We start from the raw sequence: 57,671 nt of genomic DNA, 5'->3' as shown, positions 1-57,671 counted from the left end.
CAGGTGCTACGATGTGGCTTTCGGGACACGAATCAGCGATCGCCTTACATAAACATTCCCCTGAAAAGCTTGCATCTGCTGAAGCTTTATTCGAAACGACGTCACATGCACCGTTATCAATTGGCGGGGTTGTAGATCCTAACACACTTGAACTAAACTATGCACTAGAAATTCCAAACATGCTTAGCCTACTAGTGGGACTAGACCCTAGCACTGTCGTCAAGGGGCTAAAGGAATTCCCACAAGAAACATGGCCACCATTTTACACACATACACTATTCAACTTAATGGTCGGCACTGCTGCCTTTACTTTTGCAGTTGCAGCAATCGCCCTCTTATATTGGTACTTTGTTTATCGAAAAAAAGGAGCAGAATTACCGAAATGGCTTCTTTGGGGAGCTGCCGCATGTGGACCAGTTATGATGCTCGGTATTGAATTCGGGTGGATTTTCAGCTGTAGTGGTCGTCAACCGTGGACCATTTATGGTATGCAACGTACAGTCGATGCCTCTACACGCGCTGATTTTGTCGGTCCTTTATTTATTCTATTCATCATTTTATATATTGGACTCGGCATTTTAACAGTTTTTGTACTACGGACATTCTTTAAGAGACATCCGTTAAAGAATGATTTACATCAAGAAGGAGGCGATTCTCGTGCATGAGGAAAGTATTGCAATCATCATCTTATGGGCTCTTATTTTCGTATACAGTATATTAGGGTCCATCGATTTTGGAGCAGGTTTTTGGGGCATGGTATACGCAAAGCATCCAACGCTCGCTGCTAAGCTTGCCAATCGATACTTATCACCAACCTGGGAAGTAACAAATACATTTCTCGTCTTTGTCGTTGTCGCTTTTCTCGGTTTCTTTCCGAAAGCTGCTTTCACCCTTGCGACAGTGATGTTCGTACCAGTTATGTTAATTTTAATACTCATCGCAATTCGCAGTACATTCATGGTATTTGCTTACTCTCTGCCAAAGTATCAGTACCTCCTTCGGGTTATTTCAGGTATTACGGGGCTCTTAATTCCAGCCTTATTAATTACCGTTTTACCCGTTACAGAAGGGGCTTATATTACAATGACTGAAGGAAAAGAAGTACTCCTGTACGGAAAACTTCTTTCTAGCCCGGTTATCTACTGTTATATGCTCTTCGGACTAACTTCGGAACTATTTCTTTCCTCTCTCTTTCTTGCTGATTTTGCGAGAGAGCAAGGTTCAGAAGATTCGTATAGAATTTATAGAAGAAACGCTATCATCCTTGGTCCTGCAACACTCGTTACGGCGATTATCGCCCTCGTTGTAATGGATCCAGAAACACACTGGCTTATGCAAGGACTAATAAAGCAATTCCCATGGTTTACAGTTTCTATCGTTTTATTCGTTATCGGGTACTCTTCTCTTTGGTGGACAAACAAGAAGTATGGCTCATTAGGATACCCTCGCATTGCCGTTTTAGCAGTCGTCGCTCAATATGCATTTGCAAGTTACGCTTATGGTGTCGCGCATTTACCATATATTATTTATCCTGATGTAACTGTATTTACAAGCTTTACAACGACAGAAACATTCTATGCATTGCTTATTCTATACGCAATTGGAATTGCAATTTTATTACCAGGATTTATTTTCTTCTGGAATTTATTCTTGAAGGATCGAACTTTTTTGAAGGAAAAATAATATAGTGGGAGTCTGTTCCAAAAGGTATTTTGGGATGGACTCCTTTTGTCATGTTTCGGCGGTAAATCGATATATTTTAAAAATCGCTGATATATTTTGAGTTTCGCTGATATATTTCAATAATTGCTGATATAAAGTGAAACTTTAATCAGTGGGGGTCTTACCGCCCGGCAAATAGCGGGATAAATTTCATTTACTATCTTACTGCCCCCACAATTTATAGACTCATCTCACGATAGTTATTTCACTATTAGGGACACTTGTCCTTTAGCTTGAAAAACACATATTCGCTTCATTCCATTATACGTCTAGTTCTTCTTATTTTTTGCTGAATATACTATCAATATAAACTTGAGACAAGCTACATTTGTTCAAGGGAAATAGAAAGGTAGGCAAAATATGAGCATTGAAATATGGATTACTATTATTGTATTCTTCTTAACGATGATTGTTATCTTTTGGCGACCCCGTGGCTTAAATGAGGCGTGGCCAGCAGCAATTGGCGCTGGCATTATCCTGATTACTGGACTTGTATCAAAACCAGACGTCATGGACATTATCAGTAAAATTGGCGGTGCCTCGATAACAATATTAGCGACCATCGTTATGGCGGTTATATTAGAAAGCTTCGGCTTCTTCCATTGGGCTGCAGCAAAACTCGCAAATTTAGCGAAAGGTTCCGGCCACCGCCTATACTGGTATATTCAATTACTATGTTTTCTTATGACTCTTTTATTCAATAACGACGGTAGTATTTTAATTACAACTCCGATTTTAATTCTTCTTCTAAAAAATCTTCAATTAAAACCTCACCAACAAATTCCTTATTTATTAAGTGGTGCTTTAATCGCTACTGCATCTAGTGCACCAATCGGTGTAAGTAATATCGTAAACTTAATTGCATTAAACATCGTCCATATGACTCTTTATATGCATACTGCTATGATGTTTGTACCTGCAACATTAGGATTATTGTTTATGTCATGGCTCATGTATACAGTTTTAAAGAAAAAACTTCCGAAAAAATTACCTGTTTCTTCATATGATATCGAAGAAATTTTTTTCACAAAAAACTTTCATCCGTTAAAAGGGAAAAATTCTGTTGATACGAAACAAAAACGTACAAAATTTATGTTAAAAGTATTAGGCTTCGTCTTCCTTATGCGCTGTCTTCTATTCGTTGCATCCTTCTTATCCATCCCAATCGAAATTGTTGCTGTACTCGGTTCACTCGTTCTTCTCATCTGGAGATGGTACTACTTACGAACGAATCCTGTCGACATTTTGAAAAAGACACCGTGGCACATTTTAATTTTCGCATTCTCTATGTACGTCATTATTTACGGACTTCACAACGCAGGGTTAACAGCGGCGCTTGTAAATTGGCTTGAACCAGTTGTAAGTCAACATCTACTCTACGCTAGCTTTGCAATGGGCGGACTCGTTTCTCTCCTCTCTAACGTCTTCAATAACCATCCTGCACTTATGATTGGTACAATCACATTAACAGAAATGGGACTAGACCCAGTCACATTAAAAACTATCTACCTCGCAAACATTATTGGTAGTGACATCGGTTCACTATTACTACCAATCGGTACGCTAGCTTCTCTCATTTGGATGTATATCCTGAAACAAAACAAGATTAAAGTAAAATGGAAAGACTATTTAAGCGTATCTCTTATCGTCATTCCTCTCACAACAGTCGTCACATTATTCCTCTTATACTACTGGGTACACCTCTTCTTCGCCTTATAAAGTGAAACTTTAATCAGTGGGGGTTTTCTTCATCCCCACTGATTATTAGTTGAACCAATCGGGCTTTTATGGGCAGTTGATCCCCCACCTAACTTCTGTGCTTTCACTGAATTTTGAGGTGGGGGTCTTACTGCCCATTAATGCGGGATAAACGACAGAAGCCCCTTTTGCTACCGTCTTAGCAAAGGGGCTTCTTCTATATTTAAATTAGGTACTACAGTGTGATCAATCAAGTAAAGAGGTGTAACGTGTTATTGGTATAAATGACTACCAGTGTCTTTAAATTCTTTCGCTTTCTCTTTCATCCCTTTTTCAATTGCTTCTGTCGTTTCTAAATCATTTTCTTTCGCATAGTCACGAATGTCATGTGAAATTCTCATACTACAAAACTTCGGTCCACACATGGAACAGAAATGAGCCGTTTTCGCGCCTTCTGCTGGTAATGTTTCATCGTGATATTCCATCGCACGTTCAGGATCTAAAGATAAATTAAATTGATCGCGCCAACGGAATTCAAAGCGAGCTTTTGAAAGTGCATCATCACGCTGATGAGCCGTTTTGTGCCCTTTCGCAAGATCAGCTGCATGCGCAGCGATTTTGTACGTAATAACCCCCGTACGAACATCATCTTTATTGGGTAAACCTAAATGTTCTTTCGGCGTCACATAACAAAGCATCGCCGTTCCAAACCAGCCAATCATCGCAGCTCCAATCGCTGATGTAATATGGTCATAACCTGGTGCAATATCTGTCGTTAACGGTCCCAGTGTATAGAACGGCGCGCCCTGACAAATATCAAGCTCTTTCTCCATATTCTCTTTAATTAAATGCATCGGTACATGCCCAGGTCCTTCAATCATCACTTGCACATCATGTTTCCAAGCAATTTTCGTTAATTCACCAAGTGTTTCAAGCTCAGAGAATTGCGCTTCGTCATTTGCATCTGCAATCGAACCTGGACGTAATCCATCTCCAAGAGAGAACGAAACGTCATACTGCTTCATAATTTCACATATCTCTTCAAAATGAGTGTATAAGAAGTTTTCTTTATGATGGAATAAACACCACTGTGCCATAATTGAACCACCGCGTGAAACGATACCTGTCGTACGCTTTGCAGTAATCGGAATGTAACGAAGTAATACGCCAGCGTGAATTGTAAAGTAATCAACGCCTTGCTCCGCTTGCTCAATTAACGTATCACGATACACTTCCCACGTTAAATCTTCTGCAATTCCGTTTACTTTTTCCAGCGCTTGATAGATCGGTACAGTCCCAACTGGTACAGGCGCGTTACGAATAATCCACTCACGTGTCGTATGAATATTTTTACCTGTAGATAAATCCATAATCGTATCTGCACCCCAGCGAGTTGCCCAAGTCATCTTCTCCACTTCTTCTGCAATAGAAGACGATACAGCAGAGTTTCCGATATTTGCATTGACCTTCACGTGGAAGTTACGTCCGATAATCATCGGTTCTGCTTCCGGATGGTTAATATTCGCTGGCAAAATCGCACGGCCTTCCGCAATTTCCTTGCGAACAAACTCAGGCTCTACTCCTTCACGAATCGCAACATATTCCATCTCAGACGTAATGATGCCATTACGCGCATAATGCATTTGCGTAACATTTGCACCTTGCTTCGCTCTAAGCGGTTTGCGATCCATTTGCGGAAAAACAGGTGTATGTTTCGAAGCCACCTTCACACCGTCATCCTCTGGTTTCACTTCGCGCCCTTCGTACGCTTCTACATCTCCGCGCTCTAGGATCCAAGAGTGGCGCGGCGTTGGAATTCCTTTTTCTAGCTCCACTTTATACGCAGGATCTGTATAAGGACCGCTCGTATCATATACACGAATTGGCGGATTCGGAATGCCGTTCGTTTCACTTTGTTCAATCTCGCGCATCGGCACTTTCATACCTGCACGTGGTCCATCCACATACACTTTCTTACTTCCTGGTAAACTCGATTTCAATTCAATTTGCTCAGCTGAAACAGACTGTTTCATAACCTTTGTTGCCCCCCTGTACGTGACAAGGACGAGATATGGCCAGCGTATGCCAAAATAAAAAGAGCCAGGTCCATAAAAAAATAAGGACCTGGCTCATAAAGGCATCATTATGTAAAGCCGTTAACTTCCCTACGCTGGTACGAGCCAGATCAGGTCCAAAGGGTTAAGAAGTTCACGCGCTTCTCTCTCAGCCTACGCATACGTTAGGCACCCCTAGTTTATCACTGATTTAATTTTCAATACTTTCCCATCATACACGATAATCTGAAAAATGAAAAGTTTATTTCTTTTGTTGTTTATGGAATCATCCACGTTAAATAATATGCCTGTACATACGTCATAATACCAACAATAATTACGAAGAATAAACTATGCTTCAATGTAAATCGGAACAGATCTGATTCTTTCCCAGCAAGTCCAACTGCCGCACAAGCGATCGCAATCGATTGCGGAGAAATCATTTTTCCTGTTACACCGCCCGTTGTATTTGCTGCAACGAGAAGTACTTCAGATACACCGACTTGCTGTGCTGTAATCGCTTGTAAATTCGAGAACAGTGCATTCGCTGACGTATCAGATCCTGTTAAGAACACCCCAATCCACCCCAAGAATGGTGAGAAAAACGGGAATAGTCCACCAGTTCCAGCAAGCGCTAACGCTAATGTAGATGATAAACCAGAATAGTTTGCGATAAATGCGAACCCTAATACGAATCCAATAGATAGAATTGGCATCTTAAGCTCATTTAGCGTTTCTTTAAAAGTCGCTACTGCATCTTTTGCACTCATTTTTAAAATAAAGATAGAAATGACACAAGCAATTAAGATTGCTGTTCCCGTTGCTGATAATACATCGAATTTCAAAATTGCCTCGTAAGGCGTCGGTTTATTTACAATTGGTTCTGCTTTCATTACTAAATTGTGCAAGCCTGGAACTTCAAACTTAAACACAAGGCTTTCCAATGCGCCGCCTGGAGCAAATAACGCTTTAAAGAAACTTTGGCTCCAAATAACTACCATGACAGTTAAAATAATGAATGGAGACCATGCTTTTACGACTTTTCCTACTGTTAGTTTCGGCATAGATGTCACCGTCGTTGCCGCAGCTACTTCACTATTTGCTTGCCCCGATTGATAGATTTCTTTCGGCTGCCAAACTTTTAAGAATAGTGATAAACTCACTAAACTTACAAGTGCTGACGTAATATCCGGGAGTTCCGGTCCTAAAAACGTCGCTGTAATGAACTGCGTAATTGCAAATGAACTACCGGCTACAAATAACGCAGGCCATGTTTGTCTTACCCCTTTCAATCCATCCATTAAAAATACGATAAAGAACGGAACAAATAATGATAGAAACGGTAATTGATGTCCAGCCATTTGTCCGATTTTATGTGGATCAATACCTGTTACTTGTCCAGCCACTGTAATCGGAATTCCCATCGCCCCGAACGCTACTGGTGCCGTATTTGCAATTAAACAAAGACCCGCTGCATATAAAGGATTTAACCCAAGACCTGCAAGAAGTGCTGCCGTAATGGCTACTGGTGCACCAAATCCTGCTGCCCCTTCTAAAAATGCTCCGAATGAAAAACCGATTAAAATAACGAGTAAACGATGGTCATTCGTAATGGATAATACAGATGCACGAATCACATCGAATTGACCTGTTTTCACAGAAATTTTATATAAAAATACCGACATAATGATAATCCAAGCAATTGGCCATAGTCCGTATAAGAAACCATATCCGGTCGCTGCCATCGCCATCGTGAACGGCATTTTATAAGCGAATAACGCCACTAAAATTGTAAGTACAACTGTAATAAATCCTGCCACATACCCCTTCATGCGGAAAACTGCTAAAGCTAAGAAAAAAAAGATAATCGGAATAAGTGCGACCGCTGCCGAAATCCAAATGTTTCCGAACGGATCATAAACTTGTGTCCATGTGTTCATTGTTCTCTCCCCCTAAAGAATCCCCTTTTAAATAGAATAACCTTATCAATAGACTATCAGGTCATCATACCTTTCAGCCTAAAAATAAAAAACGTTTAAGAAAACGTTTTCAATAACTTTCATTTATACTGTACCATAACAATTTCCATTTAAAAAGATTTTTTTGAAAATTTTATTATTTAACAGAAAATCTTACAAAATCGTCACGTTCCTGTAATGTTCATCGATAGAAAGCTTGCCAAAACTATTGCATAATAATAATAGTATAACAACAGACATTATTCATGAGGTGATATATATGAACGGAAACAAAATATTAGCTGCTTTATCATACTTTAGTGTACTATTTGCCCCTATCTTATTCCCTATTATCGTTTGGATTGTAGGCGATGCTGAAACAAAACCACATGCAAAACGTGCTCTATGGACACATATTATTCCAAGTATCGCTACATTCATCGGCGTAACTATTTTAGGAATTATGGGTATCGGATCTGACCAGCCAGATGTAACACTTGGAATTGGAACAATGATTGTCTTATGTATTTGCGGAATTATTAGCTTATACTACTTCATTTGGAACATCGTAAAAGGTATTAAAGTACTGAAAGCTTAAGTTTAAACAAACGTTTGATTAAAACGACACTATGACATGATAAATGAAATTTTATCGATGATACAACAAGAATAATCAACCTATTAATTAAGAAAAAACCGTCCCAAAATACCTTTTGGGACGGTTTTTTTATCTTCTGCGTTTCTTCTTTTTTCTCATCATTTTCTTGCGGCGCGTATTCACTTTATCCGCTATAATGTGAAGCGTGCTTGCCACAACAATTCCCATTATGAACGTTACAATTTCAACCTCATGTTCCTTCGCAATTTCTATTAAATTCCCGTCAAGCACGATTACATTTAATAGGAATAAAAACGGAGAAAACACGATTAACATGTATGCAATACGAATCACATCACCAAGTATAATTGTATGTGTAAAGAAGGATCGATGCGGCATGACCTTCTTATACGGATACCAAAATATACGCAGGAATCCCCATTTATTATACGCATTACTATACGTATCTAAATCCGGCGTTAAAAATGAAGTACCTACTAAAAAGCCAATTGCAAAAGTTAATAAAAAATCAAAATTTGTTAATCCATACGAAAAGAGCATAAACAAAACAACCGGAAGGGATATTAAGTTTATTTTCGTATGCGTTCTTCCTGATGGCATAAAGCACTTCCTCGCTTACGTTCGCCCTGTCACCATATGACAGTTCTCACCTATTGATCTAATTTCTGATCGATAAATGATGTGTCTATATCCGAACCAAACCACTCTGCCAACTTCACTCGTGCCTTATCTTTCACCTCTTCATTGACGTATAACGATGCCTGTAATAGTGCGGCTGTCAACGCCCCTAAATCATCTGTATAACCAACTCCAGCAATGAAATCTGGGATGGCATCAATTGGTGCAATAAAATAAGCAAGTGCTCCAATCACAATAATTTTCACTCGCTTTGGAACATCAGGTCTTTGCAAAACGTAAAACAATAATAAACTTGCATAAATGACCGATTGTCCTGCTTGCTTTGCAACATGTTTTGCTTTCTTCCAAAACGCTTCAACTGAAAATTTTTGTTCCATGTGAAAGCCTCCCTATTTTTAAAAAGAAATAAGCTACAATATGTTATCAGTAAAAGTTCATCAAAATTACACACAATCTATCAATGAACTTTTATTGTAACAAATAAACTAAAAAAGAACAAGTGTTCGTTAATTTTTACATACTTCCCTTCATATAATGGGTTTCTATATAACCCCTTACCCATCGTCATTTCTTATTTCTCAACCAAAGAAATTTTCACTTTCACTTAACATTCTGTTCTATCTTTTTTATATTTTCTAGTTGACGGACATATAAACGAATGTTAAAGTTTTCTCTGGTAGTGACAAATCTCATACAAAAAATGTAAAATGTTATAGTGTTTCTCAGAAATGAATTTTGTTGTATAATACAGAAATGACGTTATGCTTATGAGCAGCACAAGAAACCAAAAGGGTATGCATAGTTATAGTCGTATATGGGTGAATATAGAACCTCAAATTATGGCCAAGAAAACTATGTATTTTTTATTTTAGCATTTTTCGCTCCAAAATCGACCAAGCCTGATAGAGAAAGGGTGGAAATGAATGAAAGAAACCTTGAAATCACAATTTCAAAATGTGCGTTTCACTGTATTCGTAGCTTTAGCTTTATGGCTGAAGACGTACCTTATTACACGCACAAGCTTCGATTTAAAACTTGAATCTTTCATGCAAGAATTCATTTTATTCCTTAGCCCATTAGCAGCATCATTACTGCTTGTTGGTCTTGCATTATTTGCAAAAGGGAAAAAACGTAACTATATAGCACTTGGAATTAATTTTGTCTTAACGATCGTTCTTGTTGGTAACGTAATGTTCTACGGATTCTACAATGACTTCGTTACTTTACCAGTACTAGGACAAACATCTAACTTTGGAAGTTTAGGTTCTAGTGTAAAAGAATTGTTTAACTACAAAATTATCCTTGCATTTGCTGATATTATCGTATTCTTCATTTTATTGAAGAAGATGAAAAATTTTGCACCGACAGAACGTGTAGCACGCCCAATGCGTTCCCTATACTTCGTGTCAACAATTGCTATTTTCTTCGCAAACTTAGGACTGGCAGAAGCTGAGCGTCCTGAACTATTAACACGTTCATTCGATCGCGTTATGCTTGTTAAAAACTTAGGTTTATATGTACACCAAGTGTATGATCTTGGCTTACAAGCAAAATCAAGTTCACAAAAAGCATTTGCTGACGGTAGTAAATTACAAGAAACAGAGAACTACGTAAAAACAACGCAAAGCAAACCAGATCCAAATATGTTTGGTACTGCAAAAGGGAAAAACGTAATTGTTGTCTCTCTTGAGTCATTACAAACATTCTTAATTGGTGCAACAGTTAACGGACAAGAAGTTACACCATTCTTAAACCAATTTACGAAAGAAAGTTATTACTTTGATAACTTCTTCCATCAAACTGGTCAAGGAAAAACATCTGACGCTGAATTCTTAGTAGATACTTCAATGTATCCACTAGACCGTGGTGCTGTATTCTTCACACACGGTAATAACGAATATACAGCAACTCCAGAAATTTTACGTGAGCAAGGATATCACACATCGGTATTCCACGCGAACAACGCAACGTTCTGGAACCGTAACATTATGTATCCGGCACTTGGTTATGACCGTTACTACAACGAGCTTGACTACAAGATTACGCCAGAAACAAAATTAAATTGGGGATTAAAAGATATCGAATACTTCGATCAATCTATCGATATGTTAAAAGAAGTGAAGCAACCGTTCTACACTCGCTTCCTGACGTTAACAAACCATTACCCATTCACTTATGATGAAAGCACAAAATTAATCGATGAATACAATTCTGGTGATGGCGTATTTGACCGTTACATGGTAACTGCTCGCTATTTAGACGAAGCAATGAAACACTTTATTGAGCGTCTAAAAGCAGAAGGTATTTACGACAACTCAGTTATCGTATTCTACGGTGACCACTATGGTATTTCTGAAAACCATAACCGTGCAATGGCACAGTTCTTAGGAAAAGAAGAAATCACTGCATTTGACCATATGAACTTACAAAAAACACCGATGTTTATTCACGTTCCAGGTCAAAAAGAAGGTAAAACAATTTCAAAACCAACTGGTGAAATTGACATTAAACCAACAATTCTAAACTTACTTGGTGTAGATTCTACAAATCAAGTTCAATTCGGTCATGATGTATTCTCACCAGAAAATAAAGGATTCGTTGTTCTTCGTGACGGTAGCTTCGTTACAGATAAGTACATGTACACGAACAGTACATTCTACGATCGTAAAACTGGCGAAGTTGTACAATTACCAAAAGAAGAATCTCAACCACTCATTGATCGTGCCCAAAATGAATTGAACATGTCTGACAAAATCATTGAAGGTGACTTACTTCGCTTCTCTGAGAGCAACAAGACCAAAACTGGTGAAGTAAAAACAGCTATTAAAGAAGAAAAGAAGAGCGCTGAGTAATCTCAGCCTCTTTTTTTTATATTTCTCCATATAATCACTTATATTCATTCACTTTAACATTACATAACCTTTACCAAATATTCACATGGAATTAACGAAACATCTCTATAATAAAATATGTAAACGAGGTTCTATATATTTCTTATCTCTCATCTTTACTAAGATCCCTTAAAGAAATGTGTGAATCGTTTATTTCTACTTTCTTATAATTGTCTTTCAATATGTTTTGTTTCCATACACAAAACATTCAATAAGACGATGTCCCTATGAAAGATAGCTACCCTCCTTGTGCAGCATTCCATAAGAATGTTGCTTTTTTTTATTTAAAAGCAACATTCTTATTTCTTATTTTCGAATTTGTATATACAAAATGCTGTAAAGTGAAACTTTAATCAGTGGGGGGTGTTCACCCCACTGATTATCAGCCCTCACCAATCGGGCATTTACGGGCAGTTATTCGCCTGCTTCACTTCTTTGCCCCAGCTGAATTTTTAAGTGGGAGTATTACTGCCCGCTAATACGGGGTAAATCACTACTACTTCTCTACACTTTGCAAATACATAGACGTCATATGTAAAGCATGACTCACATAAAAATTACTGTAGTGGTTTTTATTCTGAACGAATTAAAGTTTCACTTATGTACTTACGAAAGGATGGGACGTAAATTGGCATATGAAAGATTTGTACTTTGGAATGATGCAGTTATTGATACAACGAAACAAAAAACGTACATAGAACCTGAAGAAAGAGGCTTACAGTTTGGAGATGGTGTCTATGAGGTTATTCGCCTATATAAAGGGAACTTTCACTTATTAGATCCGCATATCACAAGATTATATCGCTCCATGGAAGAAATAGAATTAACACTCCCTTTCTCAAAAGCAGAACTGATTATCCTACTCTATAAACTAATCGAAAATAATAATTTCCACGAGGATGGAACGATTTATTTGCAAGTATCTCGCGGTGTACAAGCTCGTACCCATACATTCTCATATGACGTCCCTCCGACAATCTATGCCTATATTACGAAGAAAGAAAGACCAGCGTTATGGATTGAATACGGTGTACGTGCTATATCAGAACCAGATACACGCTGGCTACGCTGTGATATCAAATCATTAAATTTATTACCCAATGTATTAGCTGCTACGAAAGCTGAACGCAAAGGTTGTAAAGAGGCCCTTTTCGTACGAAATGGTACCGTAACTGAGGGCAGCTGTTCTAATTTCTTTCTCATAAAAAATGGAACTCTCTATACACATCCAGCCAATCACCTTATTTTAAATGGAATCATTCGTCAATATGTCCTTTCTTTAGCGAAAACCCTTCGCATTCCGGTACAAGAAGAACTTTTCAGCATTCGTGATGTTTATCAAGCAGATGAATGCTTCTTTACAGGAACGACGATTGAAATTTTGCCGATGACTCACCTTGATGGAACTGCAATTCAAGATGGTCAAGTTGGCCCTATCACAAAAATGCTACAAAGATCATTTTCTCAAAGCTTGTTACAATCCAATATGTCATCTTCTTAAACACGTATAATTTCTATCCTTTCTGCATTCAATATATGTATTTAAATGGAAATCAAGGTATAGATTTATGCCTTGATTTTTTTTTGTAATCTTTTTGTCATATTCAGATTACCGCATAAGTCTTGACAGTAATCGACATGCTCTTTAGAATTTTTAACAGTTGGTAAATATTTCTTCACTACATTACAGACAGAAAGGAATCGACAAATTATGAAAAAATACCTTGCCGGTCTTGCGGCAGTGTCTGTAGCAGGAGGAGCAGCACCTACACTTGATAGTGTTCAAGCTGCCCCTGAACAAAATACACAAAAAGCTGCTACAACTGTCCAAGCTTCCGCATCAAACAGCTCATCTTATACGGTAAACACTAGCGTATTACATGTTCGTGCAGGATCAAGTACTTCTCACGAAATCATCTCGCGTGTTTATAACGGTCAATCACTAAACGTGATTGGCGAAGAAAATGGTTGGTTCAAAATTAACATTAATGGACAAACAGGATTTGTTAGTGGCGAATTTGTATCAAAAAATGGTGCAAAAACAAATAACACTGTAAGCACAGGTGGAAACAATAAAGTTACCGCTGATGTATTACGTGTTCGTACAGCTCCTAACACTTCTAGTTCTGTTTCAGGACGTGTATATGAAGGACAAGCTTTAAACGTAATTGGTCAAGAAAATGGTTGGGTGAAAATCAACCATAATGGACAAGTTGGCTATGTAAGTAGCGAATTCGTATCTGGTGTTTCTTCTAACGCAGGTTCTTCAAACAATAATACAAATAATAACAACCAAGAATCTGTAAAACCAGCAAGCGGAAACTATACAGTAAATGTATCTTCCCTTCGTGTTCGTACAGGTCCTAGCACTTCTCATACAACTGTAGCTTCTGTTACAAAAGGACAAGTAGTACAAGTTGTTGGCGAAGTTCAAGATTGGTTCAAAATCAATTATGCAGGACAAACAGCTTACGTAAGCAAAGACTACGTAACAAAAGGCGGTTCTAGCGACAACGTTACACAAGGTAACAACCAAGATAACAAACAAGAACAAAATAATAATGTAACCGTTCAAACTGGTGGTACTTACGTTGTTAACGCAACATCTCTACGCGTTCGTACAGGTCCTGCTGCTTACCATAGTGTAATTGGTGGCGTGTTAAATGGTACTACATTAAACGTAGTTGGATCTGAAAACGGTTGGTTTAAAGTAAACTATCAAGGAAAAACAGGCTTCGTTAGTAGCGAATTTGTTAAGTTCGTTAAAGGTGGCACTGCTACTCCTGAACAACCGAAGCAACCTGAGCAACCAAAACAACCTGATCAAGGTGCAATTGGTGACTACTATATTAACGCTTCTGCATTAAACGTACGTAGCGGCGAAGGTACAAATTATAGAATCATAGGCGCACTTCCACAAGGACAGAAGGTTCAAGTAATCTCTGAAAACTCTGGATGGAGCAAAATTAACTATAACGGTCAAACTGGTTACATCGGAACACGTTACCTTTCTAAAACACCAGTTGGTGGCGCAGTAGATAATAAGCCTAACAACAACCAAAATAACAATCAAAACAATCAAAACAATCAAAACAATCAAAACAATAATACAGGTAATACTAGTGGCGACAGTTCTTCCATACTTGCATATGCAAAAGGAATGCAAGGCGTACCGTACGTTTGGGGCGGAACTTCTGCTACTGGTGTTGACTGCAGTGGTTACATCTACCACGTATTTAAGAAATTTGGTCATAACATTAGTCGTCAAAGTGTTGCAGGATATTGGAGCAGCTTACCACAAACTTCAAGTCCACAACCTGGTGACTTAATTTACTTCAAAGACACTTATAAAGCTGGTCCTTCTCATATGGGTATTTACCTTGGTGGCGGATCATTTATCCAAGCTGGAGATAAAGGTGTCGCAATCGCTTCATTAAGCAATTCTTATTGGAGTAAACACTTCTTAGGTTATACGAAAGCACCTTAAGTTATATTTTTAGAGCCTTCTAGATTACTAGAAGGCTTTTTTTAGTATTTGTCACCTATATCCCCGAAAAAATAATGTATCTATTTCCCTATTTCATACACCATATTCTACAAAAACAATCCATAACGTTATCACAATGTATATATTTACATAAAAAACATAACCTATTTCATGTGTATTTATTTTATATGTGTTTTTTCAAAGAATTTTCTTTTTATTTAAACTTTTCGTTAGACGTTTGACCTCCGATGTCCATTATGATAAGTTACTTAAGATGTTATATTCGCAAAAGTATAGACAACTGGTTTATACACTTTTTTACTATGAGGAAGGAGCATACACTGCATGAATCTTTTATGGGGAATTGGCGGCGTGATTGGAGTATTAGCAATTGCTTTCTTACTATCTTCCAACCGCAAAGCTATTAATTGGCGCACGATTTTAATCGCGCTAGCATTACAAATGTCATTTTCATTTATCGTATTACGATGGGATGCCGGAAAAGCAGGTTTAAAACACGCTGCAGATGGCGTTCAAGGATTAATTAATTTTTCTTACGAGGGAATTAAGTTCGTTGCTGGGGATTTAGTCAACGCAAAAGGCCCTTGGGGATTTGTTTTCTTCATTCAAGCACTACTTCCAATTGTATTTATTAGTTCATTAGTAGCAATCTTATATCATTTCGGTATTATGCAGAAGTTTGTTAGTGTCGTTGGTGGCGCATTAAGTAAACTTCTTGGAACTTCTAAAGCTGAAAGTTTAAACTCAGTAACAACTGTATTTTTAGGACAAACTGAAGCTCCAATCTTAATCAAACCTTACTTAGCACGTTTAACAAATAGTGAATTCTTCACTATTATGGTAAGCGGTATGACAGCGGTTGCCGGGTCAGTTCTTGTCGGTTATGCAGCAATGGGTATTCCGTTAGAACACTTATTAGCAGCAGCAATTATGGCAGCTCCATCAAGTTTATTAATTGCGAAACTAATTATGCCTGAAACAGAAAAAGTAGATAATAACGTTGAACTTTCTACAGAACGTGAAGACGCAAACGTTATTGACGCAGCGGCACGTGGTGCATCTGAAGGTATGCAACTTGTAATTAACGTAGCAGCAATGTTAATGGCTTTCATCGCATTAATCGCTCTATTAAATGGCTTATTAGGTTGGGTTGGTTCTTGGTTCGATATTAAACTTAGCCTTGATTTAATCTTCGGTTACTTACTATCACCATTTGCAATCTTAATCGGGGTTTCTCCTGGTGAAGCTATACAAGCAGCAAGCTTTATCGGTCAAAAACTTGCAATCAACGAATTCGTTGCATACGCAAACTTAGGACCACACATGGCAGAGTTCTCTGCAAAAACAAATTTAATTTTAACATTCGCAATCTGTGGATTCGCAAACTTCTCTTCTATCGCAATTCAGTTAGGTGTAACAGGAACACTAGCTCCTACTCGCCGTAAACAAATTGCACAGTTAGGGATTAAAGCAGTTATCGCTGGTACATTAGCGAACTTCTTAAATGCAGCAGTTGCAGGTATGATGTTCCTATAAAATGATGTAAAGTCTCCTCTTTCTAAAGAGGGGACTTTTTATTATTATGTTTACTTTTTTGTATATATTAAATACTTTATGCCGAAATATAAGAACATTATGATACAATAATTAGTAAGTCTGTTTATTTTTTCTTACCAAAGAGGGATACTACTTATTGTTGCTCTCTCAAAAAGAATCTAGTCATCCGGTCTATTTCTTAATAATTGCGCATACTACAAGTATCCTTGCATGAATTATCTTTAAGGAGGAAAGTTTTGTGAAAGATAACTTCTATAAAGTCCTCTCTATGTGGGTTTTACAAATTTTATTTTATTTTACAACTGTACATGTAACGCAATATGAGCATGCTCTCATTTTTACAATTATATATGTAATGGTTAATGTACTATTTCTATTTTTGCCTGATAAGACTGCATTTGTTCTCTTCATATTAGGAACTATTGTTTCGGTGTTCTACCTATTCTACCAAGCATGGCTTTACTTATGGAGCACATCAGAACAATGGCAATACATTATTACTCACTTCCTAATGGCAGCAAACTTCTTCATCGTATATATCTCAACTCATTTATTAAAGAAGGTTATTCATGAAAATAAAGAATTAACCGAACGTGTGAGAACGTTAGAACAATACATTGGAGAATCAAAATTATTAACAAGACAAGAATTCGAAAGACGACAAGCATTATTAATAAATGCAATGAATCGTCGTAATGAAACAGGCGTTATAATTTATTTTGACTTCACTTCCTTTAGTAAATATACGAAGGAAAGTGTTATGGACCGTGTAGCTTCATTATTAGTTGAAACGGTAAGAGCTGACTTTGATCTTGTTGCTGAATATGATAACAACACATTAGTCATTTTATTACAAAATACAAATGAAGCTGGTGCCGATATTGTAATGAACCGTCTACAGCCCAAAATGGAAAAATGGCTTGCAGCTGAGGCAATTCAAGACATTAAGATTCAACGAGAACAAATCGCTACAAAAGGACCGACAGTATTATGATGACACTCGTTATACTTCTTTTATTCCTCCTGTTTTGCGTACTCGTTTTTTGGATCAGTATCACATTTTCAATTAAATATGTACTTATTTTTACAGCCTTTCTGTTCTCTGGCTTACTCGTCTACTATTCTTTCTTAACACTCGCAGGTTTAGTTCACCGAAATAGGAAACGAAAAGATCGTACGCTAGAACATTATCCAAGCGTCGACATTTTAATACCTGCCCACAATGAAGGCGTCGTTATTAAAGATACTTTGGAAGCGATGGCGAAGATTGAATATCCAGGTAAACTAACCGTTTATTTATTAAACGATAACTCTCATGATGAGACACCTGAAATCGGTGACGATTTTGACAAAGCTTATGCTCATATTCGTCACATTCGTGTTCCGGCGGGTGAACCAAAAGGAAAATCGCGTGTACTAAACTATGGTCTGAGTATTTCAGATGGTGAATACTTCTGTGTGTATGATGCAGATAATCAGCCTGAACCAGATGCACTGCGAATGCTTGTAGAACACGCTGAAACAACTGAGGATGCTGTTGGAGCTGTTGGTCACGTTCGTACTGTAAATGAAAACAGAAACTGGCTAACACGAATGATTTCCTTAGAATTTCAAATCTTCCAGCTCCTTATGCAATCCGGACGCTGGTTATTATTCCAAACAGGTTCACTGACAGGAACAAACATGCTTCTTCGTCGCTCTGCATTAGAAGAACTTGGCGGCTATGACCCTTATGCAATTGCAGAAGACGCTGAATTAACATTAAGAATTACACAAAAAGGCTATCTCTTACCAATCGTTCCAGAATCTATTACATGGGAACAAGAACCGGAGCATTTAAAAATCCTTATTAAGCAGCGTACACGCTGGCTCCAAGGAAACTTGTACATTTTAGAAAAAATGTTTTCTTCATTAAGTTTCTTTAAAGGAAAGCTTCTCGTCCATTCCTTACAACAAGTTTTAGTGTATGTTGTATTTTGGCTATTCTTAATCATTTCAAACGTTTGGTTCGTAATTGGGTTACTCGGTATATTCCAAATTCAATATAGCATTCCGCTACTATTTATGTGGTATGTCGCATATATTACATATGTTTCTCAATTATTTAGTGCCCAGAGTGTGGAACGAACCTTTACACCAACTAATATTTTTATTAGTGTTATCATGTACTTTACGTACGCACAGCTCTTTACGTACTTATTCATTCGTAGCTTAATTTTATACTTGCGTGCAAAGAGCAAGAAACAAGTCATTGGCTGGGATAAAACAGTTCGATTCAAAAAAGAAAAGTAAAACTTTAATCAGTGGGGGTCCTCCCACTGATTTTTATTTACAAAATAAAAATCAGCACAGAGCGCCGTAAGCTCTGTGCTGATTTATTGCCGTATAAATTATATATCAGACAATACCCCTTAGCTGAAAGTAATTTCACGTCCATCCCCCAACGAACGATCGACCTTCATTTATATACGAAAAAGTGATTGCTATTTTTGTAGAACCAATTGCTTCTCTTGCTGTTCTTTGCGCGTTTCAGTCTTAGGTTCCGTGCTTTCTTGGACACTACGATGTGCCACACGTTTCAAACAAATATGCTTCCACTTTCTTTCGTAACGTTTCATTATTCTTGATGTCCCCCTTGAATGCGCTTTAAAACTATTTGAAATCGCTTACAGGAAATAATATAGCACATATACATAAACGTGACAACACATTTCCGACAATTTTTTGTCAAAAATATGAATAGAATTTGTAGAATATCGAATATTGTCGAAATACATCGTTTTTTCTTCATATAAAAGGCATACTACTTATATAGTTAAGTATTTTATTTCCCTTACTTGCAGTTCAAATCCCTTCTATATAAAAAAGAGCTGATATGAAATCAGCTCTTTTCCTTCTATTATTTATGATGCTTCATACGTCCTTCTTTTTGTAACTCTTTAAACAATGCTGCCATCATAAAGAAAATAACGAAGACGAATGGGAATGCCGCAATGATAGCTGCCGTTTGCAATGCTTCTAATCCGCCGATATATAATAAGGTAGAAGCTATCGCGGCTAGAACGATACCCCAAATCATTTTAATACGGTTTGGTGGATTTAAACTACCATGTGTCGTTAACATCCCTAAAACAAATGTTGCAGAATCTGCAGATGTAATAAAGAATGTTGCAATAAGTAAAATACCTAAAACCGATAAAGCTGATCCAAAGCTGCCCATCTGATCGAACATAGCAAATAATCCTACTTCTGTTCCCATTTCTTTCACTTTGTCGAAAATATGCGCATTACCAAACAGCTCCATATGAATACCTGTCCCGCCGAAAACGGAGAACCAAAGTGCACCAATTACGGTTGGTACGAGTAACACACCAATAACAAACTCACGAATCGTACGCCCTCGTGAAACACGCGCAATAAATGTACCTACGAATGGTGACCATGCAATCCACCATGCCCAATAGAAAATGGTCCATGATTGAATCCATTGATTTCCGCCTTCATCTAATGGACTTAAACGGAAACTCATACTTGGTAATTCCTGAATATAAGAACCAATCGTTGAAGTGAAGTAATTCATAATAAAGTTTGTTGGACCTGCAAATAATACAATTATCATAAGTGCAAATGCCAAAATAATGTTCGTATTACTTAAATATTTTATTCCTTTATCAAGACCTGTCTGCGCAGATAACATGAAAAGAACGGTTACGATTGCAATAATAACTAACTGTGTCGTTAATGAATTCGGGATAGATGTTAAATAACTAACACCACCTGCAATTTGTTTCGCACCAAGACCTAATGATGTCGCAACGCCAAACACCGTCGCGAAAACAGCTAACACATCAAATGAACGAGCAATACGCCCATGTTCCCCGCCTTTAAACAACGGACCTACTGTCGCACTGATTGTACTTGCTTTTCCTTTTCTAAAAGTAAAGTAAGCAATACATAACGCTACAAACGCATATAGTCCCCAAGGATGTAATCCCCAATGGAAAAATGAAAAACGTAGTGCAAGTCGCGCACTTTCCTCAGTTGCACCTTCTCCAAACGGAGGTGCGTACAAATGGTTTAATGGTTCGGCAACACCCCAAAAGACTAAGCCGATACCCATACCAGCGCTAAATAGCATAGCAAACCATGTCATATAACTATAATCAGGTTCGTCATCATCTTTACCTAAACGAATAGAACCGTATTTCGAAACAATTAAAAAGATAGACACACCTAAAATAATAGAAACAGAAATAATATAGAACCATCCAAACTTACTAACCAACGCAGTTTGAATTGCGGTTGTTACATTTCCTAAGCTACCTTTTCCAATAATAGATTCGGGAATAATCCCCCAAATTGTGAATGCAATACATAATGTTAATGAGATAATAAATGTTTTCGTTAGTTTCCTCATCAAATCCCCCTTCGTAGGTTTACTTTTATAAATAACATAAATTCCGATATGTAAAATCGGATAGAAAACTATGATTTTTACGGTGATTTTCTTACTTTCACCTTCACCAATTTGAATTCTTATGGACAGCCTTACCTTCCGTATAACCTTTTCACTCTGCAAGAGCTACAAGATCGAAATACTGCTGTCAAATTATGCGAGAAAAATGCGGATGGGAATGTGTTTTCCCAAAAAAGGATGTGTTACAGATGTAAAAAAGGGCAAATTTCTTCCTTACAACCCTTTCTTTTTGTAACAATTATGCGGTTTTTTTGCTAGTATATAGCACGTGTTTATAGTTTCACAAACAAAATGTTTATGTTTATATAACTATATTACCCATAAAACGGTAAAATACTCAAGGAATGTAACTGTATAGTAATCATCATGTAACACTCCTGTAATATTTTTATTTACGCCGAAAAAAATATGTTGTATTAAATATTTTGAATATAAGTAGAAACCTACTAATCACATAGAATGAAAAACGCTTTCCTATATTTTTTGTTATATTACAGGATGTTAACGACTGATTACGAATGGTTTGTAATTGTGTGTTTTCCCGAAATCCGAAAAAATCTGTTGCTATAATGAGGACACGAAAACAAACGCAATGGAGGCTATCATGAAAAAATTAATTGGAATAGCAACAGCAGCAGTTTTTGGTCTTGGGATTTTCACATCTTCTGCTAATGCAGAAACTGTTGTAACAACAGACGTACTAAATGTGCGCGAAAACCCTACTACTGAATCAAAAGTTGTCGGTAAATTACTAAACGGTAATAAAATAGATGTTCAAAATACAGAGAACGGATGGTCAAAAATCACTTTAGATGGTAAAGACACATTCGTAAGTGCAGAGTTCACAAAAAGCATCTACTACGTAACAGCTAACGTATTAAACGTACGTGCTGAAGCGAACACAAACTCAGAAATTCTTGGAACGTTAAAGAAAGACGATATGATCGAAACAACGAACCAAGTACAAAATGAGTGGTTACAATTTGAATATAACGGGAAAACAGCTTATGTTCACGTTCCTTTCTTAACAGGTACAGCGCCTGTTATTGAGAAACAAGAACAACCTGCTCCTGCTAAAACTGTAGCACCAGCTAAAGCACCTGCAGCACAAGCAAAACCAGCTGCTAAGCCTGCTGTGAAAGCTGCTGAAACTAGCGAACCTTCTAATGGTCGTGAGTTAACAGTTGTAGCTACAGCATATACAGCTCATCCGAGCGAAAACGGTGGCACATATGGCGGCCGTGTATTAACTGCAATGGGTCATGACTTAACAGCGAACCCAAACATGAAAATGATCGCTGTTGACCCGAAAGTAATCCCATTAGGATCTAAAGTATGGGTAGAAGGTTACGGAGAAGCTATCGCTGGAGATACTGGCGGTGCAATTAAAGGTAACCGTATCGACATTCTACTTGGATCAGATAGTGCTGCTCAAAAATGGGGTCGCAAAACTGTTAAAGTGAAAATTTTAAAATAACCAATGACTGCTAAAGCCAGTTCTCTTTATTGAGAGCTGGCTTTTATTTTTTTATAATAGCTATAAGGAGGTTATGTCCATGAATGTACAAGCAAAAGTAGATTGGATCGGTACACCAAAACCGTATATATATAAGGATGAAGTAACATACGACGCTACTTCCATTGATTTTTCACTCACTGGCGATGACAATCGATATAAATTAATTGTACTCAGCTCTGAAGAAAATACTCATTACAAAATTGTCCAATATGGAATCAAACCTGGCTCACAAAAGCCATTTCCTATCGACATTCCATTCGAACAAAATATGTTGCCAATGATCGAACAAATATTACGTGATCCGTATGTACAAGCAATATTAAAGGAAACGCGCTTCTAATCGAAAAAAACTATCTCAATTATAGAGATAGTTTTTTTATTAGCAAGTCAAACCATATACTTGCCCTAATTTCAACATATTATTTACAACATCTTTCCATTCACAGTTACAATATGATAATCCAAATTTCATTTTTTCTGTTTTGAGCATTTTTTGTTTATAATGGTAAAGGAAAGAAATATGTGTACGGAGGAATATTATGCTGCAACACTCAATTACGAAAGATGAAATTATGATGATTGCGAATGAGTTCGTTCAAGGACTAGATCCACAGCAAACAGCTGATCAGGAACATGTCGCTACAGCTCGGCACCTATATCGTAGTGGTGTTGTCTACAACGTTGACTTTGATGGTTATACACTATCAGGAACTGTAGATGCTGAAGGCAGCGTATATAGCGTCCATATCCCGATTCGTAACGTCGCTGAAAGCTATTGCGATTGCTTCGCACCAACGCAATGTGAGCATATGCTCGCTGTGTTACTATCTGCAGCATCTAGTTTCGGGCAAGTAGGAGATGTATTAACTTTATTTAAAAATAATACGAAACCTTCTCTTCCTCCTATTCGAACTGCAAGACAAGTATTGCAATCATCATCTTTTGAAGAAACGGATTATAAAAGTTGGCAATCGTATTTTGACAACGAATATGAATCATTTAAAAAAGAACAAGCTCGGCTTACTTATAAACAAATGTATTTTCTTATGAGTATTTTTACAGACTTCTATACGAAACTCGAGCGGAAAGCTCCGCGTATCGTTGCGATACATGAGCTGTTCAGGCTACATGCAGCGCTTTATTGCTTTCAAAAATTATTAGAAGAAATTCAGGACTTTGAAGCAAATAAAACGTATTCTTATCACCAGCCTGTTAATGTCGTTCGCCTATTTGTAGATAAAGTGGAATCCATCGTTCGGGACTTACAATCAGAAGCGATTCCTTCAGAGTCTGAATCAATTTTGCAAGAAACAGCTCGTCTCGTTCACGAAGTATTCTTCTCCACTGACGCTTATACGCAAGAGAGATATTTTATTTATCGTCACATATGGAGTGAACTCTTACACAATAAAGAGCAACTGCAAGAAGAAGAAAAACGAATCGATACGAAAATCAATCCACTTTCCAAAGCATTAGCATCTTCTCATCTACTCTTTTTAAATGACGAAGACCTATTAGCAATGGATTTACTAAAAAAACAGCCTGCTTCTGTTGTAAGTCTATACTTCTATTGGTTAGAAGAGCTATTAAATACAATGAAGTGGGATCGTGCGAAAAACTGGCTTTCCTTTACGTATAAACAAGTGAAGAAAACGATACATGAGCACGAAAATACGATTTTCATAAAAGATATCGTTCGCTTATTTGTCATCATGTATGAAACGTATGCAACCCATACAAATGAACAAGCTGGACTCGAAATGATTTTGCAAGAGCTATTACCATATAGTTTCGCAAACTATGAGCAATACGTACTCGCGAAAAAGCAATATCGTACATGGGCAGAACTTCAGCTCTTACATGGATTTGAAGCAATTGAACTGTTGAAAGAGCCGCTGAAAGATATTGAAAAGGAAGCACCAGAAGCAGCACTTCCTCTTTATCATCTTGCTGCCGTAGAGGCCATTGAAGAACGAAATCGCAAATCATATAGACGTGCAGTTCGTTACTTAAAGAAATTACGTACATTATATAAACGATTAAAGCGTACCGATGAATGGGATGCTTTCATTATTCATATCGCAAACTTACATTCACGTCTACGTGCACTACAAGAGGAATTACGGAAAGGAAAATTAATCGATGATCAATCAAACTGAAGTAACAATTAGGCTCCAGCACGTTAGTCAAGGTTGGTTCCTTTGGGGAGAAGATGACAGCGGTACTCCATTATCCGTAACAAGTTGGAAACGAAATGCGTTTACATGGCACTCTACTTCTTTCTACGGCACGTTTCTAAAAGAAGCAACCTTTGAAGGAAAACAAGGTGTTATGCTAACAAATGCACAAGCATTTGAATACATCGCTAATAAACCAATGAACTCCTTTTCCCATATTCAAATGAACGGCCCTATTACAGCACTTACGAAAGATGCGAACGAATTATGGGATGCCTTCGTCAGCGGTAGCTTCGTACCTGATATGGAGCGTTGGTCTCAGCAACCATCTTGGAAAGTACAACATACACCAATTGAAGATGACACATTAGCATCTCTTTTCTCGTCAGCGGTAAATGAAAGCATATTACAAGATAACCGTTCAAACGACGGATGGGAAGATGCAAAGAGACTTTATGAACATTACGACTTTACGAAAAGACAATTGGATGCATCACTACATGAAGAAGATTGGCTTAGAAAAATTGGTTACATTGAAGATGACCTTCCCTTTACAATCGGACTACGACTACAAGAGCCGCAAGAAGAATTTGAAATGTGGAAGCTTGAGACAGTTGTTACACCAAAGCGCGGAGCACATCGCATATATGTGTATGAAAGTATCGATTCTTTACCAAAACGATGGCACGATTATGAAGAGCGTATTCTTGAAACACAAGAAGGCTTCAGTAAACTCGTACCGTGGTTAAAAGAAGATGATACGTTCCGAAGTGAACTCTTTGAAACAGAAGCGTGGAACTTCTTAACAGAAGCAAGTAACGAATTACTCGCTGCAGGTATTACGATTTTACTACCATCATGGTGGCAAAATTTAAAAGCAACAAAACCAAAATTACGTGTACAACTGAAGCAAAATGCCACCCAAACGCAATCTTTCTTCGGCATGAATACGCTTGTTAATTTTGACTGGCGTATTTCAACGAACGGCATTGATTTATCAGAAAGCGAATTTTTCGAACTCGTTGAACAAAACAAACGGTTATTCAATATAAATGGTCAATGGATGAGACTGGATCCAGCCTTTATTGAAGAAGTACGAAAACTAATGAACCGTGCTGATAAGTATGGACTAGAAATGAAAGATGTCCTTCAGCAACATTTATCAAACACTGCTGAAACAGAAGTTGTAGAAGAGGATAGTCCCTTTACCGATATTGAAATCGAACTAGATGGATATTATGAAGAGCTATTCCAAAAACTATTACACATTGGAGATATTCCAAAAGTAGATGTCCCTTCTTCACTAAACGCAACACTCCGTCCATATCAACAACATGGCATTGAGTGGTTATTATATTTAAGAAAGCTTGGATTCGGAGCATTATTAGCTGACGACATGGGACTTGGAAAAAGCATTCAAACGATCACTTACTTACTATATATAAAAGAGAACAAGCTCAAAACAGGCCCTGCTTTAATCGTGGCACCGACATCCGTTCTTGGAAATTGGCAAAAAGAATTTGAGCGTTTCGCACCAAATTTACGTGTTCAATTACATTATGGAAGTAACCGAGCGAAAGGCGAATCATTTAAAGACTTCCTTCAATCAGCAGATATTGTATTAACATCTTATGCATTAGCTCAGCTTGATGAAGAAGAACTTAGTACGTTATGCTGGGATGCTGTTATTTTGGATGAAGCACAAAATATTAAAAACCCACATACGAAACAGTCAAAAGCAGTACGAAACTTGCAAGCTAATCACAAAATCGCTTTAACCGGGACACCGATGGAAAACCGACTTGCCGAGCTTTGGTCTATTTTCGACTTCATTAATCATGGATACCTCGGTAGCTTAGGACAATTCCAGCGCCGCTTCGTCTCACCGATCGAAAAGGACCGTGACGAAGGAAAAATCCAACAAGTTCAACGTTTTATCTCACCATTTTTACTGCGCCGAACGAAGAAAGATCAAACAGTCGCATTAAACTTACCAGATAAACAAGAACAGAAAGCTTACTGTCCACTTACTGGTGAACAAGCTTCCTTATATGAACAACTTGTTCAAGATACGTTGCAAAATGTAGAAGGATTAAGCGGGATTGAGCGCCGCGGATTTATATTACTCATGCTGAACAAGCTCAAACAAATTTGTAACCATCCCGCTCTTTATTTAAAAGAAACCGAACCAAAAGACATCATCGAACGTTCCATGAAAACGAGCACGCTAATGGAACTCATTGAAAATATAAAAGACCAAAATGAAAGTTGCTTAATCTTTACACAATACATTGGCATGGGGAACATGCTGAAACATGCGCTAGAAGAAAAATTCGGTCAGCGCGTCCTCTTCTTAAACGGTAGTGTACCGAAGAAAGAAAGGGACAAAATGATCGAGCAGTTCCAAAACGGAACGTATGACATTTTCATCTTATCGTTAAAAGCAGGTGGAACTGGCTTAAACTTAACTGCTGCCAACCATGTCATTCACTACGACCGTTGGTGGAATCCAGCTGTAGAAAACCAAGCAACAGACCGTGCATATCGTATTGGTCAAAAACGCTTCGTTCACGTTCATAAGCTCATTACAACGGGGACACTCGAAGAGAAAATTGATGAAATGTTAGAGAGAAAACAATCACTAAACAACGCTGTCATTACAAGCGATAGTTGGATGACCGAATTATCTACAGATGAATTAAAAGAACTACTTGGTGTATAAACAAAAGGAGCTAATCTCAAAAGATTAGCTCCTTTTTCTATTCCAAAACCAATTACTTATTATAATCCCTGTTAATCCGCCGCACGTATCCAGTAATGAATCTTGCCACATCGGTGTACGGTCTCCCGTAGTCCATTGATGAATTTCATCAAATGTTGCATATCCCGCAACGAAAAGGAGAGCGTATATGAAACATCGTTTTCTCGAATAACCCGATCGATGAAAAGCGTAATACGTCAATGAACCGAGCATAAAGAACACCATAAAATGAGCACCTTTACGAAGGAAAAACTCAACAAATCCGCCTACACCTTTATTTGCAATGCTCACAGGTGTACCACCGCCATAATCGATAGATACCCACGAGAAATGCTCTTTCACAAACTCAACATTTACATATTGTTCAATATCCGAACGCATATCCTGCTTTTTATATGGTTGTGCCGAGGAATAGAAAATCAACCCCATCCATAGTAAAACAGGAATCCAAAATAACCATTTACGATTCATTCTTCCGAAACCCCTCTCTTAGTCTTTTAAGCGTACCAAAAAAAAGAATAAATTTCACGCCAAAACATGACATTTGCACCCTATTTATAAAGTGAAAGGGGGTGATAAACATGGCAGTCGAAACAATCGTAATGGACTTAACTTTACGTCTTGTCTTAAACAATGGATTAGATAAGAACGGAAAAACTGTTTTCAAGAACAAACAATTTAAGCGTGTGAAAACAAACGCAAACTTAGAGCAAGTACAAAACGTAGCACGTGCTCTTGCTTCCTTACAAGCATCACCACTTCACGCTGTACAACTTGTTAGCACATCAGATCTTTCTAGTCTATAAGATGAAACTTTAATCAGCGGGGTGCCGATTATTAGTCAACACCAATCGCGCTGCCCGCATATAGCGGGACAAATAAAAAGGAGGAAATAACTCATGCAAGTACTAGAATTAATTTTTGCGAAAGAAGATGGAAAAACAGTTGTCTTTTCTATCGAGAAACCCATCACACCTATCAATGCACAAGTTGTAAATCAAGTAATGGATACCATCCTTGCCTCATCTGTATTTTCATCAATGAATGAAAATACTCGAAAAAAAGGAGCCCGTCTCGTAGAAAGGAATGTATCTGAAGTTCCCATTACTCTATAAATGAAAAAGACGAATCTGCATCATTTTGCAGATTCGTCTTTTTTCTTCGGCATTTCAATTGGAATAAAGATTTTTGAAAAACCGACGCATACATATTTATAGTGTTCTCCACCTATATCAAACTCGGTCGTATATGTTGAGAAGAAAATATAATCATTTCGCTTTGTATAATTCTCGATTAATAATCCAACTTGTGGCTCAACATATTTTTTCGCCAACTTCTTACCAGCCGATGCTAAATCGCCAAGGAGACCCTCTTCATTTTCTTTTTGAACTTCGTCTAGCTTCTTACTTACATCATTACGTTTCATAAACTGCTTCGCTGCCCAGTCCGTATATTCTCCTTTACTCGGGTTACTATTTGCTAAATATACTAGAAGAACAACAACTAGAGCCATAATAATATACCTTTTCTTCATACTATCTCACCGCCTACTCTTTTCTATTTTCATATATATGTACAAGCGATGCAAATTAGAAAGACTATCATCTATTGATTGTAAACGAATAGCCAAAATTTACAATACGAAACAAAAGATTAACAATCACTTTACTTAATTCGTATATAATGATATTAATGATATTTTAAAGGGGAGGACTCGAAGTTATGAACAATGAAAATGATATTTTTATTTCTAATTCTACAATGATGTTAGAGCCTTACAAGCACCCTTCTTATTGCACAAAAATGATCGACAGTAGTGGGAACCATCTTTACTCCTGTCAAACCGCTCTCCAACTCATAAAAAAATCTTGTCTAACCAATGTTCACTCTACTTATCAAGGCAGACGTAAAGCAGTTCAAACAAACTTTAATTTCAAACAAAATGTCCCAATTCCAATTAATCATCGAGAATATATTTGTGCTTTCCCGACAGAATCTCCTTCTTCTCCAAACTGTATATGGCTATTTTATAATCATATAGATGACATAGAATTTTTCAAACAGAGTAAAAAAGCTACCATTCATTTTTCAAATGGCACTACTACAACCATACATATCAGTCCCCATAAGCTAAAACAACAAGTATTAAAAGCTGGATACGTATTATCACGTATGAACATGCAAGATTCACTACAATTTAAAAACCTCTTATTACATTTACTACCGTAACAGAATCAGTAGAATGGAAAGCAATATCTCTTGCCTTCCATTCTTATGATAATATTTATCCTCTTAAGCTATTTCGCATTTTCTCAAGTGCTTGCCGATACACCCACCTCACTTGATAATAAGTCATTTCCATCTCGCTAGCGATCTCCCCCATCGTCTTCCCTACAAAAAAACGTTCGAAAATAATGTACTTCTCCTTCTCATCTAATACACTCATAAAATCCTTTGCTCTCATTTCAATATCTTCAAAATGGAAGATATCCTCATACTCTCCTACACATACACACTTTTCTTGCACAGTGGATTCTTTCTTCAATCTTTCTAACATGTAACCACGCACCGTTACAAGTGCATATGCAGGGAAACACCCCTTCTCCGCATCAAATCTTTCATACGCATGCCAAAGACCAATTAAACCACATTGATAATACTCTTCATAATCTTGACGAATACCTAATTTCTTTATTTGATTTACAATCATCCCTTCATACAAAACAACGGTCTCTGTAAAAGTTGCTGGTTTCACACAGTACCCACTTCTTAAAGGTATACCTCTTTGTTATTCCGCCGGTACCTCCACAATATAAAAATAAAGAAGCGATTTCACTGTGAGTAATTTCAAATACTACCGCCGAAATTTGAAATTACATGAAGTAGAATTTGAAATTCTGCTGATGGTATTTGAAATAAGGGTAAAAATAAAAAAGGTGACTCTCGAGAGAGTCACCTTTTCATAAAAATATATTATGCGCCAAAACTGTTTGCTAAACCCTTTAAAAAACCTAACCCTATTGTTAGAATAAAGAAAATTACAATTAAAATTGTCGCGTTTTTCTTACTTAAACCTGCCACAATATGTAATCCTAACCCTGTTAAAATTAAACTCCAAATATTAAAAATTTCAATTGAAGAAGCAATGCCGTTTAAAACTGTCCCTTTTTCAAATAAAGGAGCTAAACTTGTATAAGTATCCGTTCCATTACCATCGAAAATGAAAGCTAATCCTACATTTAACAATCCACCAATGTAGAAAACAAGATTAGCGTATATATAAATAGATAATATCTTCATGTAGGGAGTATCATTTCCCATTAACATCATAATCACTTTATAAAAACCTGCTGCAATAAAGAGGCCGATAGGTGTTCCGAATAAACCAAAAAGTGCTCCGCCACCAAGTGCAAACCATTTTATCATCTGCCCATCTGGGCCATTCAATTCTTTTGCCACTTCTGGGGTATTAACCACTGATAAATAAAATACCGCAGCTGCTGTAACCGTTCCAAGTAGAACAAATAAGATAAATGCTCCCCAAACCGGACTTTTTGTCTTCATTCTCTCAAATTGTAAACCAGGAGAAGTGATCATCCCAAACAACGACGGCTTTTTCGTACTAACATCTTGCGTATTAATATTCGTCTCCATTATAATGCCTCCTTATTTACACTGGCATATTTGGTAAAAATGCTGACACTATCATAACAATTGCTGCTAAAAATGCTGCTTTAATAATGAATAAAATGATAATTGGAATTGCTGCTTGCACTTTACTTAATCCAGCTGTAATCTGTAATCCTAACCAAATTAAAACTAAATTCCATAAATAAAACAATTCAATCGTATTACCAATTCCATATGCAAGTGAACCTTGATCGAATAGTGGTCCTAAACTTGTATACGCAGTTGGTCCAGCACCTAAAATTAAAGCTATAACACCATTAATAAGTCCACCAATAATAACAACAATGTTCGCATATACAATAATTGTTACTATTTTTTTATAAGAAGTATCATTCCCATAAAACATCATAAACACTTTATAAATGGCCGCAATAACGAACGTTACTAGCATAGCACCTACTGCTCCCCATATCGTACCAGAAATCACATTTGATACGAGTGAGCTCTGATCTGCAAGTGCACCTAGTTCCTTTTGCATTTTAATCATCTCAGGCGATGTGTATGTAACATACGCGTTTAAACTACCTACAAGCCCTTGCAACAATGCAACGAAGAAGAACATACCCCAAACTTTCTCGCTCATCTTCATTCTCTCAAACTGTAAACCAGGAGAAGTAATCATTCCGAACAATGATGGCTTCTCTCCGCCAGCTTTTTGCGTATTCAAATTCGCTTCCACTATAACGCCTCCTTCTATTTATATAACCCGTTCTAACGGGCGGTTCACTTCCTCTCACATAGAGGCTACGAACCGCCCACTAGAACGGTAGTGTGTAGTTCTACTACACTATTACTTACTCATAACGTAAGGCTTCAATTGGATCTAATTTCGCAGCTTTATTCGCTGGAATTAATCCAAAGATAATACCAAGTGTCATAGAGAATAGTACGCCCCCAACGACAACTTCCCACGAAACGAGCGGTGGCCATTTCGCAAATGTGGAAACGATATATGCTCCGCCATATCCAAGACCAATTCCGATTAAACCACCTAGAAGCGTTAACATAACCGCTTCAATTAAAAACTGTAATAAAATTTTACTACGTGTCGCTCCAAGCGCTTTACGGATTCCAATTTCGCGCGTACGCTCCGTTACAGATACGAGCATGATGTTCATAACACCGATACCACCAACGACTAATGAAATACCAGCGATACCACCAATAATCATCGTCATAATACCAGTTACTTTAGAAACATTTTCTTGGAATTCTTTTAAATTCACCAGTTCATATTTACCTGGAATTTCACTTGGCTTACGACTATTTAATACATCAACAGCTTTTTTCCCCGCTGCTTCTAAGTCATCTACATTTTTAGCTTGAATTGCGATATTTTGAATATCATCTGTTCCGTATAAAACAGGCCATAACGTAAGGGGAATTAACGCTTCTTCCATTTCAAATCCCATAAACTCATTATCAGATTTATACACACCAATAATTTGCATTGGCTGTCCCTTCATCTCAATAATTTGTCCAACTGGGTTTACATCCTTAAATAATGTTTCCTCTGTCTTTGTACTAACCATCACAACATTATTTGCATGAGTAATATCTGATTCACTTAAAGTACGTCCCTTTACGACCTTTACTTTATTAACCGCAAAATATTCATTATCAAGACCAATAATATTCAGATTTGCTTTTTTATCATTTACATCAAGCACCTCTGAATTCTGGTTTGTCGTAATAACGTGTGAAACATCTTTCACTTGTTTTACTTCCAAAATATCCTCTTCCGTTAACTTCGGTATTTGAAATCCACCCATAGCAAACTCATCATTAATATCTGCTTTAAATTGAATTGGCATAAGATTATTACCACCAGAACCTGCGAATTTCGACTTCAGCATCGCTTCCCCGCCTTGCCCAATTGCAACGACAGTAATAATCGAACCTACTCCGATAATAATACCGAGCATCGTAAGGGCTGAACGCAGTTTATGAGCTAAAATAGAAGATAGGGCAATTTTTATACTATCTAGTAAACTCATACCGCACACCTTCTATCTTCTGTAATTTTCCCATCTCGCAGTACAATGCGGCGGGAAGAATACGCTGCTACTTCCTCTTCATGCGTAACCATAACAATCGTTGTACCTTCTGCATTAAGCTTCGTGAAAATATCCATAACTTGCTCACCAGACTTCGTATCAAGCGCACCAGTCGGCTCATCGGCCATAATGAACGTTGGATTATTCGCAATCGCTCTTGCAATCGCTACACGCTGCTTCTGCCCACCTGACAATTCATTCGGTAAATGATGCACGCGGTCCGCCAATCCAACTTTACCTAACGCCTCTAAAGCACGCTTGCGACGCTCTGCCTTCTTCACCCCGCCGTATACGAGCGGAAGTTCAACATTTTCTACTGCCGAAAGACGTGGAAGCAAATTAAAATGCTGAAACACAAAACCGATATATTCATTACGAATTAAAGCAAGCTTTGACTCGTCTGCTGTTAAGATATTCACATCATTCAGCATATATTCGCCTTCTGTTGGACGATCTAAACAACCGATAATATTCATAAGCGTTGATTTACCAGAACCAGACGGTCCCATAATCGAAACGAACTCGCCGCCCTGAATCGTTAAACTAATACCGTGCAAAATCGGCACTGCCAATTTTCCTTGATAATACGTTTTAGCAATATTATTTAACGTAATCATTTCTCTTTCACTTCCATTCCGTCATACACGTCGTCGGAAGGATTTTTAACCACCTTTTGCCCCACTTTTGCGCCTTCAACAATCTCTGTCCAATCTCCATCAGTAGAACCTTTTTTCACATTTTGTTTACGAAGCTTCCCTTTCTCTTCAATATAAACAAATGCATCATCGCCTTTTTCTACAATGCTCTTAGTTGGAACAGCAATCATCGTCTTATTCTCTAAATTTACTTGCAGAGAAACGTGATAACCTGGAGATAAACCATCTTGACTATCAAGACTTGCTTTATATGTATATTGGGACATATTTTGAGTCGCTTCACCCATACCGCCCGCTTGTGCCATCTCTGCACTCGTTGGGAATTCACTTACCTCTGTAATCTTACCTGTCCACTTCTTCTTATTATTTGCTTTCGCAGTTACAGTAAATGTTTGATCCTTTTGAATTTGTGACTTTTGAAGCTCAGTTAATGTTCCTTGAACTTGGAACGGATCTTTAGAAGCCACTTGTAAGAAGGCTTTCCCTTGACCACCTAACGCTTGAGATGAACTTTGCGCCGCATCTTTATCTAACTTTTGAACAACACCAGCAAAATTACTATAAATCGTAAGCTCTTTCTGCTTTTTACTTAATTCTTCTTTTTGTAATTTCCCTTTTTCCTTTTCAAGATCAGTCGTCTTTTGACCCATCTCTAACTCACTTACTTGCTCTTCCATCGGATCTGTTACTTCTTTCCCAGCTCCGCTATCCTTTGCCTTCTTAATTTCTTTCTTCAACGAATCAATCTTCTTCTTTCCTTGATCATAACGCATATCTGCCATCTTCTGATCAAGCTCAGCTTGCTTCATTTGCAAATTAATCTCTTCATTATCATAAGAGAATAACTTTGTACCTTTGTCTACTTCTTGCCCTTCTTTTACCGCAATATCTTTCACTTTTCCTTTAGTTGGATCCGCATAGAAACTTTCAATATTCCCAGGCTTCACCTGACCAGAAATTAACTTCGTATTATTAAGCTTACGCTCTGTCACTTTCTCGAAACTTACAGCATCAGCAGATGTTGATGCCCCCTTCTTCTTGCCTTGCATAATAAAAATATTAACCGCTGCCACAATAACAATTAGTGCAATAACCCCGATAATAATCCATTTCTTCTTCTTGTTTGGAGTACGAACCGTATTTGGTAACATATTCTCTCTCCCTTTATAACTTAATAGTTTAATATAAAATTGTGTAAAACTTTCTGAAAAATAAATACATATTATTACATTCTTTTTACAAAGTTTTACACATTCATTTATATTGTAACAAAAATTCCAATGATTAGAAATATGACATACTGTCTTTTAAGATAGATTTAAGGAAAGATTATATTAATATAAGAAAAGCTATCCAATATAGAAATTGGATAGCTTTTCAAACAAAATATTACGCCGCTTTAGGGGCTTTGCTCTCATGTCCACGTTGAACGATGAACAAGAAGATTGTTGATAAAATGGCACCTGTTAATAGTAAGATGAAGCAACCATCCCAGCCAGAACGATCAACAATAATACCGATTGCTGCGTTTGCTACAAGACTTCCGCCTACATAACCAAACAGACCACACATACCCACTGTCGTACCTACTGCAAATTTCGGTACTAATTCCATCGCACTTAAACCGATTAAGAACTGTGGTACATAAATTAAACAACCGATAATAGAAACTGCAATACTTACAACAAGTACGCTAGATGCTTGCCAATATACAAACGTACCAATAACAACTCCAACCATACTAATGATACATAATGGCATACGTTTTCCTTTAAATAATTTATCACTTAAAAGACCAACGATTAATGAACTTGGAATTGCCATACCTTCAAAGATTGCGTACGCCGCGTGTGCTTCATTTTTTGAGAAACCTTTAACTGTCGTTAAATAAAGTGGAACCCAGTTAATAACACCGAAGCGAATTAAATACACAAATGCATTTGCAATACATAAGAACCATACAAATTTATTTTTCACTACATACTTCATTAAAATTTCTTTTGGTGACATCTTATTAGCATTATCTGCTTTTTCAAGATTTTCATAGTCATTACGATACTCATCAATTGGAGGAAGACCTTCTGATTCTGGTGTATCCTTCGCATTAATCCAAACAAGAACTGAAATTACCATTGCGATAATCGCTGGGAAAATAAACACGCCGCCTTGCCAATGATTTTCACCAAAAATACCTACACCAATTCCGACAAGGGGTGGTACAAGCATTCCACCAACGTTATGTGAAATATTCCAAATACCTGTTTTCGTACCACGTTCTTTCTTCGAGAACCATTTCGTCATAACGATACTACAAGGGGGTGCTCCCATACCTTGTACAATACCGTTAAGAACAAGTAATGTAACAATCATCCCAAATGAAGATGCAAAGCCGAAACAAATATTTACAAGCCCTGATAAGAATAAACCGACCGCGATAAAGCGCTGGGCGAAAGCTTTATCTGATAAATTCCCCATAAAGAACTTACTAAATCCATAAACAATTGCCATGATTGAACCTAGTAAACCAATTTCAGCTGTACTAAATCCAAATTCTTCTACTAAATACGTACTTGATAACGTAAAGTTACTACGAACTAAATAATAAGCAGCATATCCAACTGAAATTCCGATTAACACACGGATACGTAATAATCGATATACACGGTCGATCATATCCGCTGGTAATCTTTCAATTGCAGGTGCTGGCTTGAGCCATTTAAACATATATTTCCGTCTCCTTTTCTCACTTCTGAGAGAGACGCTGTCTATTCCATATCTCGATTATTCCGCTATTTGATATATTTTTGTTTGTTCTTCTAACCGGCTGTCCTTCTATTTCTTGCTCATTCTTCGCAAACATCGTTGGTACGCCAAACGAAACTTTCTCTAAAATGTGCCCCGCTTCTTCTGATAAACAATAATCAATAAATAAATCCGCAATAATACCATTCGGTGCACGTTTTAGTTTCGAAATCGCATTAACAGATAATCCTGTTTGCTCAGGTACAATACTTACAATTGGAAAGCCTTGTTTTTGAAGCATTCTCTGGTCTCCCATGAAATTGATCCCTATCATATACTCACCGCTCGCAACTAGTTCTACCGGTATGTAACCATTCACCGTTACTTCACCAACTTGTCCCGCGAGGTTCTTCACATATGCCTTCGCTTCCTCTTCACCTACAGTATCAATAAGTGATTGAAAAAACGTATATGCTGTTCCTGAAACATTTGGATCTGGCATAACAATCTTTCCCTTATATACTGGATTTAATAAATCTTGCCACCTTGATGGATAAGGGATTCCGAGCGGCGCTATCTCTTCATTCCACCGCTCTTTATTGATTGCAATTGCCAGTTTCTCCACTTCATAACCGTACCAATAACCATCTTTATCTTTAACAGTTTTTGAAATACGGTTCGCATGCTGACTTGTAACAGGAATAGATAGATTTTTTTGCTTCATCATTTGATGCGCGTCTACCGTACCACCAATAATAATATCCGCTTTCGGATTTCCAGCTTCCTCTTCTACCCTCCGAAGAAGCTCTTCTGTCGAAAGACGAATAAATTCATACGTACAGCCGCGTGATTTACAAAATGATGAAAGCAAAGCTTCACCAACTTCCTCACGTGCTGCTACATACGCAACAAGATGACGATCATCCAAAATAGGGAGACCACTTTTATTATATTTAATAGAGGTTGTATCTCGAGAGCAACTAGACATCGCTCCTCCAATTACTAGCAAAAAGAAGAAAAAGGCTATCTTTCTCATGACACATTCTCCTTTACAAATAAATTTGCGAGGGAGCTTTTCATATACATGACATTCCCGTTATTATCACCGAGATATTGCACAACAAAGTACGATGGATATACAGAAATAGTAAGAATGTCTTCTCGCTCATTCTTTATACGCTTCCCTGTTTTATAAGCGGTAATATAAGCAATTGGTTCATTCTGTGATTGTAATAATTTCTGTATTTCTCCGTAATCTGTAATTTGCTTTGCGTACCGAATCGAATCAAGTATGTGCGTAAGATTCATCGTACGTTCTACACCACCTTGGCGTACTATGACATCCTGTGCTGACGCAAAAAAATCACTAATACGTTCTGGTGTGTAATACAGGCTTAACAAATACGTTTGAAATGCTGAAATCATTGGATCCGTACCATTCTTTCCGTATATATCAGCCCCGTACTGGAACAAGTCACCTACTGCAAAAGTACGTTTATGTCCATTCAAGTACGTTACTTCTCCAGTAAATACTTGTTCTTGATTCTTAGCTTCTCTCGGTTCTATTTGAATTCGGTCAAAGAATGAAACAATCGTATGCAAACGCACTTCATCCGTTATAACAATTTCTCCCCACTTTTCATGCCTAACTTTCATTTCAGTAGGCAGGGATTCATTCACTCTTTGTAAAACAGTTTGTTTGTCATTCACTATTGTAATTCGATTATATATTTGCTTCTCCATCACATAAAATAAAATAAGAGAAACGATTATACAAAGGACAAACATCAGAATTTGAAATGATAGCCTTTTCATTTCTGCCTACCTCCAAGATAAAAAAACGTTGTTTCGAAAATACCGCATAATTGTTTCATAAATGTATCATTTAACCGCTTTCAAGTTTTTTATGTCTTCCATCCGTTTCGGAAGTAAAAATGTAATAAATATCGTAGTACCCATCTCTTCACTACTCTCAATTCGCATACTTCCGCCCTGCTTATTCATAATCTCCTGACAAATATACAAACCGTAACCATTCCCGTAACTAGAAGGAAGTACCTTCCCTCCTGGCGATTCATTCCACTCTGCAAGCACACCTTCATCTATACCAATACCATCATCATGAACAAAAACCTTCGCCTCATGCTCACTTACAATTACATTCATACGAATTTGCGTAGCATCGCTATATTTAATCGTATTATCAAGTACATTTAAGAATATTTGCTTCGTCTTATCAAAGTCTGCAACAACATGTACATCCGTTAACTCATTTATCACTTCAATTTCAAATTGCTGCAGGCGAGGTTTCACAATTGAAACGGCTTCTTCTGCTAATTCTTTTATATTCACAACTGTAGGTGACACTTCAAACGTACTCGTCCCGTACTTTGAAGACTTAAGTAATTCCTCTACAAGTGATAATAAACGCTCACTTTCTACAGCCACATAACGTAGGCTTTCCTGTACATCTTCCTTCGCCTTTAACTTCGGAATTAAATCTACATAGCCAATAATCGCCGTTAGCGGTGTTTTTAGTTCATGCGTAATGCGGTCTAAGAAATCTTTCTGCTTCTCTTTCTCCTCTTTCAATTGCTTAATATGTAGTTCAATTCCATCAGCCATCGCATTAAAAGATGCTGAGAGCTGAGCAATTTCCACATATTCATTTAGCTCAATCTTACTTTTATAATCTCCATTCGCAAGCCGCTGTGCCATTTGCCTTAACTGATCAATCGGCTTATGAAGAGACCTTGCCAAACGAATCGCAAAGAAAATACCCGCAGCTACTAGACAAAGAGACGTCATTAAGAACGTCCAGCCAACATTTGTTAAAACTTCCTTCTCACCCGTTAACTCATTTATAAAACGAACACTTCCAATGACATCGTTTCCATAATAAACTGGGCTTGAAAACAAAAGAATTGGAGCTGGGTCTCCCTCTTCAAAAACATAAGATTTCTTCCCCTTCAAGGAACTCTCAATATCAATATTCCGATGAAGAAGTGCTCCCTTTTGCGTATCTGCAACAACATCTCCATTCTTCCCAATCATCTGTACACGTACATCCATGCGCTTCGCTAAATACGAAGCAATTAAAAGTGAATTAGGACCGAGCGTCTCCACTTCTGCTTCCTTCTCTAAATAATTCATCGTATAAATTTGTGCTTCTACACTTAACTTTTCCAAAGAATTTGCCGCGTTATGATACATATTCTTTTCTAACGTAATATAAACAACTGCGTACAAAAGAACAAAAATCGGGATTAACAATCCAACTATTCCAAACACCATATTTCTTTTTAAAGACATACCATCACCACTTAACAATCCAGTTTATAGCCAACGCCATAAATTGTCTTAATATATTCTCCGCTCTTCCCTAACTTCTTCCGCAGCCTTTGCACCATAATATCAACTGCTCTCGTATTTCCGATATACTCAAACCCCCATACTTTCTCAAGTAACTCATCTCTCATAAATACACGCTGCGGATTTGAAACAAACAACTGACATAAATTAAACTCTCGGTACGTTAACTGAATTTCTTGTCCACTAACATGCACCTTTCTTTCCTTAGGACAAATCGTTATCTCTCCCGCCCCGATTACTTCATGACTGACCGTTACCTCTGCCTTCTTCACGCGCCGCGTCATATTCTTAACCCGAAGAATAAGCTCTGCATAATTAAATGGCTTCGTCACATAATCATCCGCACCAAGCTGCAACCCAAGCAATTTATCATTCATCTGACTCTTCGCAGTTAACATGAGTACTGGAATATCCCTATCCTTTTCACGGAACAAACGAAGCAATTCATACCCATCTGTATCTGGAAGCATAACATCCAAAATCAATACATCCGGCCCTTCATTCCATTTCTCTAAAGCTTCTCTCCCATCAGCCGCTGTCAACACTTCATACCCTTCCATCTCCAACTGCATCCGAATCAAATTACGAATACTCGATTCATCATCAACTACAAGTATTTTCATTATTCTCCTCCTTCCATCCCGTATTATAGTACAGTTTAGTATAGCAAAAATCTTATAAAAAAAGAGAGGGTATTGTCGAACATATGTTGAACGACAATACCCTCTCTTTCACTTATTATATCTATTTATCATACCCATTAGGTTGCTTCTGATGCCAATTCCAAGCATGCTCAATGATTGTCTTCACATTTACATACTGAGGATCCCATCCTAACTTCTCTTTCGCTTTCTGAGAAGAAGCAACTAAACGTGCTGGATCTCCCGCACGACGTGGTGCTACCTCAGCAGGAATTTCATGATTTGTAACTTCACGAACCGCATCAACGATTTCTTTCACGCTGAAACCATTACCATTCCCTAAGTTATAGAAATCACTCTCTCCGCCGTTCTGTAGGTCTTTAAGTCCTAAGAAGTGAGCTGCCACTAAATCTTCAACATGAATATAATCACGGATACAAGTACCATCTGGTGTATTATAATCCTCACCAAACATCATAATCTTCTCACGTTGACCTAACGCCACTTGCAGCACAAGAGGAATTAAATGCGTCTCTGGACGGTGATCTTCCCCAATAATACCATTTGGAGTTGCACCAGCCACGTTAAAGTATCTGAAAATCTTATAACGTAAATTAGAAGCTTGGCTATACCAATGAAGCATCTTCTCGATTGCTAACTTCGTTTCTCCATACGTATTCGTTGGATTTGTCATCGTTTCCTCAGTAATAAGGTCTACATCTACCTCACCATACGTCGCCGCAGTAGAAGAGAAAATAAACTTATCTACCTTAAACTCATCCATTACCTCTAATAAGCAAAGTGCACCATACACATTGTTATTATAATATTGAAGAGGCTTCTCCATACTAACTCCAACTAAAGAATCAGCTGCGAAATGCATAACCGCCTCAATATTTTCTTGTGTAAAAACATCTCTTAAAAATGCTTTATCACGAAGATCGCCATTATAAAACTTCGCACCTTCCGTAATTGCATCCTCATGACCAGTTTGTAAATTATCTACTACTACTACAGATAAACCTTCGTCTACTAATTTTTTCACAGCGTGAGAACCGATATAGCCAGCTCCGCCGCAGATTAGAATTGAATTCATTGTATTCCTCCTACATATATTAGGATTTCTTACTCACTCTCTTATTATAAAAGGTATACGATTGCTCGTATACCTTTTGTGTACCTTTATTACTTAGCAACGAAATAATCCGTTACATATTGTGCCCAAACTTCATGCCCTTTAGCACTTGGGAAACCGAATTCTTCTGTTAAGTATGGCAGGATAGCCTTCGTTGATGCATCAGGCCATACTCCCCAATGATCCACATATGTATAACCATTTTGCGTCGCAAATTGCTTTAACGCCTCAATTGCCTTTGGATAATTCTTCGCACCATACACTGGGTTTGGTGGTTGAATCATAATCGTAGCACCCTTTGCACTAGTAGAAAGTGCTTGAACAAATTTCTGCGTACTCGCAACAGAGTTTCCATTACCAGTTTTACCATTGTCCGTAATAAATGGCGGTTCGAATAAAATCACATCTGGATTATCTTTCGCAATCTCTTTATCACGCTTATTTGCGATTAACTCTTCTGTGCTTTCACCCTTATATTCCTTTACCGTCACATTCCATAAACCTTTACCGTAAGCAGTCTCTAAATTAGCCGTTAACTTAGCTGCCCAAGCATCTTTTTCAGATGAAGTAGCTTCATCACCAACAATAACAAGATTTACTGCCTTCTTATCCTCAGCAGCTTTCTTTAACTTCTCTTTCACTGCATCTGGTAAATTCTTCGCATATGCTTCATTAAAAGATGACTTCGCATCTTGTTTTTTCTCTGTTTTCTTCTCTCCACTATCTTTCACTTCAGACTTCGTTTTCGTTACTTCACTCGTCTGCCCTGTCGCATTCGCGACTTTCTTATTCCAGTACAATTTACCGCTCACAACCGAAGCGATAAACAATACAAAAATAACTAGGACAAGTACTGCCTTCTTATTCATCGATTCACCTCATCTATTAATCTCACAATATATAATACTAATATAAATTCATGCAAAAATAAACCCAACTCCTACCAAAGGAGTTGGGTTATTACATATTACTTAGTCACTTCAAGATGCGCTCTTAACTTATTCGTAATATCTTGTTTCGCTGCATCTGGAACGTAGTAGTACCAAATACCATCAGCGGCTTTATGACCGTCACCTGAGATTTGGATATCTTCACTATTTTTCAAGCAATCTTTATAGTTCTTCTGCATATCAAACATTTGATCTTGCGTTAAGTTTGTTTTCACGTTCTTTTGAATCGCTGTTAACACATCACCGTAGCTTGATAAAGAAGAGAAGCTTGCGCCTTTCTTAATAACAGCCTGCATTACTTGACGTTGACGCATTTGACGTCCGAAGTCACCGCGAGGGTCTTCCTTACGCATACGTGTGAATGCTAGAGCTTGGTCACCTGTTAAGTGGATATTCCCCTTTTTGAAATGATGCTCCCCAAGAGAAAATTCTAAATCATTATTCACATCAACACCGCCAACCGCATCAACAATGTCTTTAAATCCTTCCATATTCACTTCAATATAATAGTTAATCGGAACATTCAAGAATTTTTCCACTGTCGCTACAGACATGTCTACGCCACCAAATGCGTAAGCATGATTGATCTTATCACTTTTCCCTTTTCCAACAATCTCTGTATACGTATCACGGGGAATACTTACAGTTTTCATTGAATTATTTTTGGGGTTTAATGTAATAACCATTAAAGAATCTGAGCGACCCTTATCTTCACCACGTTCATCAGCTCCTAGTAATAGGATAGATACAGGTTCAGATTTGCTGATTTTTGCTGTTTCCGAACTATTGGAATCTTTATCACGTTTTAATGGTTGATGAACTTCATTTAATGTATTTGAGACTTTAGAATATACATTATAAGCGTATACTCCTCCACCTATAATCATTACCCCTATAATTCCTAGTATCCATAATAGGATTTTCTTTTTCATTCCTTTAGCCCTCTTTCAATTTATATAATAATCCCTTATTTCATATCTACTCAAGAACAATTTCCTATCAAAAATATCGCCTTATTAATTTATACTACTTCATTTCCTTTATAAACCTTGGAGAAATATGTGATTTTTTATAAACCGAATAAATAAGTGAAGCCGTAACGACTCCACTTATCTTCTATTTTTATTAACACCATAAAATCACATTTATAACAACGTCTTAAATTCATTCTTCAAAAAGACTTGCATATTTCTCTTAAAAGTTTCAATTTCTTGTTCAGAAATTTTTTCATCTCGAATAACCTTTTGTTGAGTAGCTTGTTCAATTAAGGATAATCCCTTAATATCTGAATTTTCTTCCCTTGGAATAACATGTATATGAAGATGCCTCACAACTTCACTAATCGTTACAGTATATACACGTCCTGCCCCTAACTCTCTTTTTAGAAACAAAGACACCTTTTGGATAATTAGTCCTAGCTCCAGTAACTCATCGCTTTTTAATTCATACCAAGATTCTACATGTCTTCTAGGTTCTATATATACGTATCCCAAGATTTGTGATTCTACATTCCCCAAAGATACAATCATATTTTCCCCTTCGAAAATTACATTCTTCTTTATACAATGGTTTCTACAAATTACGCAATTATCCATAGTTATACCTCACTATATAAAATCTTCGATTACTATACTTTTTTAAAAACTCATTCCTTTTACATTACAAAAATTAAATATATATCCCTACTGAATAATTTTTTCTTTTTTATTTAAGTAATCTGTTACAAGATTATTATAGTCTAATTGTTTCTTCAGTATAACTTCTATCATTTCTCTTACTGCACCATGTCCGCCCTTATTTGTAGTAACATATGTAACATGATTTTTTATATAATCTACTGCATCACTTGGGGCAAAAGATATTCCTACCTCTCTTATTATCGAATAATCGTTTATATCATCACCCATAAAACAAATACATGTTCTATCAATATTCAGTAACTCTATTATTTCTTGAAGAATTTTTTGTTTATCTTTTATACCTTGATAAACAAAATCTATCCCCAATTCTTTAGCTCTTATTGTAACTGCTTCAGATTTCCTTCCAGTAATAATGGCAAATTTAATTCCAGCATATCTCGCTAAACTAATGCCCATTCCATCCTTTACATTAAAGCTCTTATATTCATTCCCATTAGAACCAATTAATAAACTGCCATCAGTTAAAACCCCATCAACATCAAGTACAATTAATTTTATTTCGCTTTTCATTATACTTAAATTCCTAACTTCGTTAAATTTTGGAGATGAATCATTGAAACTGGCTGTCTATATTCATCCACTATAGGCAACACATTAATTCTTTTTTCTTCCATAATCCCTAAAGCCTCTGCGGCTAATGTACTTTCACTAATAGTTATAGGATTTTCATTATAAATTTTCTCAATTGTTTCCTCTAATGGATTAACCCCTGAAACCAAGGCTCGTCTTAAGTCACCATCTGTAAGAATTCCAATAATTTTACCTTTCTCATTAACTATACTTATTGCACCTAGCCCCGAAGATGTCATTTTAAAAATAACATCTTTTACACTGGACTCACGAAAAGCAATTGGATTTTTATCATAGTCTTCAATAATATCTCTTATCGTTAATAATAATCTCTTACCTAAAGAACCTCCTGGGTGAAAGACTGCAAAATTTTCTGGTTTAAATTCCCTCGCCTTTAATAAAGCAATTGCAAGAGCATCCCCAAGAGCTAGGGTTAGTGTTGTACTAGTAGTTGGTGCCAATCCTAATGGACAAGCTTCTTGTACTTTTCCAATACTCAATACTCGATCAGCCTTTTTCGCTAATGTTGAATCTTCATTACCTACTAGCCCAATAATTTTAGCACCAATTCTTTTAACAGATGGTACAATATTAAGGACCTCTTCCGATTCTCCACTGTTAGAAAGTGCTAATACTATATCAGTTGATGTTACCATCCCTAAGTCGCCATGTAACCCTTCTGCGGGATGTAAAAAAAATGAGGGGGTTCCAGTACTTGCAAATGTAGCTGCCATCTTTTTACCAACAATACCAGACTTACCAACACCAGTAATTACAAGTCGTCCTTTACATTCTAGTATCATTTCAACTGTTTCATTTATGCCTTCACTAATGTTATCACTTAATTCAAGCAAGGCCTTCGCTTCTTTAAAAAGGACGTCTTGAATATCCTTAGAATAATCACTCTTAGTAGTTCTATTAATTAATTTAGACATCGATGGACTCCCTTTACAATTATTTAATTCCTTTTACAATTTTATCTATATCAACAATTGGTTTTAACACCTCTTCTAGATTTTCAAGCTTAATCATATTTGGTCCATCAGACCAGGCGCTATCTGGGTTTGGGTGCACCTCTGTAAATAACGCATCCATTCCTACAGCTGCTGCCGCACGTCCTAAGTAAGGTACAAATTCTCTCTTTCCACCAGTAGTGGTTCCTTGCCCTCCCGGAATTTGAACGCTATGTGTTGCATCAAAAACAACAGGTACTCCTAATTCTCTCATCTGTGGTATTGAACGCATATCAACTACTAAATTGTTATAACCAAAAGTAGACCCTCTCTCAGTAAGAAGAATCTGTTCATTACCTGCTTCTTGCAATTTAACGATAACGTTTTTCATATCCCATGGAGCAAGGAATTGCCCTTTTTTAACATTAATAATTTTATTTGTTTTTGCCGCTGCAATTAGTAAGTCTGTTTGACGACAAAGGAATGCTGGAATTTGAATAATGTCCAAGACTTGTCCAGCAAGCTCCGCCTGACTTGCCTCATGAATATCAGAAGTAACAGGTATACCAAATTTCTCTTTAACATCTGATAATATTTCCAAGCCCTTCTCAATTCCAGGACCTCTATTTGAAAATATCGAGGATCGATTAGCCTTATCGAAAGATGCTTTAAAAACAAACGGGATATTTAGCTTATCTGTAATTTCTTTTACAGCTGCAGCAGTTTCCATTACAAGTTGCTCACTCTCAATTACACAAGGACCTGCTATCAATACAAAAGGATTATTTCCACCGAATGTAATATTATCATTTAATTTTATAGTCTTAACCATATACTATTTCCTCCATTAATCTTTCGACTTTTTTTATATCTTCTGGAGTATCTACTCCTACAGCCTCATAGGCAGTTTCAACAACTTTTATACTATAACCATTTTCAAGAAGCCGCAACTGTTCCAGCATCTCTATCTTTTCAAGTTTAGATTTTGATAACTTTACAAACTCAGTTAATATTGGTCGGGGATAGCAATAAATACCCAAGTGTTTATACAAATCAATCTCTTCAGCACCTCGATTATAAGGAATAGGGGATCTGGAGAAATATAAAGCCTCATTATTATTTGCTGTTACAACTTTCACTATATTGGGATTATCTATTTCTATTTCATCTTCTATCTTTTTCATAGCCGTTATAACGCTACTAGTATCATTCTTACTTTCCTTTATAACTTTATCAATAAGTTCTGGATGAATAAGTGGTTCATCACCTTGTATATTGATAAATATGTCCCCTTCAACCTTTTCAGCTACTTCCGCAATACGATCCGAACCTGATTCATGATCGGCCTTAGTCATTATAACCTTTCCACCAAACACATTTACACTATTCAAAATTGACTCGTGATCGGTTGCTATTATTACTTCATCAACTAAATTAGCCAAACTTACTCTCTCGTAAACACGTTGAATCATGGGCTTACCCTTGATTTCAGCTAAAGGTTTTCCTGGAAAACGAGTAGAACCATATCGGGCTGGTATTACTGCAACAACTTTCATTTTTTTATCCTACCTTTCCTTGTTAGATACTTTATTTAAGAATCCACATTTCTCTTATTTTTTGTTCTATAAATCTTCTTTTGTAAAACAAAGCAGTAAATGTTATACATGCGATGATCAAACGAACAATAAGAAAATTATAAAGGGTCATAAGAAAAATACTAATAGCTATAAATACAATTGATACCTGGATAAAGAATCTAATATCATATATACTATTACTCTCTATTTTTTTCATAAACAAGTAGTGAAGTATCATAAAAACCAAATAACCTATAGCAGTGGTATACGCCGCTGCAATGAATCCCAGCATAGGTATAAAGATGTAATTAAGTAGTATATTTAACAATGCGGCACCTACAGTACAAATCATAATAAATACCGTTTTTTTATGATAAAACTCTATGTTAGTGAAGAACCCCGTAACAACAAAGAAATATAAACCAATAGTAACAGGAGGAATTATCCACATAGCTTCAGAATAACTTGGTGGTGCTAAGATACTTATTATCTCAGGAGCAAAACTAATAAACATAATGCTAACAACACCATATATGACTAAAATGTAGTTTGCCACCTTGCCTATCTCTTTATATTTTTGTTCTTTCATTTTTTTTAAAGTAAATGGAGATAGTGAGGAATTAATGGCCGCATATATAATTTGAAGAATTGATGCGGCTGTATAACCTAAGGTATAAATACCAGCCTTATCTACCCCTATAATATTTGCTATCATAATGCGATCAGCCTGCGATAAAACAAAGAAAGATAAGTAATGTGGTATGAGTGGTAAATTAAAAACAAGCACATACTTCCAGTACCGCAAATTAACTGAACATTTCGCACGTAATAAAATATAAATGTAGATCATGCTATTAACAAATATATTTATAAGCCCACTAATTACTATCACAATAGTAGCTTTATCTCCTGATATGTGTAGCACTGCAATAATTGCTATTATTTGAGATGCCATAGCTGTTAATACAGTTACTACAGTTAATCCTTTGTATTTGTAGTCAAATTTTTGTTCAGCCGACCAATATCCAAGAGCCGGATTTACCAAAAAGCCTATAAACATTATTGTCATTTGTAAATTAGATAGGTTAGTTATATTAAGTACACTATCCTTTAAAATTAAAAATATTATATACCACACACCTGCAGAAATACTTGATAGAATAAGAATTGAAGAAGCAAATCTAGCTTTATCCTCTTTAAAATCAAGTAATCCATTACTAAAAACACCTGCAGATAATGAAAGAGTAACAACCACCGTCAACGCTGCTTGCCATGCATTAAACAAACCTATGGTTCCATAGTCAGTCTCACTCATAATTCTTGTATATATTGGAGTAACTAAAAAACGTATTCCAGCTGTAAGTATACTAGATATTAAAAACCAAAAAGAAGCCTTAATAGGCGCTGGTGTATTTTTATATTTATTGATAATTGACATTATTCTCATCCACATTACCCTTCAAAAATGTTAATTCATCCAGATTGACTCGTTCAAAGATTTCTAATTTCCCACCTCGAGATGCATTATATATTTTCACACCGTTTTTTTCTGCATATTCTTGTGCAACTTTATACGATTGTGCCATTAAATATCCTGCATTAAGATCAGTTTGTGTTATATAATCTTTTAAATAATTTTTCCCCTTTTCTGTATAATTACAATCTACACCTAACAAATATATTTCTTTAAATCCCATGTACACAGCCAATTGCATTAGGGAATAGGTTATGGTAAATCCATCGTATATTACGGAAAAAGCATCGTCACTAAATTTTGTGAAATGCTTTAATTTGACTCCATTATGATCTAACAAATTTAAAGGATACGCAATAAAATCACCTGATATTGGAGGTGAAAGTTTTTTAGTAGATATCCCACAAAATGTATATGGCATATTTGCAGTAGAAATGGCTTCTTTTAACTTCTCATAAGCTCTTAAATCTTGTATCCCATAATAAGTCGGTCTCCAGCTCATATCTCCATAAGACAATACAATGGAATTCATACTAAATGTAGATTCATTTTTTAACATTTCTAAATCCTCTAGCTTTAAACTTGGGCCTGTTGCTACTATAAAACAACGTTCACCTTTATGCTTATCCTTAAATCCCTTAAGTTTTTCATAATTATATCCACTGTAGATGCCATATTTCCTAAGCATACGAAAAAAATTAAATGTCATAATTCTAGGCATATACCTGAAAATCCAGAGAAGGGAATAATGAATATATTTATTATTCTTAATCACTCTCTCTTTTATTACTTTAATCATCCACTTTCCCTCCATTTGGATAACTATCAATATGTTTATAGTTGATTTGTTGGTTATGCCTTTTCCTAGTTACTATTTTTTCTAATAACCACATAAATATCGGTATCCATAACAATACCCTTGGTATTTTAGTAATAGTAGAACGCACTGAAAAAATTATATCTATACCAGCTGGAATAAACATAGCTACCTTATAATAATTCATCTGCTTTAAGTTTTTTTCGATATATTGGCTAAATAATTGAATTAAGAAACCATATATAGCTATACCAAAGATACCCTTAGTACCAAAATCAAAATAAAAATCTGCTATATACGATCCTCCAAGATGCCAGATATCCAGTCTCTCTATTAAATTATATTCAGTAAAATTGATATTACTAAATATACTTGATACGAATGGAATTGCAGACATACTAGCAGTAACTATTTGCATTCCACCTGCATAATCTACCAATCCATTACTACCGACTTTTTCTATAACCTCACAAACAACATTTATCGTCAATCCGAACTCTTCAAGGGTTCCTAAAATAGGATTACTTTGATTAGATAATAACCCCTCATAAATCTTGTCAAAACTTAAACCATAGCTTCTTGTATTTCTAATCACAATAAATAAGGACAAGATAAAGTACCCTATAAAACTACCCAAAATCACAAATTTTCGATTGAATTTTTTTACAGAACTATGATATAAATATAACATAATTAGTATATTTAATATTGCATATGCCCTCATGCCAGTGAACATTGTAATAAATTTATATAATATATAAATTATCAAGATGCATTTCGCTTTCCATTTGTGATTTTTATTAGAAACCATAAGCAAAAAAATTGCCGGATTAACTAAATAAGATACATATCTTAAACCTAAATTCACCCCAAACTCATGAACAGAAGAATATCCTCCTGCACCCATTTGCTTGATTTGATTAAATAATAGATATAAATCTATTGGAAGTGAAACAACAAGCAAAATAGCACCTAACACACCATAGTATTGTTGATTTTTATTTATTCCTTTCACACTAATACTAGGATTTTCTTTCCCCTTAGATTTCTTAGCAAGCATCATACCCAAAAATAAAGAAGCTACACTAAGCATGCTAAAATTCATAACTGCTCTATATATATCTTCCCCATATTTATATAAACCGACACCATATGCTAGATCTACAAAACTATAATTAATTGAGAGTAGAAACAAATGTGAAAAATGGAATACATACGAAAATATTAAAAACATCCCTGCGATTGATATTATATTAATCCTTAAATATTTCATAAAGATTAATTGTATAAATATTGTTATAAGCAATGTTGCATTTATATATATCATCCATTTCTCATAGCTAAGGCCCTCTGTCCGCTTCAAAATCAACCACAGTATCCCAATATATCCCAAGTAAAGAAATGCCAAAAGCATCTTATTGGTTTTTTTTAGCTTCACACACCTTCCCCCTCTGCATATTTCCCGTATATTTTTTGAATCCCCTTAACCGAACTTTCCATTTCATACCCTGCTTGTTTCATCTCATCAAAAGTATTCTCCCTTGTATCATCATCTGAATACTTAAGAATTTGTTCCGTCCAATAATCAACTGACTGAGTTAAAGATACAAACTCTACTAAGTTTGTAACTTTTACTTCCTTTGTTATCGTATCTGCAACTATACATGGCAAACCTGCACTTTGAGCCTCTATTAACGAGACTGGTAGCCCCTCATAATGGGATGGCAATAAAAATACATCCATAGCCTGTAAAATTTTATTTACATCATTTCTAGCACCTAAGAATTTAACCTTATTCTCAAGTCCTAGCTCATAAACCTTATTTTTTATCTCTTCCTCTAATTCACCATCACCGATAAGTAATAATGCAGTATCTTTTCTGGTTTTCACTATATTTTTATAGACATCCAGAATAAAACTATGATTTTTTTGATAAGATAGTCGGCCCACATTACCAATTACAAATTTCCCTTCAAGGCCAAGTTCCTCTCGTATTTCTTTCCTAACTGTAGGATTAAAGTTATACTTTTTGACGTCTATAGCATTATTAATCACAGTAAAGTCAGCCTTTTTTCCAAATAAAGATTTACCTGCTAATTTCGAACAAGCAAATAGCTCTGTTGAAAATAATTTAAATGGAACTCTAAAAAATGGGATTATTTTTTCGTTTTTTCCGAAACTTGTATTATGAGAATGACATATTCTTCCTGGAGTGCGTGCTAAGGTTCCAGCTATAGCAGAAAATAAGGCTGCTTCATTAGTATGTGCATGAATAACATCATATTTCTCTGTACGTAATATCTTATATGTTTCAGATATAAATTTCCCAATTCCCTTTCCACTACGTTCTATGAAATAAATTTTCGAATCGTATTTTTCAAGATCTTTTTTACGACTATGATCTAAACCATTAAATAATACAAAATCAATCTTAAATCTTGAGTGATCTATATTCTTATGTATATTTAATACAACACTCTCCACTCCTCCGGAGCCAAATGCACCAAGTATATACAAAATTTTCATTTGAGCCATAGAGAAATCCTCATCTTTCATTCTTTAATATCTAAAATATAATTATTAATAGCTTTTTTAAATTTTTCATTATCTGCATTTACATCTAATAAAAATTGATCACACGAATCATAAAACTCTTCCCAATCTATATTTCTATAGTAATGATAAATATCATCACAAACTGTATCAGAGTTTAAATCCACACTGTAACCAAATCCATAATTACATGCAACTTCCTCCATATACGTATCTGGTGAAACTAGGATAGGTAATCCTAATAAAGCTGCATAATATAACTTATTGGATAAGGCATAATCGAGGAGCATCGAATTATTTCCATAGAGATTATTTATCATATCAGTCATTTTATAATAATCCATCGTTTTTTCTGGCGGAAATCGGTCGATAAGATTAACATTGCTGACTTTTAAATTTTCACAATATGAACGTAATGCAAAAGCATCTGCACCAATGAAGTTTAAAACAAATCTTTGATCGTTTGCAAATCTAGCTATCACCTTTTTATTTTGTTCATGAAATCTAATCAAACCTATAAAGGAGATACTAATTTTATTCTCATTTATTATCTTTGTATTTCTAAAATCACGGATAGTAGATTTAGAAATACTGATATCATTATGAGATAAAACATAATCATACTTTGGCAAAAAAGATTCGTAACCCTTAGAAGAAATAACAGCTAAAGCCGAATGCTCTATCAAATCCTTTTCAAGAGCATAAAACAATGGATTCTTTTCCATAGTATAATCGCGAATATCAATAATATATTTCTTTTTATAATATTTTTTCAATACACCTTTCAACAGAATACCAGTTGTTGTGTGAAGAACAATTACTCCATCATAATTGTTCTTCTCTAAAATGCTTTTTGCAAATGCCCTAAATTTCATATAGCCTACTAACTTCTGTTTTTTGCTTAAATTTTCATTCATTTGATATTCAAAAGGAAATAAATTTTCAGCCGACGATGTCTCTTTTACACCATGCCTATTCCAATATATTACATCATAAGGATTATCTATATTTTCTTCATACTTTGATAGATATGGAACTAGGTACATATTACTTAAACAAACAAAACATATTTTAGCTTTCATTGCTTAGGCCTTTCCCCAAATTACTTTATTAATTATTTTTGTATAGCTTTGAATTAGCTTAATTACTTTTGTAGATACATTAGTATCAACATAATCAAGTGCAAGTACTGTTGCTTCTGAATTCTCCCACATCGCACGTGATAGTTCTACAGCTTGAATAATATCTAACTCTTTGATTCCCCCAACAACTACTGTGCCCTTATCAAGAACTTCTGGGCGCTCTGTTGAAGTACGGATAAGCACACCTGGGAATCCAAGAATTGCAGCTTCTTCAGAAAGAGTACCACTATCTGAAAGAACACAAAATGAATTTAATTGTAATTTATTATAATCAAGGAATCCAAATGGCTTTAACTGCCTAATTAGAGGATGGAAGTTAAAGCCACGTTCCTCTATTTTTTTCCAACTCCTTGGATGTGTTGAATATACTAATGGAATTTGATATGTTTCTGCAATTTGATTTAAAGCATTCATTAAAGACATAAAGTTTTCTTCATTATCTATATTTTCTTCACGATGCGCAGATACAACAATATACTTTCCTTCTTCTAAATCTAACTCTTTTAAAATACTACTTTTTTGTATTTTATCCATATGCTTATGGATTACCTCTGTCATTGGCGACCCTGTAACAAAGATGTGTTCTCTGCGAATCCCTTCAGAAATTAAGTGTCTTCTACTGTGTTCAGTATACGGTAGATTAATATCTGATGTATGATCTACAATTTTTCGATTAATTTCCTCTGGTACATTTTGATCGAAACATCTGTTTCCCGCTTCCATATGGAAAATTGGTATTTTTAAACGTTTTGCTGGAATAGCCGCAAGGCAACTATTTGTATCTCCTAAAATAAGAAGTGCATCCGGTTTTTCTGTTTCTAGAACTTCATAAACTTTAGCAATAATATTCCCCATCGTTTCACCAAGATTTGAGCCTGCAGCATTTAAATAATGATCCGGTTCTCTTAAGCCTAAGTCTTCAAAAAACACTTGGTTTAATGTATAATCCCAATTTTGTCCTGTATGAACAAGAACATGATCGAAATATCTATCACACGCTTTAATAGTTTCCGAAAGTCTTATAATTTCCGGTCTAGTACCAATAATTGTCATAACTTTTAATTTTCCCATGAATTATACCTCCAAAAAATAAGTGTCTGGTTTTTCAGGATTAAAACATTCATTTACCCACATTACTGTCACAAGATCATTTTCCCCTATATTTACAATGGAATGTGTATATCCAATTGGTATATCAACAACTTGTAACTTTTCCCCATTCACACGATATTCAATAATATCATCTGAATCTATCTTTCTAAATCGAATTAAACCTTCACCACTCACTACTAAAAACTTTTCGTTTTTGGTATGATGCCAATGATTCCCTTTTGTAATTCCTGGTTTGGATACATTTATAGAAACTTGTCCTCTTTCAGCCGTTCTAATAAATTCCGTAAATGAACCTCTATTATCAATATTCATTTTAAGATCATATGCAAACTCGTCTTCAGGTAAAAAACTCAAGTATGTACTATAAAGCTTTTTAGTTAGAGCATCTCCCATGTTTGAAATACTTAAATTCCCCCTACTTTCTTTAAAGTTTTTTATAACATTTGCTAATTCTCCAAGCTTAATCTTATGTGTTATAGGAACAAAACAATGCTCATCCTGTATAGTTGGATTCTGCTTCAAAGCCCTTAAAAACTCTTCCAAAACATCATCTATATAACAAAGATTCAGTTCTACATCAGGATTATTTACTTGAATATCTAAACCTCTGGAAATATTATGACAGAACGTTGCTACCACCGTATTGTAGTTAGGTTTACTCCACTTCCCAAATAGGTTTGGGAGTCTATATACATAAGCTTTAGCACCAGTTTCTTTAGAATAATTGAATAATTCCTCCTCACCAGCTTTTTTACTTTTTCCATAAGGATTATTATTTTCTGCCTGAATGGAAGAAGTAATAAGTACAGGGACCTTATTACCATGCTCTTTTAATAAGTTTAGCAATTGAGATGTAAATTCAGCATTTCCTTCCATAAATTCTTTTTCATCCTTAGGTCTATTCACACCAGCTAAATGGAAAACAAAATCACATTCTCTCGTATACCTTTCAAGTAATGTAATATTATCTTCTCTAGAAAATTCGAATACATCTTTATACCCCTGATTTCCAAGTTCGGCAACGAGGTTTTTCCCAAGGAAACCCTTTGCACCTGTAACAAGAATTTTCATTAGTTATCCCGCCCTTTAATTCATTGAATAAATATTCGTCTTATTCCATTCCTTAAGTTCTTGTTTTACATACTCTAATTCTAATAATTTTTCTTTAATTTGCTCAATATCAAGGATTTGTGTATTATCTGAATTATATTCTCCAACAGTAGTAAGTTTTTGATTTCCTTCTGCAAAATACTTATCATAGTTAAGATCTCTTCGGTCCGCAGGAACCCTAAAGAAACCACCTAAATCTTCCGCTACCACGTATTCTTCCTTCGTCAATAATGTCTCATAACGCTTCTCTCCGTGGCGTGTACCAATTACTTTAACTTCATTATCAACATTAAATAATTCCTTTACAGCTTGAGCAAGATCACCAATGGTACTTGCAGGAGATTTTTGGACCATAATATCCCCAGCTACAGCATTTTGAAATGCAAATACTACTAATTCTACTGCCTCTTCTAAGCTCATCAGGAACCTTGTCATATTAGGATCAGTCACAGTTAAGGGTTGGCCCGCTTTAATTTGTTCTATAAATAATGGAATAACTGATCCACGTGAAGCCATAACATTACCATATCTCGTACCACAAATAAGTGTGTTCTCTGGAGATACTGTTTTTGATTTTGCCACAAACACTTTTTCCATCATCGCTTTCGAAATACCCATAGCATTGATTGGATAAGCAGCTTTATCTGTAGATAAACAGATAACTTTCTTCACATCATATTCTATAGAAGCTGTTAGTACATTATCCGTACCTATAATGTTTGTCTTTACTGCTTCTAACGGGAAAAATTCACATGAAGGCACCTGTTTTAATGCAGCTGCATGAAAAACATAATCTACACCATGCATGGCATTTTTAACACTTGCTAAATCTCTTACATCTCCCAAATAAAATTTAAGTTTGTCATTTGTATAGAGTTTTCTCATGTCATCCTGTTTTTTTTCATCACGTGAAAAAATACGAATTTCTTTTATATCAGTATCTAAGAATCTTTCCATCACCGCATTACCAAAAGATCCTGTACCTCCTGTGATTAGTAGTGTTTTATTTTTGAACATACTTACTAGCCCCCTCTAATTTTATTTCATTTAATAAGTTATTCAGTCTCTCCATATAAATCTTTTTAGAGAAATTACAATCATAGTAATTCCTCGCATTTTCTCCATATAACAAATGTTTGTCTGTTTCTTTAGCAAAATTCCTTATATTATTAGCCAATTCTATATAATTCTCTGCTGAGGAACATAATCCACAATTCGCCTCATTTATAACAATTTGAGTTTCTCCGTTTATCGCACCTATAATAGGCTTTCCAGCAGCCATATACGATTGAACTTTATTAGGTAATGTATATGATATTACTTTATTTTCCTTTAATGTAATTAAGAAAGCATCTGCCATCTCATAAAATCTTGGCATTTCTGTAATAGGGTATTGCCCATGGAATATAACATTATTAATTTCTAAATCCTTGGTCAGTTCTTCACATTTTTTACGTGAAGATCCATCTCCTACAATATGAAACTTAATACCACTATCTTTTTTAAGTTCATTTGCAGCATAAATAATTGTTTCCACACTTTGCATTTCACCTATGTTACCTGCAAATACTAAATTTATAATTCCATCTTTTTTATTAATAGAATCAATATTTTCAAATAATGCCTCAGCGTATACTGGAAGGTGTGTAATGTTACTCTTAATATTTAAAGTATCTTTAAAATACTCCTCAAACAATTTAGAACTTGTAAAAATCTCATCTGCACTTTTATAAATCCATTTACTTATTTTTAACAACACTCTATATACTTTACTATTCGGCGAAATACCAGCCGATGCAATACTCTCAGGCCACAAATCATGGCAATATAATACAAGGG

The 57,671-nt window shown here is 36.1% G+C and carries 52 protein-coding genes and 1 riboswitch (2 of these 53 cut by a window edge); of the genes, 17 read left to right on the top strand and 35 right to left on the bottom strand.

Annotated elements, in window-relative coordinates; genetic code table 11:
• The 3 genes from cydA to QCI44_RS01380 form a co-directional block, all read left to right on the top strand.
• Window positions 1–665, top strand: the 3' end of a protein-coding gene (gene cydA, locus QCI44_RS01390; protein WP_098591691.1) for a cytochrome ubiquinol oxidase subunit I. Its footprint begins 691 nt before the window's first position; only the last 665 of its 1,356 coding nucleotides appear in the window; its start codon lies off the left edge, out of view; its stop codon occupies window positions 663–665.
• Window positions 658–1,683 (top strand): cytochrome d ubiquinol oxidase subunit II, encoded by a 1,026-nt coding sequence (locus tag QCI44_RS01385; RefSeq protein ID WP_016085546.1) that lies wholly within the window; start codon window positions 658–660, stop codon window positions 1,681–1,683. Before cydA ends, QCI44_RS01385 begins: the two co-directional genes overlap by 8 nt.
• A 399-nt stretch (window positions 1,684–2,082) precedes the next feature.
• A complete protein-coding gene (locus tag QCI44_RS01380) occupies window positions 2,083–3,441 on the top strand; it encodes an arsenic transporter (RefSeq protein ID WP_016136042.1) in 1,359 nt (452 codons plus the stop codon).
• A 251-nt stretch (window positions 3,442–3,692) separates the two neighbouring features.
• Here the strand turns inward: QCI44_RS01380 and thiC are convergent, their stop codons facing one another.
• Together thiC and lldP are read right to left on the bottom strand one after the other, a co-directional pair.
• Window positions 3,693–5,453, bottom strand: coding sequence for a phosphomethylpyrimidine synthase ThiC (gene thiC / locus QCI44_RS01375; RefSeq protein WP_016085544.1), 1,761 nt, complete (start codon window positions 5,451–5,453; stop codon window positions 3,693–3,695).
• Window positions 5,454–5,565: 112 nt separating this feature from the next.
• Window positions 5,566–5,681: riboswitch (TPP riboswitch) on the bottom strand.
• A 71-nt stretch (window positions 5,682–5,752) separates the two neighbouring features.
• The gene (gene lldP, locus QCI44_RS01370) at window positions 5,753–7,414 is read right to left on the bottom strand and encodes an L-lactate permease (protein WP_016136044.1); all 1,662 of its coding nucleotides are present in this window, start codon (window positions 7,412–7,414) and stop codon (window positions 5,753–5,755) included.
• Window positions 7,415–7,712: 298 nt separating this feature from the next.
• Here lldP and QCI44_RS01365 point away from each other — a divergent pair, with 298 nt between their 5' ends.
• Entirely contained in the window at window positions 7,713–8,030 is a 318-nt protein-coding gene (locus QCI44_RS01365; RefSeq protein WP_016136045.1) for a magnetosome magnetite crystal formation protein family, read from the top strand.
• 129 nt (window positions 8,031–8,159) lie between these two features.
• Here QCI44_RS01365 and QCI44_RS01360 read toward each other — a convergent pair whose 3' ends face one another.
• Entirely contained in the window at window positions 8,160–8,651 is a 492-nt protein-coding gene (locus QCI44_RS01360; RefSeq protein ID WP_016085542.1) for a metal-binding protein, read from the bottom strand.
• Window positions 8,652–8,701: 50 nt separating this feature from the next.
• Window positions 8,702–9,067 (bottom strand): YkvA family protein, encoded by a 366-nt coding sequence (locus QCI44_RS01355; RefSeq protein WP_098591689.1) that lies wholly within the window; start codon window positions 9,065–9,067, stop codon window positions 8,702–8,704.
• A gap of 546 nt (window positions 9,068–9,613) precedes the next feature.
• Here QCI44_RS01355 and QCI44_RS01350 point away from each other — a divergent pair.
• The 6 genes from QCI44_RS01350 to QCI44_RS01325 all read left to right on the top strand — a co-directional run bounded on the left by QCI44_RS01350 (window position 9,614) and on the right by QCI44_RS01325 (window position 18,938).
• Window positions 9,614–11,542, top strand: coding sequence for an LTA synthase family protein (locus QCI44_RS01350; RefSeq protein WP_016085539.1), 1,929 nt, complete (start codon window positions 9,614–9,616; stop codon window positions 11,540–11,542).
• A 655-nt stretch (window positions 11,543–12,197) separates the two neighbouring features.
• Entirely contained in the window at window positions 12,198–13,082 is an 885-nt protein-coding gene (locus tag QCI44_RS01345) for a D-amino-acid transaminase (protein ID WP_098591688.1), read from the top strand.
• A gap of 210 nt (window positions 13,083–13,292) precedes the next feature.
• On the top strand, window positions 13,293–15,068 hold the full coding sequence (locus QCI44_RS01340; RefSeq protein WP_353810977.1) for a C40 family peptidase: 1,776 nt from the start codon (window positions 13,293–13,295) through the stop codon (window positions 15,066–15,068).
• A gap of 345 nt (window positions 15,069–15,413) precedes the next feature.
• On the top strand, window positions 15,414–16,625 hold the full coding sequence (locus QCI44_RS01335) for a NupC/NupG family nucleoside CNT transporter (protein ID WP_342716365.1): 1,212 nt from the start codon (window positions 15,414–15,416) through the stop codon (window positions 16,623–16,625).
• 259 nt (window positions 16,626–16,884) lie between these two features.
• Window positions 16,885–17,640 carry a GGDEF domain-containing protein gene (locus QCI44_RS01330; protein ID WP_016085535.1) on the top strand — a complete coding sequence of 252 codons (756 nt, stop codon included), beginning with the start codon at window positions 16,885–16,887 and terminating at the stop codon, window positions 17,638–17,640.
• Complete coding sequence (locus QCI44_RS01325) at window positions 17,637–18,938, top strand: glycosyltransferase family 2 protein (RefSeq protein ID WP_098591687.1); 1,302 nt, start codon at window positions 17,637–17,639, stop codon at window positions 18,936–18,938. Before QCI44_RS01330 ends, QCI44_RS01325 begins: the two co-directional genes overlap by 4 nt.
• Before the next feature lie 607 nt (window positions 18,939–19,545).
• On the opposite strand, the gene opuD is transcribed toward QCI44_RS01325, so the two are convergent.
• A complete protein-coding gene (gene opuD / locus QCI44_RS01320; RefSeq protein ID WP_016085533.1) occupies window positions 19,546–21,063 on the bottom strand; it encodes a glycine betaine transporter OpuD in 1,518 nt (505 codons plus the stop codon).
• Between the two features lie 664 nt (window positions 21,064–21,727).
• Here opuD and QCI44_RS01315 point away from each other — a divergent pair.
• The 4 genes from QCI44_RS01315 to QCI44_RS01300 all read left to right on the top strand — a co-directional run bounded on the left by QCI44_RS01315 (window position 21,728) and on the right by QCI44_RS01300 (window position 27,541).
• Window positions 21,728–22,600 carry a cell wall-binding protein EntA gene (locus QCI44_RS01315; protein ID WP_016085532.1) on the top strand — a complete coding sequence of 291 codons (873 nt, stop codon included), beginning with the start codon at window positions 21,728–21,730 and terminating at the stop codon, window positions 22,598–22,600.
• Window positions 22,601–22,679: 79 nt separating this feature from the next.
• Window positions 22,680–22,982, top strand: a complete 303-nt coding sequence (locus QCI44_RS01310) for a DUF3910 family protein (protein ID WP_088084583.1) — start codon at window positions 22,680–22,682, stop codon at window positions 22,980–22,982.
• Between the two features lie 199 nt (window positions 22,983–23,181).
• The gene (locus QCI44_RS01305) at window positions 23,182–24,801 is read left to right on the top strand and encodes an SWIM zinc finger family protein (protein WP_016085530.1); all 1,620 of its coding nucleotides are present in this window, start codon (window positions 23,182–23,184) and stop codon (window positions 24,799–24,801) included.
• Window positions 24,785–27,541 (top strand): DEAD/DEAH box helicase, encoded by a 2,757-nt coding sequence (locus tag QCI44_RS01300; RefSeq protein WP_016136053.1) that lies wholly within the window; start codon window positions 24,785–24,787, stop codon window positions 27,539–27,541. The genes QCI44_RS01305 and QCI44_RS01300 overlap by 17 nt, the downstream gene beginning before the upstream one ends.
• A 24-nt stretch (window positions 27,542–27,565) precedes the next feature.
• Here QCI44_RS01300 and QCI44_RS01295 read toward each other — a convergent pair whose 3' ends face one another.
• Entirely contained in the window at window positions 27,566–28,051 is a 486-nt protein-coding gene (locus QCI44_RS01295) for a VanZ family protein (protein ID WP_098405443.1), read from the bottom strand.
• A 110-nt stretch (window positions 28,052–28,161) separates the two neighbouring features.
• Between QCI44_RS01295 and QCI44_RS01290 the strand changes: the two genes are divergently transcribed.
• Both QCI44_RS01290 and QCI44_RS01285 read left to right on the top strand, forming a co-directional pair.
• Window positions 28,162–28,386: a DUF1659 domain-containing protein gene (locus QCI44_RS01290; protein ID WP_000257706.1), complete on the top strand. Its 225-nt coding sequence runs from the start codon at window positions 28,162–28,164 to the stop codon at window positions 28,384–28,386.
• Window positions 28,387–28,479: 93 nt separating this feature from the next.
• Window positions 28,480–28,695, top strand: coding sequence for a DUF2922 domain-containing protein (locus QCI44_RS01285; RefSeq protein ID WP_098485651.1), 216 nt, complete (start codon window positions 28,480–28,482; stop codon window positions 28,693–28,695).
• A gap of 20 nt (window positions 28,696–28,715) precedes the next feature.
• On the opposite strand, the gene QCI44_RS01280 is transcribed toward QCI44_RS01285, so the two are convergent.
• Entirely contained in the window at window positions 28,716–29,114 is a 399-nt protein-coding gene (locus QCI44_RS01280) for a DUF4359 domain-containing protein (RefSeq protein WP_016085527.1), read from the bottom strand.
• Window positions 29,115–29,302: 188 nt separating this feature from the next.
• Between QCI44_RS01280 and QCI44_RS01275 the strand changes: the two genes are divergently transcribed.
• Window positions 29,303–29,809 (top strand): competence protein ComK, encoded by a 507-nt coding sequence (locus tag QCI44_RS01275; protein ID WP_016085526.1) that lies wholly within the window; start codon window positions 29,303–29,305, stop codon window positions 29,807–29,809.
• 55 nt (window positions 29,810–29,864) lie between these two features.
• Here the strand turns inward: QCI44_RS01275 and QCI44_RS01270 are convergent, their stop codons facing one another.
• From QCI44_RS01270 to QCI44_RS01135, 28 genes are all read right to left on the bottom strand, one after another.
• Window positions 29,865–30,335: a sigma-70 family RNA polymerase sigma factor gene (locus QCI44_RS01270; RefSeq protein WP_016085525.1), complete on the bottom strand. Its 471-nt coding sequence runs from the start codon at window positions 30,333–30,335 to the stop codon at window positions 29,865–29,867.
• 218 nt (window positions 30,336–30,553) lie between these two features.
• Window positions 30,554–31,234 carry a YknW family membrane protein gene (gene yknW, locus QCI44_RS01265; protein ID WP_098591680.1) on the bottom strand — a complete coding sequence of 227 codons (681 nt, stop codon included), beginning with the start codon at window positions 31,232–31,234 and terminating at the stop codon, window positions 30,554–30,556.
• A 16-nt stretch (window positions 31,235–31,250) separates the two neighbouring features.
• Window positions 31,251–31,949: a YknW family membrane protein gene (yknW, locus tag QCI44_RS01260; protein ID WP_016085523.1), complete on the bottom strand. Its 699-nt coding sequence runs from the start codon at window positions 31,947–31,949 to the stop codon at window positions 31,251–31,253.
• Between the two features lie 115 nt (window positions 31,950–32,064).
• Window positions 32,065–33,267: an ABC transporter permease gene (locus tag QCI44_RS01255; RefSeq protein WP_016085522.1), complete on the bottom strand. Its 1,203-nt coding sequence runs from the start codon at window positions 33,265–33,267 to the stop codon at window positions 32,065–32,067.
• Window positions 33,264–33,944, bottom strand: a complete 681-nt coding sequence (locus QCI44_RS01250; protein WP_016085521.1) for an ABC transporter ATP-binding protein — start codon at window positions 33,942–33,944, stop codon at window positions 33,264–33,266. The genes QCI44_RS01255 and QCI44_RS01250 overlap by 4 nt, the downstream gene beginning before the upstream one ends.
• Window positions 33,941–35,134 (bottom strand): efflux RND transporter periplasmic adaptor subunit, encoded by a 1,194-nt coding sequence (locus tag QCI44_RS01245; RefSeq protein ID WP_016085520.1) that lies wholly within the window; start codon window positions 35,132–35,134, stop codon window positions 33,941–33,943. Before QCI44_RS01245 ends, QCI44_RS01250 begins: the two co-directional genes overlap by 4 nt.
• Window positions 35,135–35,372: 238 nt before the next feature.
• Window positions 35,373–36,707, bottom strand: coding sequence for an MFS transporter (gene pgtP / locus QCI44_RS01240; RefSeq protein ID WP_016136058.1), 1,335 nt, complete (start codon window positions 36,705–36,707; stop codon window positions 35,373–35,375).
• 19 nt (window positions 36,708–36,726) lie between these two features.
• Window positions 36,727–37,761 (bottom strand): ABC transporter substrate-binding protein, encoded by a 1,035-nt coding sequence (locus tag QCI44_RS01235; protein ID WP_016085518.1) that lies wholly within the window; start codon window positions 37,759–37,761, stop codon window positions 36,727–36,729.
• Complete coding sequence (locus tag QCI44_RS01230; RefSeq protein ID WP_016136059.1) at window positions 37,758–38,540, bottom strand: DUF3919 family protein; 783 nt, start codon at window positions 38,538–38,540, stop codon at window positions 37,758–37,760. The genes QCI44_RS01235 and QCI44_RS01230 overlap by 4 nt, the downstream gene beginning before the upstream one ends.
• A 66-nt stretch (window positions 38,541–38,606) precedes the next feature.
• Entirely contained in the window at window positions 38,607–40,037 is a 1,431-nt protein-coding gene (locus QCI44_RS01225) for a HAMP domain-containing sensor histidine kinase (RefSeq protein WP_033659976.1), read from the bottom strand.
• A gap of 11 nt (window positions 40,038–40,048) precedes the next feature.
• Window positions 40,049–40,720 carry a response regulator transcription factor gene (locus QCI44_RS01220; RefSeq protein ID WP_000699564.1) on the bottom strand — a complete coding sequence of 224 codons (672 nt, stop codon included), beginning with the start codon at window positions 40,718–40,720 and terminating at the stop codon, window positions 40,049–40,051.
• A gap of 121 nt (window positions 40,721–40,841) precedes the next feature.
• A complete protein-coding gene (gene galE / locus QCI44_RS01215; RefSeq protein WP_346724785.1) occupies window positions 40,842–41,834 on the bottom strand; it encodes a UDP-glucose 4-epimerase GalE in 993 nt (330 codons plus the stop codon).
• 89 nt (window positions 41,835–41,923) lie between these two features.
• The gene (locus QCI44_RS01210) at window positions 41,924–42,742 is read right to left on the bottom strand and encodes an SGNH/GDSL hydrolase family protein (protein ID WP_098591678.1); all 819 of its coding nucleotides are present in this window, start codon (window positions 42,740–42,742) and stop codon (window positions 41,924–41,926) included.
• Window positions 42,743–42,840: 98 nt separating this feature from the next.
• Window positions 42,841–43,755 (bottom strand): polyisoprenyl-teichoic acid--peptidoglycan teichoic acid transferase TagU, encoded by a 915-nt coding sequence (tagU, locus tag QCI44_RS01205; protein ID WP_098506265.1) that lies wholly within the window; start codon window positions 43,753–43,755, stop codon window positions 42,841–42,843.
• A 213-nt stretch (window positions 43,756–43,968) separates the two neighbouring features.
• Window positions 43,969–44,418: an HIT family protein gene (locus QCI44_RS01200; protein WP_327812886.1), complete on the bottom strand. Its 450-nt coding sequence runs from the start codon at window positions 44,416–44,418 to the stop codon at window positions 43,969–43,971.
• A gap of 87 nt (window positions 44,419–44,505) precedes the next feature.
• Window positions 44,506–45,033, bottom strand: coding sequence for a KdsC family phosphatase (locus tag QCI44_RS01195; RefSeq protein WP_327812887.1), 528 nt, complete (start codon window positions 45,031–45,033; stop codon window positions 44,506–44,508).
• A gap of 5 nt (window positions 45,034–45,038) precedes the next feature.
• Window positions 45,039–46,028 (bottom strand): KpsF/GutQ family sugar-phosphate isomerase, encoded by a 990-nt coding sequence (locus tag QCI44_RS01190; RefSeq protein ID WP_327812888.1) that lies wholly within the window; start codon window positions 46,026–46,028, stop codon window positions 45,039–45,041.
• Between the two features lie 19 nt (window positions 46,029–46,047).
• Window positions 46,048–46,878 (bottom strand): 3-deoxy-8-phosphooctulonate synthase, encoded by an 831-nt coding sequence (gene kdsA / locus QCI44_RS01185; RefSeq protein ID WP_327812889.1) that lies wholly within the window; start codon window positions 46,876–46,878, stop codon window positions 46,048–46,050.
• On the bottom strand, window positions 46,871–47,602 hold the full coding sequence (gene kdsB / locus QCI44_RS01180) for a 3-deoxy-manno-octulosonate cytidylyltransferase (RefSeq protein ID WP_353810976.1): 732 nt from the start codon (window positions 47,600–47,602) through the stop codon (window positions 46,871–46,873). Before kdsB ends, kdsA begins: the two co-directional genes overlap by 8 nt.
• A gap of 31 nt (window positions 47,603–47,633) precedes the next feature.
• Complete coding sequence (locus QCI44_RS01175; protein WP_179891540.1) at window positions 47,634–49,061, bottom strand: oligosaccharide flippase family protein; 1,428 nt, start codon at window positions 49,059–49,061, stop codon at window positions 47,634–47,636.
• Window positions 49,045–49,896, bottom strand: coding sequence for a 6-hydroxymethylpterin diphosphokinase MptE-like protein (locus QCI44_RS01170; RefSeq protein WP_327812891.1), 852 nt, complete (start codon window positions 49,894–49,896; stop codon window positions 49,045–49,047). Before QCI44_RS01170 ends, QCI44_RS01175 begins: the two co-directional genes overlap by 17 nt.
• Window positions 49,889–51,352, bottom strand: a complete 1,464-nt coding sequence (gene wzy / locus QCI44_RS01165; protein ID WP_098485637.1) for an O-antigen polysaccharide polymerase Wzy — start codon at window positions 51,350–51,352, stop codon at window positions 49,889–49,891. Before wzy ends, QCI44_RS01170 begins: the two co-directional genes overlap by 8 nt.
• A complete protein-coding gene (locus tag QCI44_RS01160) occupies window positions 51,349–52,449 on the bottom strand; it encodes a glycosyltransferase family 1 protein (protein ID WP_327812893.1) in 1,101 nt (366 codons plus the stop codon). Before QCI44_RS01160 ends, wzy begins: the two co-directional genes overlap by 4 nt.
• 17 nt (window positions 52,450–52,466) lie before the next feature.
• Window positions 52,467–53,549, bottom strand: coding sequence for a glycosyltransferase family protein (locus QCI44_RS01155; protein WP_353810975.1), 1,083 nt, complete (start codon window positions 53,547–53,549; stop codon window positions 52,467–52,469).
• A gap of 3 nt (window positions 53,550–53,552) precedes the next feature.
• Window positions 53,553–54,680, bottom strand: a complete 1,128-nt coding sequence (wecB, locus tag QCI44_RS01150; protein WP_098485634.1) for a non-hydrolyzing UDP-N-acetylglucosamine 2-epimerase — start codon at window positions 54,678–54,680, stop codon at window positions 53,553–53,555.
• A gap of 3 nt (window positions 54,681–54,683) precedes the next feature.
• Window positions 54,684–55,793 (bottom strand): capsular polysaccharide biosynthesis protein CapF, encoded by a 1,110-nt coding sequence (locus QCI44_RS01145; RefSeq protein WP_353810974.1) that lies wholly within the window; start codon window positions 55,791–55,793, stop codon window positions 54,684–54,686.
• 15 nt (window positions 55,794–55,808) lie between these two features.
• The gene (locus tag QCI44_RS01140) at window positions 55,809–56,849 is read right to left on the bottom strand and encodes a polysaccharide biosynthesis protein (RefSeq protein ID WP_353810973.1); all 1,041 of its coding nucleotides are present in this window, start codon (window positions 56,847–56,849) and stop codon (window positions 55,809–55,811) included.
• A protein-coding gene (locus QCI44_RS01135) for a glycosyltransferase family 4 protein (RefSeq protein ID WP_327812899.1) crosses the window boundary here: on the bottom strand, window positions 56,836–57,671 show its 3' portion. The gene runs 382 nt beyond the window's last position; 836 of the gene's 1,218 nt are visible here — the last part of the coding sequence; its start codon lies beyond the right edge, outside the window; its stop codon occupies window positions 56,836–56,838. Before QCI44_RS01135 ends, QCI44_RS01140 begins: the two co-directional genes overlap by 14 nt.

The sequence above is a fragment of the Bacillus cereus group sp. RP37 genome, from assembly GCF_040459695.1.
Classification (GTDB): Bacteria; Bacillota; Bacilli; order Bacillales; family Bacillaceae_G; genus Bacillus_A.
This window is presented reverse-complemented; position numbering and strand designations above follow the sequence as displayed.

Coding starts and splice junctions, on each gene's coding strand:
- QCI44_RS01380 (WP_016136042.1), top strand. CDS start 2,083: ATGAGCATTGAAATATGGATTACTATTATTGTATTCTTCTTAACGATG.
- thiC (WP_016085544.1), bottom strand. CDS start 5,453: ATGAAACAGTCTGTTTCAGCTGAGCAAATTGAATTGAAATCGAGTTTA.
- lldP (WP_016136044.1), bottom strand. CDS start 7,414: ATGAACACATGGACACAAGTTTATGATCCGTTCGGAAACATTTGGATT.
- QCI44_RS01365 (WP_016136045.1), top strand. CDS start 7,713: ATGAACGGAAACAAAATATTAGCTGCTTTATCATACTTTAGTGTACTA.
- QCI44_RS01360 (WP_016085542.1), bottom strand. CDS start 8,651: ATGCCATCAGGAAGAACGCATACGAAAATAAACTTAATATCCCTTCCG.
- QCI44_RS01355 (WP_098591689.1), bottom strand. CDS start 9,067: ATGGAACAAAAATTTTCAGTTGAAGCGTTTTGGAAGAAAGCAAAACAT.
- QCI44_RS01350 (WP_016085539.1), top strand. CDS start 9,614: ATGAAAGAAACCTTGAAATCACAATTTCAAAATGTGCGTTTCACTGTA.
- QCI44_RS01345 (WP_098591688.1), top strand. CDS start 12,198: ATGGGACGTAAATTGGCATATGAAAGATTTGTACTTTGGAATGATGCA.
- QCI44_RS01340 (WP_353810977.1), top strand. CDS start 13,293: ATGAAAAAATACCTTGCCGGTCTTGCGGCAGTGTCTGTAGCAGGAGGA.
- QCI44_RS01335 (WP_342716365.1), top strand. CDS start 15,414: ATGAATCTTTTATGGGGAATTGGCGGCGTGATTGGAGTATTAGCAATT.
- QCI44_RS01325 (WP_098591687.1), top strand. CDS start 17,637: ATGATGACACTCGTTATACTTCTTTTATTCCTCCTGTTTTGCGTACTC.
- opuD (WP_016085533.1), bottom strand. CDS start 21,063: ATGAGGAAACTAACGAAAACATTTATTATCTCATTAACATTATGTATT.
- QCI44_RS01315 (WP_016085532.1), top strand. CDS start 21,728: ATGAAAAAATTAATTGGAATAGCAACAGCAGCAGTTTTTGGTCTTGGG.
- QCI44_RS01310 (WP_088084583.1), top strand. CDS start 22,680: ATGAATGTACAAGCAAAAGTAGATTGGATCGGTACACCAAAACCGTAT.
- QCI44_RS01305 (WP_016085530.1), top strand. CDS start 23,182: ATGCTGCAACACTCAATTACGAAAGATGAAATTATGATGATTGCGAAT.
- QCI44_RS01300 (WP_016136053.1), top strand. CDS start 24,785: ATGATCAATCAAACTGAAGTAACAATTAGGCTCCAGCACGTTAGTCAA.
- QCI44_RS01295 (WP_098405443.1), bottom strand. CDS start 28,051: ATGAATCGTAAATGGTTATTTTGGATTCCTGTTTTACTATGGATGGGG.
- QCI44_RS01290 (WP_000257706.1), top strand. CDS start 28,162: ATGGCAGTCGAAACAATCGTAATGGACTTAACTTTACGTCTTGTCTTA.
- QCI44_RS01285 (WP_098485651.1), top strand. CDS start 28,480: ATGCAAGTACTAGAATTAATTTTTGCGAAAGAAGATGGAAAAACAGTT.
- QCI44_RS01280 (WP_016085527.1), bottom strand. CDS start 29,114: ATGAAGAAAAGGTATATTATTATGGCTCTAGTTGTTGTTCTTCTAGTA.
- QCI44_RS01275 (WP_016085526.1), top strand. CDS start 29,303: ATGAACAATGAAAATGATATTTTTATTTCTAATTCTACAATGATGTTA.
- yknW (WP_098591680.1), bottom strand. CDS start 31,234: ATGGAGACGAATATTAATACGCAAGATGTTAGTACGAAAAAGCCGTCG.
- QCI44_RS01255 (WP_016085522.1), bottom strand. CDS start 33,267: ATGAGTTTACTAGATAGTATAAAAATTGCCCTATCTTCTATTTTAGCT.
- QCI44_RS01250 (WP_016085521.1), bottom strand. CDS start 33,944: ATGATTACGTTAAATAATATTGCTAAAACGTATTATCAAGGAAAATTG.
- QCI44_RS01245 (WP_016085520.1), bottom strand. CDS start 35,134: ATGTTACCAAATACGGTTCGTACTCCAAACAAGAAGAAGAAATGGATT.
- pgtP (WP_016136058.1), bottom strand. CDS start 36,707: ATGTTTAAATGGCTCAAGCCAGCACCTGCAATTGAAAGATTACCAGCG.
- QCI44_RS01235 (WP_016085518.1), bottom strand. CDS start 37,761: ATGAGAAAGATAGCCTTTTTCTTCTTTTTGCTAGTAATTGGAGGAGCG.
- QCI44_RS01230 (WP_016136059.1), bottom strand. CDS start 38,540: ATGAAAAGGCTATCATTTCAAATTCTGATGTTTGTCCTTTGTATAATC.
- QCI44_RS01225 (WP_033659976.1), bottom strand. CDS start 40,037: ATGTCTTTAAAAAGAAATATGGTGTTTGGAATAGTTGGATTGTTAATC.
- QCI44_RS01220 (WP_000699564.1), bottom strand. CDS start 40,720: ATGAAAATACTTGTAGTTGATGATGAATCGAGTATTCGTAATTTGATT.
- galE (WP_346724785.1), bottom strand. CDS start 41,834: ATGAATTCAATTCTAATCTGCGGCGGAGCTGGCTATATCGGTTCTCAC.
- QCI44_RS01210 (WP_098591678.1), bottom strand. CDS start 42,742: ATGAATAAGAAGGCAGTACTTGTCCTAGTTATTTTTGTATTGTTTATC.
- tagU (WP_098506265.1), bottom strand. CDS start 43,755: ATGAAAAAGAAAATCCTATTATGGATACTAGGAATTATAGGGGTAATG.
- QCI44_RS01200 (WP_327812886.1), bottom strand. CDS start 44,418: ATGGATAATTGCGTAATTTGTAGAAACCATTGTATAAAGAAGAATGTA.
- QCI44_RS01195 (WP_327812887.1), bottom strand. CDS start 45,033: ATGAAAAGCGAAATAAAATTAATTGTACTTGATGTTGATGGGGTTTTA.
- QCI44_RS01190 (WP_327812888.1), bottom strand. CDS start 46,028: ATGTCTAAATTAATTAATAGAACTACTAAGAGTGATTATTCTAAGGAT.
- kdsA (WP_327812889.1), bottom strand. CDS start 46,878: ATGGTTAAGACTATAAAATTAAATGATAATATTACATTCGGTGGAAAT.
- kdsB (WP_353810976.1), bottom strand. CDS start 47,602: ATGAAAGTTGTTGCAGTAATACCAGCCCGATATGGTTCTACTCGTTTT.
- QCI44_RS01175 (WP_179891540.1), bottom strand. CDS start 49,061: ATGTCAATTATCAATAAATATAAAAATACACCAGCGCCTATTAAGGCT.
- QCI44_RS01170 (WP_327812891.1), bottom strand. CDS start 49,896: ATGATTAAAGTAATAAAAGAGAGAGTGATTAAGAATAATAAATATATT.
- QCI44_RS01160 (WP_327812893.1), bottom strand. CDS start 52,449: ATGGCTCAAATGAAAATTTTGTATATACTTGGTGCATTTGGCTCCGGA.
- QCI44_RS01155 (WP_353810975.1), bottom strand. CDS start 53,549: ATGAAAGCTAAAATATGTTTTGTTTGTTTAAGTAATATGTACCTAGTT.
- wecB (WP_098485634.1), bottom strand. CDS start 54,680: ATGGGAAAATTAAAAGTTATGACAATTATTGGTACTAGACCGGAAATT.
- QCI44_RS01145 (WP_353810974.1), bottom strand. CDS start 55,793: ATGAAAATTCTTGTTACAGGTGCAAAGGGTTTCCTTGGGAAAAACCTC.
- QCI44_RS01140 (WP_353810973.1), bottom strand. CDS start 56,849: ATGTTCAAAAATAAAACACTACTAATCACAGGAGGTACAGGATCTTTT.